Source organism: Streptomyces arenae, assembly GCF_022343545.1.
Lineage (GTDB): Bacteria > Actinomycetota > Actinomycetes > Streptomycetales > Streptomycetaceae > Streptomyces > Streptomyces humi.
The window spans coordinates 57,672-115,342 of the sequence record NZ_JAKQYH010000057.1 but is presented as its reverse complement, the minus strand read 5'-3'; the positions used below and the strand labels follow the sequence as shown (position 1 = coordinate 115,342).

50 protein-coding genes and 1 other RNA gene (2 of these 51 cut by a window edge) are annotated in these 57,671 nt (G+C 70.0%); 17 read left to right on the top strand and 34 right to left on the bottom strand.

Going from position 1 to position 57,671, the window contains the following annotated elements:
* The 6 genes from MB828_RS25735 to MB828_RS25710 form a co-directional block, all read right to left on the bottom strand.
* Positions 1 to 1,261 carry the 5' portion of a beta-N-acetylhexosaminidase gene (locus MB828_RS25735; protein ID WP_301650268.1) on the bottom strand. Its footprint begins 368 nt before the window's first position, so the window shows 1,261 of its 1,629 coding nt (coding positions 1–1,261); its start codon is at positions 1,259 to 1,261; its stop codon lies off the left edge, out of view.
* Position 1,262: 1 nt separating this feature from the next.
* A complete protein-coding gene (locus MB828_RS25730) occupies positions 1,263 to 2,108 on the bottom strand; it encodes a carbohydrate ABC transporter permease (RefSeq protein ID WP_301650283.1) in 846 nt (281 codons plus the stop codon).
* A gap of 5 nt (positions 2,109 to 2,113) precedes the next feature.
* Positions 2,114 to 3,100 carry a carbohydrate ABC transporter permease gene (locus MB828_RS25725; RefSeq protein ID WP_430381423.1) on the bottom strand — a complete coding sequence of 329 codons (987 nt, stop codon included), beginning with the start codon at positions 3,098 to 3,100 and terminating at the stop codon, positions 2,114 to 2,116.
* On the bottom strand, positions 3,097 to 4,386 hold the full coding sequence (locus MB828_RS25720; RefSeq protein ID WP_301650266.1) for an extracellular solute-binding protein: 1,290 nt from the start codon (positions 4,384 to 4,386) through the stop codon (positions 3,097 to 3,099). Before MB828_RS25720 ends, MB828_RS25725 begins: the two co-directional genes overlap by 4 nt.
* A gap of 234 nt (positions 4,387 to 4,620) precedes the next feature.
* Positions 4,621 to 4,899 carry a DUF3039 domain-containing protein gene (locus tag MB828_RS25715; RefSeq protein WP_133021617.1) on the bottom strand — a complete coding sequence of 93 codons (279 nt, stop codon included), beginning with the start codon at positions 4,897 to 4,899 and terminating at the stop codon, positions 4,621 to 4,623.
* A gap of 29 nt (positions 4,900 to 4,928) precedes the next feature.
* The gene (locus MB828_RS25710; protein WP_133021616.1) at positions 4,929 to 5,501 is read right to left on the bottom strand and encodes a YqgE/AlgH family protein; all 573 of its coding nucleotides are present in this window, start codon (positions 5,499 to 5,501) and stop codon (positions 4,929 to 4,931) included.
* A 251-nt stretch (positions 5,502 to 5,752) separates the two neighbouring features.
* Here MB828_RS25710 and murA point away from each other — a divergent pair, with 251 nt between their 5' ends.
* The gene (gene murA / locus MB828_RS25705) at positions 5,753 to 7,099 is read left to right on the top strand and encodes a UDP-N-acetylglucosamine 1-carboxyvinyltransferase (RefSeq protein ID WP_133021615.1); all 1,347 of its coding nucleotides are present in this window, start codon (positions 5,753 to 5,755) and stop codon (positions 7,097 to 7,099) included.
* 167 nt (positions 7,100 to 7,266) lie between these two features.
* Here murA and MB828_RS25700 read toward each other — a convergent pair whose 3' ends face one another.
* The 6 genes from MB828_RS25700 to MB828_RS25675 form a co-directional block, all read right to left on the bottom strand.
* On the bottom strand, positions 7,267 to 7,548 hold the full coding sequence (locus MB828_RS25700) for an HU family DNA-binding protein (protein WP_046733427.1): 282 nt from the start codon (positions 7,546 to 7,548) through the stop codon (positions 7,267 to 7,269).
* Positions 7,549 to 7,809: 261 nt separating this feature from the next.
* Positions 7,810 to 9,213, bottom strand: coding sequence for an NAD-dependent malic enzyme (locus MB828_RS25695; RefSeq protein WP_301650265.1), 1,404 nt, complete (start codon positions 9,211 to 9,213; stop codon positions 7,810 to 7,812).
* 361 nt (positions 9,214 to 9,574) lie between these two features.
* Positions 9,575 to 11,902, bottom strand: coding sequence for a HelD family protein (locus MB828_RS25690; RefSeq protein WP_301650264.1), 2,328 nt, complete (start codon positions 11,900 to 11,902; stop codon positions 9,575 to 9,577).
* A gap of 60 nt (positions 11,903 to 11,962) precedes the next feature.
* On the bottom strand, positions 11,963 to 12,787 hold the full coding sequence (locus tag MB828_RS25685) for an anti-sigma factor family protein (RefSeq protein WP_301650263.1): 825 nt from the start codon (positions 12,785 to 12,787) through the stop codon (positions 11,963 to 11,965).
* A complete protein-coding gene (locus MB828_RS25680; RefSeq protein ID WP_010039908.1) occupies positions 12,787 to 13,308 on the bottom strand; it encodes a sigma-70 family RNA polymerase sigma factor in 522 nt (173 codons plus the stop codon). The genes MB828_RS25685 and MB828_RS25680 overlap by 1 nt, the downstream gene beginning before the upstream one ends.
* 382 nt (positions 13,309 to 13,690) lie before the next feature.
* Positions 13,691 to 14,287 (bottom strand): CGNR zinc finger domain-containing protein, encoded by a 597-nt coding sequence (locus MB828_RS25675; RefSeq protein WP_301650262.1) that lies wholly within the window; start codon positions 14,285 to 14,287, stop codon positions 13,691 to 13,693.
* A 279-nt stretch (positions 14,288 to 14,566) separates the two neighbouring features.
* Between MB828_RS25675 and MB828_RS25670 the strand changes: the two genes are divergently transcribed.
* Positions 14,567 to 15,106 (top strand): peptidoglycan-binding domain-containing protein, encoded by a 540-nt coding sequence (locus tag MB828_RS25670; RefSeq protein WP_301650261.1) that lies wholly within the window; start codon positions 14,567 to 14,569, stop codon positions 15,104 to 15,106.
* Here the strand turns inward: MB828_RS25670 and MB828_RS25665 are convergent.
* The 6 genes from MB828_RS25665 to MB828_RS25640 form a co-directional block, all read right to left on the bottom strand.
* Entirely contained in the window at positions 15,057 to 15,563 is a 507-nt protein-coding gene (locus tag MB828_RS25665; RefSeq protein ID WP_301650260.1) for a helix-turn-helix domain-containing protein, read from the bottom strand. The genes MB828_RS25670 and MB828_RS25665 overlap by 50 nt on opposite strands.
* Before the next feature lie 220 nt (positions 15,564 to 15,783).
* Positions 15,784 to 16,083: a hypothetical protein gene (locus MB828_RS25660; protein ID WP_301650259.1), complete on the bottom strand. Its 300-nt coding sequence runs from the start codon at positions 16,081 to 16,083 to the stop codon at positions 15,784 to 15,786.
* Positions 16,084 to 16,093: 10 nt separating this feature from the next.
* The gene (locus tag MB828_RS25655) at positions 16,094 to 17,257 is read right to left on the bottom strand and encodes a uroporphyrinogen-III synthase (RefSeq protein ID WP_133021607.1); all 1,164 of its coding nucleotides are present in this window, start codon (positions 17,255 to 17,257) and stop codon (positions 16,094 to 16,096) included.
* 88 nt (positions 17,258 to 17,345) lie between these two features.
* A complete protein-coding gene (locus MB828_RS25650; RefSeq protein ID WP_301650258.1) occupies positions 17,346 to 18,713 on the bottom strand; it encodes a nitrate/nitrite transporter in 1,368 nt (455 codons plus the stop codon).
* A 166-nt stretch (positions 18,714 to 18,879) separates the two neighbouring features.
* Complete coding sequence (locus MB828_RS25645; RefSeq protein WP_301650257.1) at positions 18,880 to 19,794, bottom strand: hypothetical protein; 915 nt, start codon at positions 19,792 to 19,794, stop codon at positions 18,880 to 18,882.
* 118 nt (positions 19,795 to 19,912) lie between these two features.
* Entirely contained in the window at positions 19,913 to 20,362 is a 450-nt protein-coding gene (locus MB828_RS25640) for an ATP-binding protein (protein ID WP_301650256.1), read from the bottom strand.
* 225 nt (positions 20,363 to 20,587) lie between these two features.
* Between MB828_RS25640 and MB828_RS25635 the strand changes: the two genes are divergently transcribed.
* The 3 genes from MB828_RS25635 to MB828_RS25625 all read left to right on the top strand — a co-directional run bounded on the left by MB828_RS25635 (position 20,588) and on the right by MB828_RS25625 (position 22,056).
* Positions 20,588 to 21,442, top strand: coding sequence for a helix-turn-helix domain-containing protein (locus MB828_RS25635; RefSeq protein ID WP_301650255.1), 855 nt, complete (start codon positions 20,588 to 20,590; stop codon positions 21,440 to 21,442).
* On the top strand, positions 21,357 to 21,638 hold the full coding sequence (locus MB828_RS25630) for a DUF397 domain-containing protein (protein WP_343236194.1): 282 nt from the start codon (positions 21,357 to 21,359) through the stop codon (positions 21,636 to 21,638). Before MB828_RS25635 ends, MB828_RS25630 begins: the two co-directional genes overlap by 86 nt.
* A gap of 109 nt (positions 21,639 to 21,747) precedes the next feature.
* Positions 21,748 to 22,056, top strand: coding sequence for a hypothetical protein (locus MB828_RS25625; protein ID WP_301650253.1), 309 nt, complete (start codon positions 21,748 to 21,750; stop codon positions 22,054 to 22,056).
* On the opposite strand, the gene MB828_RS25620 is transcribed toward MB828_RS25625, so the two are convergent.
* The 4 genes from MB828_RS25620 to MB828_RS25605 all read right to left on the bottom strand — a co-directional run bounded on the left by MB828_RS25620 (position 22,041) and on the right by MB828_RS25605 (position 25,140).
* Entirely contained in the window at positions 22,041 to 22,700 is a 660-nt protein-coding gene (locus tag MB828_RS25620) for a hypothetical protein (RefSeq protein ID WP_301650252.1), read from the bottom strand. The genes MB828_RS25625 and MB828_RS25620 overlap by 16 nt on opposite strands.
* 63 nt (positions 22,701 to 22,763) lie before the next feature.
* Positions 22,764 to 23,219: a hypothetical protein gene (locus MB828_RS25615; protein WP_301650251.1), complete on the bottom strand. Its 456-nt coding sequence runs from the start codon at positions 23,217 to 23,219 to the stop codon at positions 22,764 to 22,766.
* 239 nt (positions 23,220 to 23,458) lie between these two features.
* Positions 23,459 to 24,493 (bottom strand): hypothetical protein, encoded by a 1,035-nt coding sequence (locus tag MB828_RS25610; RefSeq protein ID WP_301650250.1) that lies wholly within the window; start codon positions 24,491 to 24,493, stop codon positions 23,459 to 23,461.
* Positions 24,481 to 25,140: a hypothetical protein gene (locus tag MB828_RS25605; RefSeq protein ID WP_301650249.1), complete on the bottom strand. Its 660-nt coding sequence runs from the start codon at positions 25,138 to 25,140 to the stop codon at positions 24,481 to 24,483. The genes MB828_RS25610 and MB828_RS25605 overlap by 13 nt, the downstream gene beginning before the upstream one ends.
* 305 nt (positions 25,141 to 25,445) lie before the next feature.
* On the opposite strand from MB828_RS25605, the gene MB828_RS25600 reads away from it, so the two are divergent.
* The 5 genes from MB828_RS25600 to MB828_RS25580 all read left to right on the top strand — a co-directional run bounded on the left by MB828_RS25600 (position 25,446) and on the right by MB828_RS25580 (position 33,177).
* A complete protein-coding gene (locus MB828_RS25600) occupies positions 25,446 to 30,071 on the top strand; it encodes an RHS repeat-associated core domain-containing protein (RefSeq protein ID WP_301650248.1) in 4,626 nt (1,541 codons plus the stop codon).
* Complete coding sequence (locus MB828_RS25595) at positions 30,068 to 30,400, top strand: hypothetical protein (protein ID WP_301650247.1); 333 nt, start codon at positions 30,068 to 30,070, stop codon at positions 30,398 to 30,400. Before MB828_RS25600 ends, MB828_RS25595 begins: the two co-directional genes overlap by 4 nt.
* 652 nt (positions 30,401 to 31,052) lie before the next feature.
* On the top strand, positions 31,053 to 32,210 hold the full coding sequence (locus MB828_RS25590) for a hypothetical protein (protein ID WP_301650246.1): 1,158 nt from the start codon (positions 31,053 to 31,055) through the stop codon (positions 32,208 to 32,210).
* The gene (locus tag MB828_RS25585; RefSeq protein ID WP_301650245.1) at positions 32,203 to 32,736 is read left to right on the top strand and encodes a barstar family protein; all 534 of its coding nucleotides are present in this window, start codon (positions 32,203 to 32,205) and stop codon (positions 32,734 to 32,736) included. The genes MB828_RS25590 and MB828_RS25585 overlap by 8 nt, the downstream gene beginning before the upstream one ends.
* A gap of 24 nt (positions 32,737 to 32,760) precedes the next feature.
* Positions 32,761 to 33,177, top strand: coding sequence for a hypothetical protein (locus MB828_RS25580; protein ID WP_301650244.1), 417 nt, complete (start codon positions 32,761 to 32,763; stop codon positions 33,175 to 33,177).
* Positions 33,178 to 33,930: 753 nt separating this feature from the next.
* On the opposite strand, the gene MB828_RS25575 is transcribed toward MB828_RS25580, so the two are convergent.
* The gene (locus tag MB828_RS25575; protein ID WP_301650243.1) at positions 33,931 to 34,911 is read right to left on the bottom strand and encodes a LysR family transcriptional regulator; all 981 of its coding nucleotides are present in this window, start codon (positions 34,909 to 34,911) and stop codon (positions 33,931 to 33,933) included.
* Positions 34,912 to 34,995: 84 nt separating this feature from the next.
* Between MB828_RS25575 and MB828_RS25570 the strand changes: the two genes are divergently transcribed.
* The 6 genes from MB828_RS25570 (at position 34,996) to MB828_RS25545 (ending at position 42,745) form a co-directional block, all read left to right on the top strand.
* A complete protein-coding gene (locus tag MB828_RS25570) occupies positions 34,996 to 36,360 on the top strand; it encodes an MFS transporter (RefSeq protein ID WP_301650242.1) in 1,365 nt (454 codons plus the stop codon).
* Between the two features lie 110 nt (positions 36,361 to 36,470).
* A complete protein-coding gene (locus MB828_RS25565) occupies positions 36,471 to 37,757 on the top strand; it encodes an ABC transporter substrate-binding protein (protein ID WP_301650241.1) in 1,287 nt (428 codons plus the stop codon).
* A complete protein-coding gene (locus MB828_RS25560; RefSeq protein ID WP_430381422.1) occupies positions 37,754 to 38,641 on the top strand; it encodes a carbohydrate ABC transporter permease in 888 nt (295 codons plus the stop codon). Before MB828_RS25565 ends, MB828_RS25560 begins: the two co-directional genes overlap by 4 nt.
* A complete protein-coding gene (locus tag MB828_RS25555; RefSeq protein WP_133021589.1) occupies positions 38,638 to 39,468 on the top strand; it encodes a carbohydrate ABC transporter permease in 831 nt (276 codons plus the stop codon). The genes MB828_RS25560 and MB828_RS25555 overlap by 4 nt, the downstream gene beginning before the upstream one ends.
* Positions 39,469 to 39,479: 11 nt before the next feature.
* Positions 39,480 to 41,732 (top strand): alpha-xylosidase, encoded by a 2,253-nt coding sequence (gene yicI, locus MB828_RS25550; protein WP_301650239.1) that lies wholly within the window; start codon positions 39,480 to 39,482, stop codon positions 41,730 to 41,732.
* On the top strand, positions 41,732 to 42,745 hold the full coding sequence (locus MB828_RS25545) for a LacI family DNA-binding transcriptional regulator (protein WP_301650238.1): 1,014 nt from the start codon (positions 41,732 to 41,734) through the stop codon (positions 42,743 to 42,745). Before yicI ends, MB828_RS25545 begins: the two co-directional genes overlap by 1 nt.
* A gap of 47 nt (positions 42,746 to 42,792) precedes the next feature.
* Here the strand turns inward: MB828_RS25545 and MB828_RS25540 are convergent, their stop codons facing one another.
* The 7 genes from MB828_RS25540 to ftsE form a co-directional block, all read right to left on the bottom strand.
* Positions 42,793 to 43,956, bottom strand: coding sequence for a DUF6183 family protein (locus MB828_RS25540; protein WP_301650237.1), 1,164 nt, complete (start codon positions 43,954 to 43,956; stop codon positions 42,793 to 42,795).
* Between the two features lie 118 nt (positions 43,957 to 44,074).
* Positions 44,075 to 48,850, bottom strand: a complete 4,776-nt coding sequence (locus tag MB828_RS25535; RefSeq protein WP_430381424.1) for a ricin-type beta-trefoil lectin domain protein — start codon at positions 48,848 to 48,850, stop codon at positions 44,075 to 44,077.
* Positions 48,851 to 49,273: 423 nt separating this feature from the next.
* Positions 49,274 to 49,673, bottom strand: a transfer-messenger RNA (tmRNA) gene (ssrA, locus tag MB828_RS25530).
* A gap of 93 nt (positions 49,674 to 49,766) precedes the next feature.
* The gene (gene smpB / locus MB828_RS25525) at positions 49,767 to 50,309 is read right to left on the bottom strand and encodes an SsrA-binding protein SmpB (protein ID WP_133022313.1); all 543 of its coding nucleotides are present in this window, start codon (positions 50,307 to 50,309) and stop codon (positions 49,767 to 49,769) included.
* A 69-nt stretch (positions 50,310 to 50,378) separates the two neighbouring features.
* Positions 50,379 to 51,548 (bottom strand): S41 family peptidase, encoded by a 1,170-nt coding sequence (locus tag MB828_RS25520; protein WP_301650235.1) that lies wholly within the window; start codon positions 51,546 to 51,548, stop codon positions 50,379 to 50,381.
* Between the two features lie 67 nt (positions 51,549 to 51,615).
* A complete protein-coding gene (ftsX, locus tag MB828_RS25515) occupies positions 51,616 to 52,536 on the bottom strand; it encodes a permease-like cell division protein FtsX (protein ID WP_046729171.1) in 921 nt (306 codons plus the stop codon).
* Between the two features lie 46 nt (positions 52,537 to 52,582).
* Positions 52,583 to 53,272, bottom strand: coding sequence for a cell division ATP-binding protein FtsE (gene ftsE, locus MB828_RS25510; RefSeq protein ID WP_046729172.1), 690 nt, complete (start codon positions 53,270 to 53,272; stop codon positions 52,583 to 52,585).
* 257 nt (positions 53,273 to 53,529) lie between these two features.
* Between ftsE and MB828_RS25505 the strand changes: the two genes are divergently transcribed.
* A complete protein-coding gene (locus MB828_RS25505; RefSeq protein ID WP_301650234.1) occupies positions 53,530 to 53,721 on the top strand; it encodes a hypothetical protein in 192 nt (63 codons plus the stop codon).
* A 94-nt stretch (positions 53,722 to 53,815) separates the two neighbouring features.
* On the opposite strand, the gene MB828_RS25500 is transcribed toward MB828_RS25505, so the two are convergent.
* The 4 genes from MB828_RS25500 to MB828_RS25485 all read right to left on the bottom strand — a co-directional run.
* The gene (locus tag MB828_RS25500; RefSeq protein ID WP_133021584.1) at positions 53,816 to 54,439 is read right to left on the bottom strand and encodes a hypothetical protein; all 624 of its coding nucleotides are present in this window, start codon (positions 54,437 to 54,439) and stop codon (positions 53,816 to 53,818) included.
* Between the two features lie 328 nt (positions 54,440 to 54,767).
* Positions 54,768 to 55,874, bottom strand: coding sequence for a peptide chain release factor 2 (gene prfB, locus MB828_RS25495; RefSeq protein ID WP_046729175.1), 1,107 nt, complete (start codon positions 55,872 to 55,874; stop codon positions 54,768 to 54,770).
* A gap of 302 nt (positions 55,875 to 56,176) precedes the next feature.
* Positions 56,177 to 57,406, bottom strand: a complete 1,230-nt coding sequence (locus tag MB828_RS25490; protein ID WP_301650233.1) for a serine/threonine-protein kinase — start codon at positions 57,404 to 57,406, stop codon at positions 56,177 to 56,179.
* A gap of 111 nt (positions 57,407 to 57,517) precedes the next feature.
* On the bottom strand, positions 57,518 to 57,671 hold the end of the coding sequence (locus tag MB828_RS25485) for a serine/threonine-protein kinase (protein ID WP_301650232.1). 1,532 nt of this gene lie beyond the right edge of the window; 154 of the gene's 1,686 nt are visible here — the last part of the coding sequence; its start codon lies off the right edge, out of view; the stop codon is at positions 57,518 to 57,520.

The window sequence follows — 57,671 nt, the reverse complement described above, 5'->3', positions numbered from 1 at the left end:
GTACCGGCTCGTCCGCGCCGTCCGCCTGCCGGTGGTCCAGATACACGTGCTGCTCGGGACACATGACGACGTCGTGGCCGGCCCGCGCGGCCGCGATCCCGCCGCCGTAACCGCGCCACGACGCCACGGCCGCGCCCTCGGCGACACCGCCCTCCAGGATCTCGTCCCAGCCGATCAGTCTGCGCCCGCGCGCGGAGAGCCACTTCGCGAAGTGGCCGACGAACCACGCCTGCAACTCGTCCTCTCCGGCGAGCCCGAGTTCCTTGATGCGGGCCTGCGCCACCGGGGATGCCCGCCACTGGTCCTTGAGGCATTCGTCGCCGCCGACGTGAATGAACTCCGACGGGAACAGCTCCAGCACTTCCTCGAACACCCCCTCGTAGAAGCGCAGGGTGTTGTCAGTGGGGGCGAGTACGTTCGGAGAGATCCCCCAGGTGTCCCAGACCGTCAGGGAGGCGGTGTCGATGACATCGGTGTTGCCGAGTTCCGGATACGCGGCGATGGCGGCCTGCGAGTGCCCCGGTACGTCGATTTCGGGGACGACCGTGATATGCCGCTCGGCCGCGTAGGCGACGATCTCCCGGATGTCGTCCTGGGTGTAGTGGCCGCCGTGGGGCTTCTCCTCCCACAGTGGTGAGGCCCGGTGGCCGAATTTCGTGCGGGGCCGCCAGGAGCCGACCTCGGTGAGCCGGGGATACCGCTCGATCCGGATGCGCCACCCCTGGTCGTCCGTCAGATGGAAGTGGAAGACGTTGAGTTTGTGCGCCGCCATGAGATCGAGGTAGCGCAGGACGCCTTCCTTCGGCATGAAGTGCCGGGCGACGTCGAGCATGAGGCCGCGCCAGGGGAATCGTGGCGCGTCCTGAAGGCCGCACAACGGCAGCCGCCGGGAACCGCCGGGCAGCGGGGCACGCCGGAAGGCGTCGGGGCCGAGCAGCTGACGCAGCGTCTGGGCGCCCCAGAAGAGCCCGGCGGGCCCGCCGCCGGCCACCCGCACACCGGTGGGCGCGACCGTGAGGCGGTAGCCCTCCGCACCGAGCTCCGCGGTGACCGCCGGATCGACGGAGAGCCGTATGACGTTGTCGTCCGCGCTTCCGCCCGGCGGCAGCGGCAGTCCGGTGGCCGCCCCCAGCGTGCCGCGCAGCCAGCGCTCGGTACGCTCCGCGCCCTCCCCCGCCGCGAGTCCGGTGCCGGCGTCCAGTTCGAAGAAACCGTCCCCGTGGGACAGCACGTCCAGAGGTTCGGGAATCACATCCACCACGTCACTCCTTGACCGCTCCGGCCAGTCCTGAGACCAGCCTCCGCTGTACGAGAACGAAGAACACCAGCACCGGAATCGTCATCACCGTGGAGGCCGCCATGACCCCGCCCCAGTCCGGGTCGTCCGGCTTGAAGAACACCAGCAGCGCCATCGGCAGCGTGGACTGCGAAGTGTCGCTGATGATGAAGGACTTGGCGAAGAGGAAGTCGTTCCAGGCCGAGATGAAGGAAAACACGCTCGTGGCCACCAGCCCCGGCAGGACGAGCGGGAAAAGGATCTGCCAGAGAAAGCGCGCACGGCTCGCCCCGTCGATGTACGCGGCCTCCTCCAGCGCCTCGGGCACCCCTTTCACGAACCCCCGCAGCATCCAGATCGCGAAGGGCAGCGAGAAGGCGATGTGGGGCAGGATCAGCGAGCCCAGCGTGTTCAGCAGACCGAGGTTCCGCAGCTGGAAGAACAACGGGATGGCGAGGGCCTCCACGGGCACCATCTGGGCCACCAGAAACATGATCAGCAGGGTGGTCCGGAAGCGGAACCGGAATCGGGTCACGGCGGTCGCCGCGAGAAAGGCGACGAGCCCCGAGACGACCACCACACTGCCGGCGACGACGAGACTGTTGACGAAGTAGCGGCCGAATTCCTGCTGCCCGAACACCCGCCGGAAGGAGTCGAAGGACGGCGCGAGCGTCCACGGCCGGGGCCGGCCGGACTCGATCTCGCCGGCCGGTCTGAAGGCGCCCAGCACCATCCAGTACAGCGGGAAGGCGACGACGACGGCGATCACCAGGGCCGCCGCCTCGGCAGCCGTCCGCCCCGGCCGGCGCCCGAACCCGCGCACAAGATTCACCACGGTCACAGCTCCTCCCCCTGCCGGCGCAGCAGCCGCAGGTACACCAGGGTCACGGCGAGCAGGACCAGCAGCGTGACGACACCGATGGCGGCGCCCAGCCCGTACTGCGAGGAGGCGAAGGCCTGCTGGTAGGCGTAGACGTTCAGCACCAGGTTCTGCCCGGCGATACCGCCCCCGCCGGTCATCACGTAGATCTGGGTGAACACCTTGAAGTCCCAGATCACCGACTGGATGGTGACGACCGTCAGGACCGGCCGCAGCATCGGCGCCAGCACCGACCGCCAGACCCGCCACTGCGAGGCCCCGTCCAGCGCGGCGGCCTCCAGCACCTCGGACGGCACGGCCCGGATCCCGGCGTACACGGTGACCATGACGAACGGGAACGAGCACCACACCACTTCGAGCAGCACCAGGAGGAAGGCGCTGTACCGCCCGTACGTCCAGGAGTGGTCACCCAGTCCGAGGACCCGGTTGACGGGCCCGAAGTCCGGGTCGAAGAGAAACAGCCAGACCGTCGACCCGGTGACGGCCGGGGTCGCCCAGGCCCCCAGCGCGGCCAGCATCAGCACCAGCCGGGGCAGCGCCCGCACCCGCGTGAGCAGCACCGCGAGCGCGCAGCCGACGGCGAGCGTCGACAGGACACAGGCGGCGGCGAAGAGGACGGTGGCCAGCAGGACCGACCAGAACTGCTCGTCGCCGAAGACGGCCGCGTAGTTGTCGACTCCGACGAAGGCGGTGGGTTCCCCGCCGCTGACCTGGGCCTGGGTGTACCGGAAGACCGAGATCAGCCCCAACTGATAGATGGGGTAAAGAAGCAGCCCTCCGAGGATCACGAGAGCGGGGGCGAGATACAGCCAGGGGTGCCACCCGGCGCCCCCGAAGGGGCGCGGGGCTGTATCGCATTTGCGGCTGCCGCCGCGTGGGCGCGACAAGCCACGACGCGCCCACACCCGCGAAGGCCCCGCAGCCCTCACCCCGGTGGGCGTCATCCCGCCGCCCCGAACGCCGAGTCCATCTTCTTCGCCGCTTCCTCGGACGCCCCCGCCACGCTCTTCTTGCCGCTGACGACCTCCTGGAACATCGTCGGCAGCACCAGCGAGGAATCGATCCCCGACCAGCCGGCCGACGCGGGCACGAACTTCGCCCCCGCGGCCAGCGTCGCCACGAACGGCTTGACGAACGGCTCCTTGACGGCCGCCTGCTTCCGCACGTCCGTGAACGTCGGCAGGAACCCCATGGCGTCGAACATCGAGGCCTGTGTCCTCTTCGAGGTCAGCTCTTCCATCAGCTGGACCGCCAGCGTGCGGTGCGTCGTGCTCTTCAGCACGCCGATGTTGTTGCCGCCCGCGAAGGCCGGCGCGATCGAGCCTGCCGTGACCCCCGGCAGCGGCACCACCGCGTACTTCCCCTTCACCGCCCCCGCCTCCACCGCCGCATGGCTGAAGTCGCCCCCGATCGCCATGCCCGCCTTGCCCGCGGCGAACGCGGTGATCGTGTCGTTGCCGCCGAAGCCGGCGCACTTGGCGGCCGGACAGTTGTCGTCGCCGAACAGCGACGTGTACTCCTTGATGCCCTTCTGGGCGGCGGCGCTGTCGATCGCCGAGACGTACGAGCCCCCCTTGGCCGTGGCGAGTTCGCCGCCGTTGGCCCAGATGAAGGGCATCGCGCCATAGGTGTAGGCACCGCCGACGACGAGGCCGTACAGGCCTGGCTCGGCCTTGCGGACGGCACGGGCCGTGGACGCCAGTCCGGCCAGGGTCCTCGGCGGCTTCAGGCCGAGCTTCTCGAAGACGTCGGTCCGGTAGTAGAGGGCGCGGACCCCGACGTAGAAGGGGGCGCCGTAGACCTTGCCGGCGACGGTGACGGACTGCTTCGCCGTCGGGTCGGTGTCCTTGGCCGCGGGCCAGGCGCCGAACTCCTTCGTGACGTCGAGGAGTCCGCCGTCGTGGACGTAACCGGCGGTGTCGGTGTTGCCGTACTCCATGACGTCCGGTGCGGATCCGGGGTCGTTGAACGCGGCCTTGACGCGCTGTGCGCGCGTGTCGACCGGGATGTACTCGACGTCGACACGGGTGCCCTGGTGCGCCTTCTCGAAGCCGGCGACGACCGAGTCGACGACCTTCTGCTTCGGCTCGTTGCCGACCTCCTGGAAGAGCCACACCCGCAGGGTGCCGCTCTTGTCGTCCTTGTCGGACGCGGAGTCGGTGGAGGTCCCGGGGGCGCAGGCGGCCAGGAACAGGGCGGCGACGAGGAACGCGGGGACGGGGAACTTCATGGAGTGACCCTCCGGAGCGCACTGAGACATCGGACGGCGTTGCAACATATGCAATGCCGGTTTCGCTCTGCACAACACCACGGAGGTTAAGGACAACATGAACATGCCGACAAGAGGTCTCGACCACTCTGTGACCAGGGCACGCACCCCGTGCAACGCACGGACACGACAAAGGCCCCGAAGCACGCCAAAGCGCGCTCGGGGCCTCAGAGAGCCGAGCTGGAGAGCGGTGGGCTACTTGTCCTTGCCCTCGTCGTCGCCGCCGCCGCTCATGGACTCGTAGATCTCCTTGCACATGGGACACACGGGGTACTTCTTCGGGTCCCGGCCCGGCACCCACACCTTGCCGCACAGCGCCACGACGGGGGTGCCGTCGAGCGCGCTCGCCATGATCTTGTCCTTCTGGACGTAGTGGGCGAAGCGCTCGTGGTCGCCGTCGCCATGGGACACCTGCGGCGTCGGCTCTACGAGGGTCCCCGTACCAGTCCCGCGCTCGGGCTCAAGAGTGCTCATGCGGCCAAGGGTACCGAGGCCCGCACGAATCAGTTGAGCGAAGGGTCGTCGGGGTACGTGGCCACCATCGCGAGCTCGTTGCGCTGGCGGCGCAGTACCTCGCGCCAGAGCCGTTCGGGGGACGGGGAGGAGACGTCGCCGGGTTCGGACTCGACGACGTACCAGGCGCCCTCCACCAGTTCGTCCTCCAGCTGACCGGGGCCCCATCCCGCGTAACCGGCGAAGATCCTCAGGGAGCCGAGGGCCGAGGCGAGCAGTTCCGGCGGCGCCTCCAGGTCGACCAGACCGATCGCGCCGTGCACCCGGCGCCAGCCGAGCGGGGCGCGGTCGCCGCTCGCACCGCCCGGGATGACCGCGACGCCGAGCGCGGAGTCCAGCGACACCGGGCCGCCCTGGAAGACGACCCCGGGCTCACCGGCGAGGGCGGCCCAGCCTTCCAGGATGTCCCCGACGCCCACCGGGGTGGGCCGGTTGAGGACGACACCGAGGGAGCCCTCCTCGTCGTGGTCGAGAAGGAGCACCACCGCGCGGTCGAAGTTCGGGTCCGCCAGGGCGGGCGTGGCCACGAGCAGCCGCCCTGTGAGCGAGGACACCTCGGTCATGCCAGACATGATCCCGCATCTTCCCGTCCGGTGGGGAGCCAATCGGGGTGTGCGAGTGAACGCAGCTCAGGGTGGACGGAAGCGTCCACGGCGCACGGTGACGGCCGGTGACCCCTCGTGCCCGAGAAGAAACGGTTCGTGTTGTGACACAGCTATGACGTAGCTGGGCGGTACTTGGGCTTACGGCAGGGGGCCGATGGGCGATTACTCTGTCTCTCCAGCCCTGCCCAACTCCACGGAACGCGAGATCCATGACCGTCAACGGCTCTGACGACGTACTGCTTGTCCATGGCGGCACCCCGCTGGAGGGCGAGATCCGGGTCCGCGGTGCGAAGAACCTCGTACCGAAGGCCATGGTCGCCGCACTGCTGGGCAGTGCGCCGAGTCGGCTGCGCAACGTTCCCGACATCCGTGACGTGCGGGTCGTACGCGGTCTGCTGCAACTGCACGGGGTGACGGTACGGCCGGGCGAGGAACCCGGTGAGCTGGTGCTCGACCCGACGTACGTGGAAAGCGCGAACGTCGCTGACATCGATGCCCACGCCGGGTCCAGCCGGATCCCGATCCTGTTCTGCGGTCCGCTGCTGCACCGGCTCGGGCACGCGTTCATCCCCGGGCTCGGCGGCTGTGACATCGGCGGCCGGCCGATCGACTTCCACTTCGACGTGCTGCGGCAGTTCGGCGCGACCATCGAGAAGCGCGCGGACGGCCAGTACCTGGAGGCCCCCAAGGGGCTGCGCGGCACGAAGATCGCGCTGCCCTACCCGTCCGTCGGCGCGACCGAGCAGGTGCTGCTGACGGCCGTACTCGCCGAGGGCGTCACGGAGTTGTCGAACGCGGCCGTCGAGCCGGAGATCGAGGACCTCATCTGCGTGCTGCAGAAGATGGGCGCGATCATCGCGATCGACACCGACCGCACGATCCGCATCACCGGTGTGGACAAGCTCGGCGGCTACACCCACCGCGCCCTGTCGGACCGGCTGGAGGCGGCGTCCTGGGCGTCGGCGGCGCTGGCGACCGAGGGCAACATCTACGTCCGGGGCGCCCAGCAGCGCTCGATGATGACGTTCCTGAACACCTACCGGAAGGTGGGCGGTGCCTTCGAGATCGACGACGAGGGCATCCGCTTCTGGCACCCCGGCGGCCAGCTGAAGTCCATCGCGCTGGAGACGGACGTGCACCCGGGCTTCCAGACCGACTGGCAGCAGCCGCTCGTGGTCGCCCTGACCCAGGCGACGGGCCTGTCCATCGTCCACGAGACGGTGTACGAGTCCCGCCTCGGCTTCACCTCGGCGCTCAACCAGATGGGCGCGCACATCCAGCTCTACCGCGAGTGCCTGGGCGGCTCCGCCTGCCGCTTCGGCCAGCGCAACTTCCTGCACTCGGCGGTCGTCTCGGGACCGACCCGCCTCCAGGGCGCCGACCTGGTCATCCCCGACCTCCGGGGCGGCTTCTCGTACCTCATCGCCGCCCTCGCCGCCCAGGGCACGTCCCGGGTCCACGGCATCGACCTCATCAACCGCGGCTACGAGAACTTCATGGAGAAGCTCGTCGAACTGGGCGCGAAGGTCGAACTCCCGGGCAAGGCACTCGGCTGACCCCAGCCTCCCCGCCCCGCGCCGGAGCAACACCCCCCGGCCGGGGGTCCGGGGGTAGGCGCTCGTAGTGGTTCTGGTACGACGACGGGGCGGCCCCCTGGTGGAGGGGCCGCCCCGTCGTCGTTCCTACGTGCCGTATGCCGTCCCGTGGCTTACGGACGGCAAGGTCACTTGCCCTTCGCGGCTTCCTTGAGCTTCGAGCCCGCGGAGACCTTCACGCTGTAGCCGGCGGGGATGTTGATCGGCTCGCCGGTCTGCGGGTTGCGCGCGGTACGAGCGGCACGGTGGGTGCGCTCGAAGGTCAGGAAGCCGGGGATGGTGACCTTCTCGTCGCCCTTGGAGACGATGTCGCCGACGACGTCGGCGAACGCGGCCAGCACGGCGTCGGCGTCCTTGCGAGTCACCTCGGCACGGTCGGCCAGCGCGGCCACCAGCTCACTGCGGTTCATGTTGTTACTCCCGTGTTCTTCTTGCCATTGAGGCGTGCCACGCGGCGGAGCCGCATGTTGGGCCGGGACGCATCCTGCCCCCACCTGCGGCGGGAACGCCAATCCGGGTGCCGCCAATACCCTACGGCTGGGCCGAAGGGGGGGTTTCACGACGCGCCGGATGTATGGCGTGGCAAGTTTCACAGTTGTTTGCCCGGGCGGGGCTCCGGGTGCCTCCCGGAGGAGGCCGGTCGCGCCGTTCCCCACACCCCTGACGGGCGCCTACGCGCCCTTCGCCGCCTCCCGGACCGCGCCCGCCACCGCCCCGGCGACCTTCTCGTTGAAGACGCTGGGGATGATGTAGTTCGGGTTCAGTTCGTCCTCCGTCACCACGTCGGCGAGGGCCTTCGCGGCCGCGAGCATCATGTCAGTGTTCACCGTACGGGACTGGGCGTCCAGGAGGCCGCGGAAGACACCCGGGAAGACCAGCACGTTGTTGATCTGGTTGGGGAAGTCGGAGCGGCCGGTGGCCACCACGGCGGCCGTCTGGCGGGCGATCGCCGGGTCGACCTCAGGGTCGGGGTTCGCGAGTGCGAACACGATCGCACCGTCGGCCATGGCGGCGACGTCGTCCCCGTCGAGGATGTTCGGGGCGGAGACGCCGATGAAGACGTCGGCGCCGCGCACGGCCTCCTTGAGGCTGCCGGTGAGGCCCTCGGGGTTGGTGTTGTCGGCGATCCAGCGCAGCGGCGAGTCGGCCGGGGCGTCGACCAGGTCCTCGCGGGCGGAGTGCACGACACCGCGGATGTCGGCCACGACGGCGTTCTTCACGCCGGCCGCGATCAGCAGCTTGAGGATGGCCGTGCCGGCCGCGCCGGCGCCGGACATGACGACCCGGATGTTCTCGATCGCCTTGCCGGTGCAGCGAAGTGCGTTCGTCAGGGCGGCGAGGACGACGATCGCGGTGCCGTGCTGGTCGTCGTGGAAGACGGGGATGTCGAGGGCCTCGCGCAGACGCGCCTCGATCTCGAAGCAGCGGGGCGCGGAGATGTCCTCCAGGTTGATGCCCGCGAAGCCCGGGGCGATCGCCTTGACGATCTCGACGATCGCGTCGGTGTCCTGGGTGTCGAGGCACAGCGGCCAGGCGTCGATGCCCGCGAACCGCTTGAAGAGGGCCGCCTTGCCCTCCATGACCGGGAGGGCGGCCTTGGGGCCGATGTTGCCGAGGCCGAGGACCGCGGAGCCGTCCGTCACGACCGCAACGGAGTTGCGCTTGATGGTGAGGCGGCGCGCGTCCTCGGGGTTCTCCGCGATCGCCATGCACACGCGGGCCACGCCCGGGGTGTAGATCATGGAGAGGTCGTCACGGTTGCGGATGGGGTGCTTCGACGCCATCTCGATCTTGCCGCCGAGGTGCATCAGGAAGGTACGGTCGGAGACCTTGCCGAGGGTGACGCCCTCGATCTGGCGGAGCTGCTCGACGATCTGGTCGGCGTGCGCGGTCGAGGAGGCCGCGATGGTGACGTCGATACGGAGCTTCTCGTGGCCGGACGCGGTGACGTCGAGGCCGGTGACCGAGCCTCCGGAGGACTCCACGGCGGTGGTGAGCTGCGAGACGGCCGTTCCGCTCGCGGGCACCTCCAGCCGGATGGTCATCGAGTAGGAGACGCTGGGCGCCGTTGCCATGGCCGACTTCCTTCGTTGTTTCACCGTGTCGCTGGTTTTGCCGTCCGATCGTCGCACCTACCGCCGGGTAGGCGGTAGCCGGGCCTGATTACGTGCGTATTGTTCGCGCGAAAAGGGGCCCACGTCACACAGTGACGTGGGCCCCTTCTACGTTCATGACACCGACCCGCCATGCTCGCCTCGCGGCAAGTGGTCGCTCGCAGCGACGAAGGTTGGGCCCGGGGGCTTGGATCGAGCCGGTGTCACGACAAGGCTAACAAACAGATCCCGTTCGGCCATTCCCGTCCGCCGACTTCACAGGAAACCTCCAGCCGAACGGGTCCCCGGGCGCCCCCGGACTCAGTCCCGGGCGCCCCCGGGCTCAGTCCCTGAGCAGGTCGGGCACCCCGGACGCGTCCGGTTCGTCACGTTCCGCGGAGACCACCGTCAGCTGCTGGGTCGCCCGGGTGAGGGCCACGTACAGCACGCGCAGCCCGGCCGGGGACTCGTCGGCGATCTCCGCGGGCGAGACGACGACCGTCGCGTCGTACTCCAGGCCCTTGGCCTCCAGGCTGCCGAGGGCCACCACCCGGTCGCCGAGCCCGGCGAGCCAGCGGGCGGCCTCCGCGCGCCGGTCCATGGCGACGACCACGCCGACCGTGCCGTCGACCAGGCCGAGCAGCCGCTCCGCTTCCGCGCGCACGGTCTTCTCCAGGGAGTCGCGCACCACCGTGAAGCGGGGTTCGACCCCGGTGGAGCGGACCGCCGAGGGGGACTTGGAGCCGGGCATGGCGAGGGCCAGCACCTTGGCCGCGAGCTCGGCGATCTCCGCCGGGTTGCGGTAGTTGACGGTGAGCTCGAAGCGGCGGCGCGGACGGGAGCCGAGCGCCTCGTCGCGGGCCTCGGCCGCCTCGTCGGGGTCGGACCAGGAGGACTGGGCGGGGTCGCCGACGACCGTCCAGGTGGCGTGCCGGCCCCGGCGGCCGACCATCCGCCACTGCATCGGGGTCAGATCCTGGGCCTCGTCGACGATGACGTGGGCGTACTCGACGCGCTCCTGGGCGAGCCGTTCGGCGCGCTCGCGCTGGGACTCCTCACGGACCGGCATCAGCTCCTCCAGGCCGGTGAGCTGGTCCAGCGGGTCCGCCTCGCGCTTGCGCTTCGGGCGGGCGGGGGCGCCGAGGATGGCCTGGAGCTCGTCGAGCATGGCGATGTCGTGGACCGTGTGGCCGTCCCGCCGCAGGGAGCGGGCCACCCGGCGGATCTCGCCGGGGTTGAGGACGCGGCGCGCCCAGCGGCCGAGGCGTCTCTCGTCGGCCATGGCGGCGAGGACGGACCGCGGGGTGAGCTCGGGCCACCAGGCGTCCAGGAACTCGATGAAGGGGTCCTCGGTGAGGATGTCCTCGTCGAAGGAGGAGCGCAGTTCGGCGGCGAGTTCCGGGTCGGTGTGCCGGCCGCCCGCGCCGGAGCGGGCCCACAGGGCGTCGAGGAGCAGCTTGCGGGCGCGCGGGCGGAGCAGGTTGACCGGCGCGGTGCCGCCCAGCGCGTTCTGCCTGATGCGGTCGAGTTCCGGGGCCTCCAGCTCCAGGCGGCGGCCGAAGGCGACCACCCTGAGCCGGGTCGGCGAGTCGTTCAGCTCCAGGGCACCGCGGGCGGCCTTGCGCAGCACCCGGAGCATCCGGGAGGAGCCCTTGGCGCGGGCGGTGGCCGGGGTGTCGTAGAGGGTGGCCTCGACGCCGTCGACCAGGGAGCCGATGGCACGGATGGCGACCTGGCCCTCCTCGCCGAGGGACGGCAGGACGCCCTCGGTGTAGGCGACGAGGAGCGGGGTCGGGGAGACGATCAGGATGCCGCCCGCGTAGCGGCGCCGGTCCTGGTAGAGCAGGTAGGCGGCGCGGTGCAGGGCGACGGCGGTCTTGCCGGTGCCGGGGCCGCCCTCGACGTAGGTGACGGAGGCGGCGGGGGCGCGGATGACCAGGTCCTGCTCGGCCTGGATGGAGGCGACGATGTCCCGCATGGTGTGGCCGCGGGCCTGGCCGAGGGCGGCCATCAGGGCGCCGTCGCCGATGACGGGCAGCGTGTCGCCGTCCAGGAAGGCGGTGAGCTCGGGGCGCATCAGGTCGTCCTCGACACCGAGGACGCGGCGGCCCTTGGAGCGGATGACCCGGCGTCGTACGACACGCCCGGGATCCACCGGAGTGGACCTGTAGAAGGGGGCCGCGGCGGGGGCCCGCCAGTCGATGACCAGGGGCGCGTAGTCCTGGTCGAGGACGCCGATGCGGCCGATGTGCAGGGTCTCGGCGATGTCGGCGGTGTTGTCGGCGCGGACCGCGCCGTCGGCGGGTTCGACGGCGGTGTAGGCGCCGTCGGGGCCCTTCTTGCCGTCCTTGCCGAGGAGCAGGTCGATCCGGCCGAAGAGGAAGTCCTCGAACTCGTTGTTCAGCCGGTTCAGGTGGACGCCGGCCCGGAAGACCTGGGCGTCCCGCTCCGCGAGCGCTCCGGGCGTGCCTACCTGACCGCGCTGCGCCGCGTCGTTCATCAGGAACTCGGCCTCGTGGATCTTCTCCTCGAGGCGCCGGTAGACCCGGTCGAGATGTTCCTGTTCGACGCAGATCTCACGGTCCCGAACGGAGTCCTGGACCGTGTCCTGGACGGTGTCCTGTTCGGAGCGGTGAGAGCCGACCGCGGATTGTTGAGCCTGAGCGGCCACCGGGCCCCCTTCTGACGTGCTGGGCAGCCGTCAACCGTACGCGAAGGGGGCCCGCCGGTGCTACGCGCTGACCGAGACGAGCTTCTTCCCGTCGAAGGTCATGACCTCGAAGTGGTCGATCTGGTTGGGGGTGAAGGCGGCGCCGCCGTGTACGTAGAGGGGCTCCTTGGCCTTCTCCGACTTGGCGTCCGTGATGCCGTATCCCCAGGTCGGGACGGACCAGGAGGTCACCGTCTCGCGCTCGCCGTTCTTGCCGACGGCGATGAGCGAGCACTTCTTCGGACCGCTGACGTTCTTGAGCTGGAGGACCGCGTGGGTGCCCCAGTCCTTCTTCTCCAGGGCGACGGTCGCGGTGACATGGGTCGTCGGGTCCGTGGCCGTCTTCTTGTCGGACATGGTCTGGAAGGCCGCCTGGGCGGGCCCCGCGGCCATGTCGGTGCCGCCGCTGCCGTCCGAGCCGCCGCCCAGCGCCACGCCGGCCGCCGAGCCGCCGGCGATCAGGACGACCGAGGCCGCCAGTGCGAAGATGTTGCGCCGGCTGCGGACCTTCCGCTTCTCGGCCACCTCGACGACCAGCTTCTCGGCCAGCCGCGGACTGGGCTTCGCGGACAGCGACTCGCCGATGGACGGCGTGCTTCCGGAGCCCGGCAGATCGGCCAGGGCCGCCAGCATGGGCTCCATTCCGGCCAGCTCGTCGAGCTGCTGGGCGCACCATTCGCACCCGGCCAGATGGGCCTCGAAAGCGGTTGCCTCGGCGTCGTCGAGAATCCCCAGCGCGTATGCGCCGACGGTCTCGTGCTCATTGGGCACCGGAGATTCCTGCATGGCACCAGACATACCCGCACCACCTGTGCCGAACCCGCCGTGCCCCCCGTACACACTCATCACGCCGTCACCCCCCGCTCCTCCAGAGCCAGCTTCATCGACCTGAGGGCGTAGAACACCCGAGAGCGGACGGTGCCGCTGGGTATGCCCAGCGTTTCGGCCGCCTCGTTGACGGTACGCCCCTTGAAGTACGTCTCGACGAGCACCTCCCGGTGGGCCGGGGTCAGGTCGTCGAGCGCGTCTGACAGCGTCATCAGCCACAGCGCCTTGTCGATCTCGTCCTCCGCGGGGATGACCTCCAGCGGCGACGGATCGACCTCCTGCGGCCGGGCCTGCCGGCTGCGGTGACCGTCGATGACGATGCGGCGAGCGACCGTCACCAGCCAGGGGCGTACCGATCCGGTCGCTCGATTGAGCTGGCCGGCGTTCTTCCAGGCACGGATGAGTGTCTCTTGCACGACGTCCTCGGCGCGTTGCCGATCACCGGCGACCAGCCGAAGGACATACGCAAGGAGTGGTCCGGCGTGCTCCCTGTACAGGGCACGCATCAGCTCCTCATCTGGTTCCGAGGGCTGGGACATGCGATGTCGGGCCCTCGATCCACGTTCATTGGCCACGGCCGCATCCTTGCGCACGCCCACCTCCGGTGTCCGGGGGTTCCCCCAGTCGGTCGCTCCCCCACCGGTACGGAAGTGACTCGCGGGGTGTTCAACAAGACCCCACATTTTTCTGCGCGCCGCCATGACGAGCGGGACATGACAGCACATTCCCCCCTCGTGATCTTTACATTTCCGACACATCGTCGAGAGCGGCCGGGTTGCCCGTACGCGGCGGTCACCAAACGGAGTGTTGTCGAAATCACGTCGGGGAAGCTTCGATGAAGGTCCGACAGACGCCGTGAATGGGACAGGAGTTGGGTCGGGCAACGGGACGGAGATGGGGCGGCGGCCCCGCTTCGGCGGATCAGGCGCGTGCGAGTGCGGCCCTGCGGCGGTGCCGGGCCACCCGCTCGCGGTTGCCGCAGACCTCGCTGGAGCACCAGCGGCGCCTGCGGCCGCGGGAGGTGTCCAGGTACACGAGGGGGCAGTTGTCCCCCTCGCACTCCCGGACCGACGCCCGGGCGACGGGGTCGGTGAGCAGTTCCACGGTGTCCCGGGCGACGGCGGCGAGCAGCGCCGCGCACCCCGGCGGGTCCGCCAACTCCCGCACCAGCGTGCCGTCCTCGCCGGGCACGGCACGCGGGGCCGGCGGCGCGGCGGCACCGGCCAGCTCGTTGACGCGGGCGAGCGCGAGGTCGTACGGCCGGGTCCGCGCCGCGTTCCGGCCGCGCACCAACTGCTCGACGTGCCCGCGCAGTTCACGAAATCCCAGCAGCCACCCGGTGTCGGCGTGCGGCAGCGGCGTGCCCGGCGGGACGAGCCCGGACCCGGTGATCCAGGCCCGCAGCGGCCCGAGCGCGTCGAGCCGTTCGCCGGGGTGCGTGGTCGCCAGCAGGTCCAGGCAGATCCGCCCGGCGTCGAAGCGCAGCTCGTAGGGGGCCGCGGCCGTACCCAGTGCCATGTGCCTGTCACCGCCTAGGACAGCGAACCGTGTCCCTTCACAGTGCCCGGCACGACGGGCGGCCGGAACCCCTCGTACCGGTGTTCCACGAGGTTCCCATACGACCCGCACCCGGTGGGGACGCCCGTGGGTACGGCGTGGGCCGTCCCCGTCCGGTCCCGATGTGCCGGCGGCCCTCGCCGCCACCGCCCAGGACCCGGACTCTGTGTCCTGCGAACGCACGGCGAGCCGCCCCAGGGGGGACCCGCGAGGGACGGCGGTTCAGAGAGGACACGTTTCATGAGCATGCGCACCCGGGTCGTCGCGACGGCGACCGCCGTACTGCTGGGGGCCGCGGGCCTGGCCCTGGCACCGGCCGCGAACGCCGCCGCCCCGCCCTACCACGGCATCGACGGCGGCGGCGGTGTCACCGACGACTGGCAGGACGAGGAGAACCTCGGCGTCGACGACTACCCGACCAGCAACGCGACGGCCCTGTGGGAGACGGTCCTGTGGGCGGACGGCGCCCAGTACCAGGACGACGACGGCGACTCCCACCGCTTCGAGAAGAGCAGGATCGACGGCTCGTTCGGTCCCGAGACCGAGTCGGCCACGCAGTGGTGGCAGGAGCACTTCGGTCTGTCGGACAACGACGGGGTCGTCACCGAGCAGAGCTGGACCTTCGCCCAGCAGCGGCTCACCGGCCCGACCTCGGCCGGCACCGTCACGTACCACGGCACCGCGCACAACGCGACGCTCAAGCGCGTCAGCAACAAGTACCGGGTACGGATCAAGGGCACGGGTCCCTGGAAGGTCGCGTACTACGACCGGGTGGGCTGAGCTCACCACCGGGGCGGGCGGCGACGGCACCGCCCGCTCTGCGGGGCAGGGCCCACAGCAGCCCGGCGGCCAGCACCGCGGCGAGGGCGGACGCGGCGACGGCGGCCGTACGCCACCGCCGCTGTCCCACGGGGGACTCGACCGGACCGGCGGACTCGGGCACCGCTTCGGCCGTCGGCTCCGGCGGGCCCTGGGGCCAGGTCTGTTCGGCCAGTTCCCACAGGGCGAGCATGCGGGTCTGGTCCCCGCCGGCCAGTCGGCTGAGCATCTGCGCGGCGCCCCTCGGCGGCAGTCTGTCCCCGCTCAGATAGCGCTGCCAGGACGACTTGCTGTACGCCGTGCGCCGGGCCAGGTCGGCGAGGCTGAGTCCGGTACGGCCCTTCAGGACCCGCAGGTGCTCGACCAGTTGCCGCGCCTCGCGCGGCAGTGTGGCCGGCAGCGGCTGCCAGCGTGTCATTCCGTCCCCCCGTGGTGCGTGGTCCGGCGCCAGCCTGCCGCCCGGCCGCCGGGATCCGGCAGAGCGCACGCCCGCGGACCCGGGGCACGTGCGGTCGCGCACGCGCGTCCGCACGGGACGGCCCAGCGCACCAGGGAAGGAACGGACCCGAGTGGCGGGCCGCGAGCCCGCCCCCTACGGCCCGCTGCCGCGGGCGGCTCCCCACAACGTCGTACGCCGGTCAGCCGGTCCGCTCATCCCCCGTGGCGAAGAACCGCCGTACGTACTCCCCCGCGGGCAGCCCGCTCTCCCGCATGAGGGAGAACACCTCGGCCCCCTCGCCGGGCGCCCCGGCCATCCTGAACGCCTCGGCGAACCGCACGTACTCGACGTCGTCCAGCGCGGCGCAGTACACCCGTGCCTCGTCCTCCGCGCGCCCGATCGCCTCGTCCGCCGAGGACCCGGTCCACAGCGTCACCCGCTCCTCGTACACCCCGAGGGAGACATGCCGGAAGACGCAGCGCACCCCGTACCAGTCCACGGGCGCGGTCTCACACGTCGGCGTACTTGGTGTCCGCCGCCGGGTCCAGTGCGAGGCGGTAGCCGCGCTTGACCACCGTCTGGATCAGCTTCGGCGCGCCCAGGGCCGTACGGAGGCGGGCCATCGCCGTCTCCACCGCGTGTTCGTCACGGCCCGCGCCGGGCAGCGCGCGGAGCAGTTCGGCACGGGCCACCACCCACCCCGGCCGCCGCGAGAGCGCCCGCAGCAGGGACATGCCAGCCGGCGGGACCGGCTTCAGCGCGCCGTCCACGAGGACCGCGTGCCCGCGGATCTCGACCCGGTGCCCGGCGACCGGCAACGCCCGTGCCCGCGACGGAAGTTCCTGGCACAGGAGCTGTACGAGGGGCCCGAGCCGGAACCGTTCCGGCTGGACCGTGTCGACACCGAGGGCCTGCAACGGCAGCGCGGTGACCGGGCCCACGCAGGCGGGTACGACGTCGTGGTTCAGGGCGGCGAGCAGGTCGCCGCGCAGCCCCCGCTCCTCGGCGCGGGACAGCAGCGAGGCCGCGGCGGGCGCGCTGGTGAAGGTGACGGCGTCCACCGAGCGCGAGACCACGGCGTCCATGAGCCGGTCCACCGGCCCGATGTCCTCCGGCGGCATCCACCGGTACACCGGCACCAGCACCACCTCCGCACCCGCGGCCCGCAGCGACTCCACGAACCCCGGCAGCGGCTCACCGTGCAGCTGTACGGCGATCCGGCGGCCGTCGACGCCCTCCTCCAGGAGCCGGTCGAGCACCTCGGCCATGGACTCGGAGGACGGTGACCACTCCTCGGTGAGCCCGGCAGCCCGGACGGCCCCCTTCACCTTGGGGCCCCGGGCGAGCAACTCGACGTTGTGCAGCCTTCGCAGCAACTGCTCGCCGAAACCCCAGCCGTCCGCGGCCTCGATCCAGCCCCGGAACCCGATGGCGGTCGTCGCCACGACGACGTCCGGCGCCTGGTCGATGATCTCCTTCGTGGCGGCGAGGAGCTCACCGTCGTCGGCGAGCGGCACGATGCGCAGGGCAGGCGCGTGCAGCACGGCGGCGCCGCGCCGCTGGAGCAGTGCCCCGAGCTCATCGGCGCGGCGCGCGGCCGTGACCCCCACGGTGAACCCCGCGAGGGGACCGTGCTGACCGCCGTCGTCCGGGCGCTGCTGTTCCTCGTACATGGCTGCTCTCCTAGCTGACCCGCATGCGAACCGAGCCTGTCAACGGCGCGTGACAGGCTCGGTTCCGCTTCATGTCACCAGTGTTACGTCACACCTCGGCATAGCTGAGCTGCGCCTTTGCTTCGGAGGCGGCTGTGGGGCGCCCCTCGGCGGCCGGCCGGCGAAGGTATACGGCCCAGGTGACGGCGAAGCAGAGGCCGTAGAAGGCCAGGAAGGCGACGAAGGCACCGGTGCCGCTGCCGTAGGAGAGGTACGACTGCCGGAAGGCGAGGTTGATGCCGACGCCGCCGAGCGCGCCGACCGCCCCGATGAGCCCCATGGAGGCCCCGGACAGCCGCCGCCCGTAGGCCACGGCCGCCTCGCCGGTGAGCCCCTTGGCGAGGGCCTTGGCCTGGAAGATGCCGGGGATCATCTTGTACGTCGACCCGTTGCCGAGCCCGCTCAGCACGAACAGCACGACGAAGACGGTGACGAAGAGCGGCAGCGACCCGTCGATGCTGGCGACGATGAGGAGGCCGGTGGCGGCGGCCATGCCGACGTAGTTCCACAGGGTGATCCGCGCGCCGCCGTACCGGTCGGCGAGCCAGCCGCCGACCGGCCGGATGAGGGAGCCGAGCAGCGGGCCGATGAAGGTCAGGTAGGCCGCCTGGAGCGGGGTACGGCCGAACTGGACCTGGAGCACCTGTCCGAAGGCGAAGGCGTAGCCGATGAACGACCCGAACGTCCCGACGTAGAGGAAGGACATGATCCAGGTGTGGGCGTCCCTGGCGGCGTCGAGCGCGGCGCCGGTGTCGTTCTTCACGGTGGCGAGGTTGTCCATGAAGAGCGCGGCGAGGGCGGCGGCGACGAGGATCAGCGGGATGTAGATCCCGAGCAGCACCCGGGGCCCGCCGCTCGCCCCGATGATGGCGAGGGCGACCAGCTGGATGACCGGTACGCCGATGTTGCCGCCGCCGGCGTTCAGTCCCAGCGCCCACCCCTTCTTCTTCAGCGGGAAGAAGGCGTTGATGTTGGTCATGCTGGACGCGAAGTTGCCGCCGCCGATGCCGGCCAGCAGCCCGACGAGCAGGAAGGTGTCGAAGGACGTCCCCGGCTTCATCACCGCGAACGCGGCGACGGTCGGGATCAGCAGCAGGCCGGCGCTGATGATCGTCCAGTTCCGGCCGCCGAAGAGGGCGACGGCGAAGGTGTACGGCACCCGGACGACCGCGCCGACCAGGGTGACCATCGACGTCAGCAGGAACTTGTCCGCCGGGGTGAGCCCGTACTCCGGCCCCATGAACAGCACCAGCACGGACCACATGGTCCAGATCGAGAACCCGATGTGCTCGGAGAGGACGGAGAAGGCCAGGTTCCGCCGGGCGATCTTCTCGCCGGTCGCGTTCCAGAACGTCTCGTCCTCCGGATCCCACTCCTGGATCCAGCGACTACGGGAAGTAGGGGCTGGGGCTGTCATGACGCCTCCACGGTGCTCCGCGTGCTCGGTCTGCCGACTTTGGATGAGTGACTGAGCCCGAAGGTAGGGAGGCGGCGTTTCCGCACTGTGGCTGTGGGTGACCGGAAGGGAACGTTGCTCTCACCCCGGGAGGAGGCCGGGTGAGAGGTCCACGCCGGGCGCCGGCTCAGCGGGCGGGGTACGGGGGGTACGGGGGCTGTGGGGGCTGCTGGTGGGACTGCTGGCTGGGCTGCTGGTGGTAGGGGCCGGGGGCGTACGGGCCGGCGGCGTACGGGCCGGGGGGCTGCTGCGGCGGGGCGTAGGGGCCCGCGGGCTGCTGTCCGTAACCGGTGGGGGCGGGGGCGGCGGGGGGCTGGCCGCCGTAGGGGCCGTAGCCGGGCTGGCCGCCCTGGCCGCTGTACGGACCGTAGGGGCCGGGCTGCTGCGGGGCCTGGTGCTTGGGGTGCTGCATGGGCCCCTGTTGCATGACCCCCTGTTGCATGGGCATGGGTGTGCCCGGCGGCAGATACCGCACCCGTCCGCCCTCGCCCGTCACCGGCATGAACCCGGCGGCCTGTAGCCGTTGCGCGAACTTGCCGTTACGCCCGCGCGTGACGAAGAACCCGAGCCCTATGAACGCCATGGCGATGCCCCACACCACCCCGGAGATGACGACGGGGCCCGTACCCCCGCCGTTGCGCACAGCGGCAAAGATCAGCCCGAGGGTGATGGCACCGGCCGAGATCAGCATCCGCTTCTCGGCGTTCTTCCCGGTGAGGTCGAACTGGATGCGGGCCTTGAGGAGTTCGACGGCGTCGGGGACGAGGGGCGGCAGCGAGACACCGTCGGCGGCGTTCGGGAACTGCGCCCAGTTCTGCGCGGCGCGCGCCCGGCCCTGCGGGCTGTGGTCCGGCACGATGAGGAGTTTCAGCACGCTGTTGCGGGAGCCCGCGTGACGGGCGTCGGCGTACTCGTACCCGAACTGCTGGGCGACGAAGGCGAGCCGGGCCAGCTTCTTCACGGAGGACCAGGCGTTGGTGAGCTCGACGGGCTCGCCACTGGCCATCAACTGGAACATCTTCCGCACCTGCCGCGCGCTCATCGCATCCGCTCCCCGTCGGCCGAGCCACTCTTTTCACTTCTGCAACCCAGGAAGTGTTCCATGCGCCATGCACCGAGAGAACGGTCACCGGGTGGATTGACCGGAGCTTGACCAGTCGTCAGCACCCGCGGACCTCGAACCACAGCAGCTTCCCGGCACCGCGGTCGAGCGGACCGTCGTCTCCGACGGACAGGCCGCCCCACGAGTCCGCGTACTCCTGCACGAGCCGCAGGCCGCGCCCCTGCTCGGCTTCCGCCGGGACGTACCGCACGCGGTCCCGGGGAGGCTCCCCGAAGGGGGCGGGGATACGCGGGTGACTGTCCCAGACCCCGACCCGCAGCCGCCCGTCCGCGAGAGCGGTGAGCCGGAGGGAGGCGGGGCCGCGTGTGTGCCGGTAGGCGTTGGTGACCAGTTCCGAGGCCAACAACTCGACGGCGTCGAGAGCCTCGTTCCTGCCGTGACCGCTGAGCACCGCCCGTACGGTCATACGTGCGACGCGTGCCGCACGGGGATCACGAGGCAGGCGAAGGGCGTACGTCCAGGTGTCGGGCAGGAATACGGTGTCCACGAGGACCTCCGACGAGAGACGGGACTTCGGATTCGCTCAACGACCGCGCCGGGCGGTGGCCTGCCGTGGTGGTGCGCTTCCGGCTTATGGGCGCGGGGAGTTGTGCGGTACAGGCATTACAGTAGGCCGCAACCGGGAGATACATCTCCAAAATCAGGGAGATATGCCCGCGATTACCTCCTGTGGGTTACAAGAGAGCCGCACACCGGCTGGGAAGGACATGCCGTGCCGCCCACCAACAACCCCACTCTGCGTCAACGGCGTCTCGGTACCGAGCTGCGCAAACTCCGTGAGCGATCCGGCCTCACCGTCACCCAGGCTGCCGCGCTCCTGGGCGTCAACCAGGGGCGTGTCAGCATGATCGAGACAGGCCGCAGCTCCCTCAGCCCTGACCGGGTCCGGTCGCTGGCATCGGCGTACGACTGCTCGGACGGGGCCGTGGTCGACGCCTTGGCCGCGATGACCGGACGCCGGGCGGGCGGCTGGTGGGAGGAGTACCGCGAACACCTCCCGGCCGCGTTGGTCGATCTGGCCGAACTCGAACACCACGCGACCGGGTTGCGGGTGGCCCTCGCGATGCACGTACCCGCGTTGCTACAGACCGCCGACCATGCCCGTGCCCTCTTCCGGGCCGTGGTGCCCTCCATGCGACAGTACGAGATCGAGCATCGCCTCACGCACCGTATGAAACGGCAGGGCATTCTCCACCGTGAGAGACCGCTGCCGTATACGGCGATCATTCATGAGTCGGCTCTTCGCCTCCGCTTCGGCGGCCCCGACGTCAGACGAGGCCAGCTCAAGCACCTCCTCGACATGGGCGAGCTGCCTAACGTGACCGTCCGGGTGATCCCCTTCGACGCGGAGTACTACCCGAGCACGGGTCAGTCCTTCGACTACGTCGAGGGCCCGGTCCCGCAACTCGACACAGTGCAGCTCGACACCCACCACGGCGGGTGCGGATTTCTCGACGCAGACGCGCAGTTGAGCAAGTACCGTGCCGTGCTGGACCACATGGAGACTTGCGCGCTCGGCCCCGCCGAGTCGCACGACTTCGTCCAGAGCCTCATCCAGGACATCTGAGAGAGAGACCGTGCACATACTCCACTGGCGGAAGTCGAGCTACAGCGGCGACAGCTCGAACTGCGTCGAGGTGGCCACCACCCCCGCAGCCGTCCACATCCGCGACTCGAAAAACCCAGTGGGCCCCCGCCTCACTATCAGCGGTTCCGCCTGGACTCACTTCACCTCCAGCCAGGTAGAGCCCCGGCCCCAGTGACCGCATGGGAACAGACATCCACGGCTGGGATCGAGTGCCGCACCCGGCGGGAGGGCCTGAACCACGACGAGACGGGCTGGTCCCCGGCCATCAGCCTGTCGGTGCTGGGATGCCGAGGGATTACGACGGCTTCGCCTGCATCTTCGGCGTACGTGACTTCGACGCCACGTGGCGCCAGGTGGCGGTGAACCGAGGCCTACCGCCGGACACGTCCCCCGAGGTCCGGGAGGTACACGCCGCCTGGGGACCCTCTGCCTTCGCCGAAACCTGGCCGACCTGGCCGGAGGCGAGGGCGATCGACTGGACGGAACCGGCGATCCCCCGCACCACCCACATCACCCGCTACCACCGCACCCCGGACGGCACCCTCCGCCTGATCCACCACCACACCGACTGCCCTCGCTACGGCTGGCACTGAGCAGCCCCTCGGGCGGAAATGATCTGCGACGTCTGCCAGACATCGTCGGAATTCTTGTCGAGCCTGGTGTTGTACGTGACGTAACTGTCTTTGGTGACGGGCGTCTTGTTGATTTTGTCGGTCTTCTTGTCCTTGCTGAAGCCCTTGCTCTCATCACCGCAGTACGTGAGGACGGCCGCTGTCTTGCTCTCGAGCGTCACCTTGCGGTCGTAATACCGGACAGCACCGGTGATCGTGACATCGGCCTTCTTGAACTGGGCAACCCAGGACAGCGATGCCTCAAGGGCCTTGCCCGTGGTGTAGTAGCTGATTCCCTCCCCCTTGGGATCCGTCCCGGCAATGGCGGCGTCAACCGCCCGCGTCATCTCCGCGCTGTCGGCGAGCACCGCGTCCTTGTCCGCATTTCCAGTACGGCCGCCTTCGAAGGTCAACGTCACGTCCGACGGCAACGTGATCTTCGGGCGACCGTCGGACGATGTCGAGGCAGACGCACTCGGCGAGGCCGAAGCGGACGCCCCGGTCGCCGTGGGCAGGGACGATGCCTTGTCCGCGGCCTTCGCTCCGCCGTCGCCGCATCCGGTGAGGAGGACTACGCCGGTCAGACCGGATACGGCTGTCGTGGACAGGCGGGAACGGGGGTTCACGAATACTCCTGGTAGAGCGGATGGGGTTGGTACACGAGGTACCGAGAACACGCGGCTCGTCGGCTAGCCGGCGCAGGCCTTGTCGCCGCGGTGCGAGGTCAGAGCGGAGGTCTGCCACACGCCTGAGTCGTTCTTTTCGACGCGCGTGTTGTACAACACGTACGGGCTCTGGTCCGAGGGCGTCCGGTCGACCTTGCCGGTCTTGCGGTTCTTGTTGAACCCCTTGCTCTCGTCGGAACAGTAGAGGACCGTCGCCGTGGTCTTTCCGGAGGCCAGGGTGACCTTCGGAGCGAAGTAGCGGGTGGTTCCCGTGAAGGAGAGGTCGGCGTGCAAATACGCCTGGATCCAGGCGACGGCGCCGCTCAACGCCTTGTCCCGGTAGTAGAACGACAGACCGGGCGCGCTTGTGTCGCCGCGCAGGATGGCGTCGTTCGTGGAGTCGATGCGTGCGGCGACATCTGCGAGTACAGCGTCCTTCGCAGCATCGCCCGTCTTCCAGCCCACGTACTCGTCCGTCACGTCCGACGGCAATGTGACGTGGGGGCGGTCCGCGGCGGCCGACGCGCTCGGCGATGCGGGTGCGCTGCTGCCCGCTCCCCCACCGGCCACGTCGTCGTCAACCGTTGTGGAGCCGCCGCTCCCGCCACAACCACCGACCAGCAGCGTGATCGCGGCTCCCGTGAGTGCGCATGCGAACAGACGGGGCCGACGGCTCACTCTGAAACTCCTGCTGGGGTGGTGTGGTCGGGTTGTTTCTCTCACCTGTTGACGGACTGGATCTCCTGCACGATGACATCCTGCGCCCGGCCGAAAGCGCCGTCGGGGAGGTCGGCGCCGTTGCCGTCGCTTCCCGTCCAGTGGATCTTCCAGGTGACCGTCGCCCTGAGCTGGTACGAGCCGTTGCCTGACGAGCGGAGGTATTTCACCCCACAGGGTGGGGTCTTGCCTGCGTCGCCCGCGGTGTATTCCTCGCCGACACTGCCGTTGTTGAACTCACAGACGCCGGAGGCGGGGTAGGTCACCGCGTCGGAGGTACCCGGGTCGATCTTGAGAGAGACGGGTTCGGCCGTGGTCGTCGCCGAGAGGCCGAGCACCGGGACGCTGGCGGTGACCGACACCGGCTTGAACGTCGCCTTGTCCAGCCAGGCCCAGGTGGCGAGGTTGACCTTGGTCGTACCCGCGGGCTTCAGACTCACCTCTGTGGTGGGAACCCGGATCTCGTTGTAGGCGAGCTCACCGAGGATCTTCGTGGAAATGGTGTTCGGGATGTTGGCCGGAGGCACGTCACCCGTGTCCACCCAGAAATAGGGTTCGTCGCACTTGTCCCAGCCGGGCGGGAAGGACTTGTTGACGTACGAGTCCCACCAGTAGCCCTTGCCGGCCTTGTCCTTGTTGAAGTCCTTGTAGGGATGACCGTTGACGTAGCGGTCACGCTGCTGGGCGTCCCACTCGTACCCCGTCGAGTCCGCGGCCCAGATCGGTTCCACATACGCCTGGAAGGCGGCGGGGCTGTACTTGGGGGCGTACCAGCAGGCCGGCGGCGACCAGGAGGTGGTCGCGGCGACCGGCCCCACAGAGGCACCGGATCCGTTCTTGGAACGGTCATAAACAATGGCACCGGCCGTCGAGGACAAGGTGCCGTCACCGGAGGAGTCTCCGTGCTCCTGCGTCCCGGTGGTCACGGTTCCGTCATCGCCGCGTCCACCCGCGTAGGCGGTCTGTGAGACGAAGACCGAAACCCACGCGAGCGAAAAGACCGCCGCACCTCTTGCCACATTCCTTACGGCTGGCACGCCTTGTCCCCCCGATTTGACACAATGTCAGTGGTTTGCCAAACACCCATGGCGTTCTTCGTGAGCTTTGAGTGATACAGCACGTAACTGTCCGCAGTCGTCGGCGTGTTCTTGACCTTGCCGGTCTTCCTGTTCTTCAAGAACGACTTGCTCTCGTCGGAACAGTAGGTGACGTATGCATCCTTGGCCCCGGACAGCGTCACCTTGCGGTCGAAGTACCGGGTCTTACCGGTCCACGTGTCGCCCTTGTCGATGTATCCCTGCACATAAGTGATCGCTGCGCCAAGGGCCTTGTCCGCATTGTAGAAGCCGAGGGCCTTCGTGCCCGTGCTCCCCTGGAAGATCGCGTCATCCATGGAATTCACGCTCAGGGCGCTGTCCGCGAGGACCGCGTCCTTCGTGGCATCGCCGGACTTCTGGTCTTCGAAAACGTTCGAGGCATAGGACGGGAACGTGATCTTCGGGCGCCCAGCCGCCTCAGTGGCCGAAGCGGTCGGTGAAGCCGACGTCGACGAACCCGTGTCCGCCCCCTTGATCTTGCCGTTCGAGTCGGACTTGCCTCCGTCGCCTCCGCCGCAGCCGGCGAGCAGAAGTGCTGCCGTCGCACCGGCGGCGGCAGTCGTGAGCAGGCGGGTGCGGCGGGTCACGGTGGGCTCCTGATGAGGCGGCTGATGTCGAAGAAAGCAGCCGATACGGTAGCCGGGTCGGGCGCGAAGACACCAGAGCGAATACCTGAATACCGTGCGCGCAAAGTGTGCACGAGTGGGACAAAGCAACGCCAACTTGACTCCACCGTGGGCGCATTGGTTGCCTTCCTGTGACATTGCGGCAGCTGTCCGTGGCCGCACGGTTGGCCCTTGCAAAGGGTCACTTCACCTCGTACGAGTGAGCCCTGTAGGTTCATGCACGCAGGGACTTCATATGAGGTGTACGCGACGGGGGTTGCGGGGACATGGCGGGGTACCGACCGGCGGACTGGCATCCACTCGATCTCGACAGGGACCCCACCCCGGGCGACCCGCAACGCGTCCGCACCCTCGCCGCACAGCTGCACTCCTTCGCCGACGACGTCTCCGACGCGCTGCGGCTGGTCAAGGGCATGGCCGGTGAGGACACCCTTCTGCAGTGGGCGGGCAAGTCGGCGGACGTCTTCAAGGAGCAGTTCAAGGACGTTCCGAAGAACCTGAAGAAGCTGAAGAAGTCCTACGAGATGTGCGGGGACGCGCTCGCGGACTACTGGCCGAAGCTGGAGCGCGCCCAGGCCCTGGCGGACAAGGCCCTGGCCAAGGCGAAGGAGGCCCAGTCGGACCTGTCCTCCGCCAAGTCCCGTCTGTCCTCGGCCGATTCCTGGGTCTCCCGGGCGACGAAGGAAGCCGACAAGTACAAGGACGATCCCACCGGCAGCAAGTCGGACGCCGACGAGCCCGACGAGGGCAAGGTGCGGGCCGCCACCCGGGACGTACAGAGCGCCAAATCCGCTCACAGCAAGGCCCAGTCGGACGTCACCTCCGCGCAGAGCGCCCTCGATGCCGCGAAGAAGATGGCCGTGGACGCGCGGAAGATGCGTGACGACGCGGCCGGGGAGGCGAAGCGGAAGATCGACGAGGCGTCCGACGCCGGGATCCCGAACCGGCACTGGTGGCAGGACGTCGGTCACTGGTTCGAGGACAACTGGGACACCATCGTCACCGTCTGCAAGGTGGTCGTCGCGGTCGTCGGGATCATCGCGATGATCATCGGCGGGCCCATCCTCGGCGCGATCGTCCTCATCGCGGCGCTCGTGGTGCTCGCGGACACGCTCTACAAATACTCAAAAGGCCAGGCGTCGCTGTGGGATGTGGCGTTCGCCGCGCTGGACTGCATACCCGGCGGCAAGGGCATCACCAGCCTCGGCAAGCTCGCCAAGGGCCTCAAGGAGATGAAGTTCCTCAAGGGCGGCCTGAAAGGCATGGCCCTGGCCGTGAAGGGGATGGGGCCAAGACTCAAGGGTCTGGGCCGGGAGATGAAGACTCTCTTCACCTGCGGCGACCCCATCGACATGGCCACCGGACAGATGGTCATGTCGATAGCGGATCTGTCCCTGCCCGGTGTCCTACCGGTCGTCGTGGAGCGCAGCCATCGCACGGGAGTACAGGCCGGCGGCTGGTTCGGAACGAGTTGGACCTCGACGCTTGATCAACGGCTGATCATCGACGACGACGGCATCCGTTTCGTCGCCTCCGACGGCACTGTCCTGTACTACGCGGTCCCGGAGCCGGGCGAGACGACGGGTCCGGTACTCGGCCCTCACTGGCCGCTCACGCAGATCGGTTCGCCCGACGCGGACTTCGCACTGTGGCAGCCGGAGACGGACACGACACTGCGGTTCCGCCGCATACCGGGCGGCCCGACGAACGAACTCCTCCTGGTCCGTGTGCACGACCGCCACGGCAATACGCTCACCCTGCACCACACCGAGGACGGCTCCCCCTCGGAACTGATCCATCACGGGGGATACCGCGTCGGCATCAGCACGGTGGGCGGCCGGGTGACCGCGCTGGCTCTCCTCAGCGCGCCCGGCGAGCCCACACTTGTGAGATACGGATACGACGCGGACGGGCGTCTCACGGACGTCATCGACTCCTCTTCCGTACCCCAGCGCTACAGCTACGACGAGCGGCTGCGCGTCACGGGCTGGCAGAGCAGAAAAGGCGACTGGTACCGCTACGCGTACGACGACGAAGACCGCTGTGTCCGCACGGGCGGTGACGAGGGCGTCCTCGCCTACCGCTACAGCTACGACACCGCCACGCGCACCACGGTCGCCACGGATTCCCTGGGCCACTCGATCACCTACGTGTTCGACGAGAACCACCGTCCTCTGTGCGAGACTGACGCGTTGGGGCACAGCACCCTGCGCGACTGGGACGATCTCGGCCGGCTCGTCGCACTGACCAATCCGCTCGGTCACACCACACGCCACGATTACGACGCTGCTGGAAACCTGACCCGGACCGTACGCCCGGACGGCGCCGTGGTGTCGTTGGAGTATGACGACTTCGGTCACGTCACCAAGGTGACGCAGCCCGACGGCAGCGTATGGAAGTCGGTCTACGACGAGCGGGGCAACCGGGTGGCGGTCATCGACCCCCTGGGTGCCACGACGGCCTTCACCTTCGATGAACGGGGCGGTCTCACCGGCATCGTCGACGCACTCGGCGAGCGCCAGCAGACGCTCGTCAACGATGCCACGGGCCTGGTCGTCGGCGGCACTGACGTCCTGGGAGCGACGGAGAGATTCGTTCGGGACGCCTTCGGCCGTATCACCGAACTCACCGACGGCTTCGGCGCGGTCACCCGAGTCGGCTGGACCCTGGAAGGGCGACTCGCGTGGCGCCACCTCCCGAACGGGATCGCCGAGCAGTGGACTTACGACGTCGAGGGCAATCCCTTGGAGTACCGCTCCTCGAACGGCAGGCACACCAGGTACGAGAACACTCACTTCGACCTCTGCACCTTGTGGGAGGACGAGGACGGGAGCGTCGAACGCCTTGCCTACGACAGCGAGCTGAGACTCCGCAGCGTGACCAACGGCGCTGGTATGACCTGGAACTACGAGTACGACGGGGTCGGCCGGCTGATCGCCGAGACGGACTTCAACGGCCGTACCCTCACCTACGGCTACGACGCGGCGGGGCGGCTCGTCCAACGGACCAACGGGGCGGGTGAGATCACGCGTCTGCGCCACGACGTCCTCGGAAACGTCGTCGCCATGGACGCCGACGGCGCCACCACCACGTACGAGTACGACTTGCGCGGCAGACTCGTAGGAGCCAGAAACGCCGAGGTCGACCTGTGCCGGGAGCTCGACGCGACGGGCCGTCTGCTCGCCGAGTCGTGGAACGGCCGAGAGGTCCGCTCCGAGTACGACGCCGCGGGCCGCCGGGTACTGCGCAGGACGCCGAGCGGCGCGGTCACCCGCTGGGCCTACCGGCTCGGGAGGCGAGAGGTCGTCCAGCGGATCGGGGAACACGATCTCACCTTCCGGTACGACGTAGCGGGGCGTGAGATCGAGCGGGTGATGGGAGAGGCCGCCCGCTTGACACAGGACTGGGACGGCGAGGGACTGCGTACCACCCAGCGAGTACTCACCGCAGCCGGTGACACCCGGCAGCGAGTCTTCCAGCACCGTGCCGACGGCGCACTCACCGAGATCCACGACTCCCGCCATGGCTCGCGGACCTTCGCCTTCGACCGCTCCGGAAGGGTGACAGCGGTGCAGAACGGCGTCGGCCGGGAGGAGACGTACCGATACGACGCGGTCGGCAACCTCACCGCTTTCGCCACGTCGGCAGCCGTCCGGGACGAGGAGACGGGGCCTGGCGATCGCAGCTACTCGGGCACCCTCATCGAGCGAGCCGGCCGAACCCGCTACCACCATGACGATCAGGGCCGAGTCGTCCGCAGAGTAACCGGCCTCCTCTCCGGCGGCAGGCGCGAGTGGCACTACGCGTGGAACGCCGAGGACCAGCTCACTGACGTACTGACACCGGACGGCCGTCGCTGGCACTACGTCTACGACCCCGTCGGCAGGCGAGTGGCGAAACAGATGCTCGCCGCCGACGGGACCGTCCTCGACGAGACGCGGTTCTACTGGGACGAGGACGATCTCGCTGAGCAGTGCGCCGGGGCCGTCAGTACGGTCTGGGACTGGGCCGGTGGCCCCGCGCCGGTGGGGCAGCGTGTGCGTGAGACCCGTCCGCTCGGCCCTGGGACGTCCCAGGAGGAGATCGACGAGCACTTCTATGCCATCGTCACGGATCTTCTGGGCACCCCGACGGAAATGGTGGACACCGAGGGCGGTGTCGTATGGACGCAGTCGTCCACGCTCTGGGGAGTTCCCGTCGCCTCGCCGACGGCCCCGCACGTCGACTGCCCTCTGCGCTTTCCCGGGCAGTACGTCGACGCGGAGACGGGGCTCCACTACAACCACCACCGCTACTACGAGCCCGGCACAGCCCGTTACCTCAGCCCTGACCCGCTGGGGCGGACGCCGGCCCCGAACCCTCACGCCTATGTGAAGAACCCGCTCCAGTGGAAGGACCCGCTGGGGCTCAAGGCCCCGTGCCTCGTCGATCTCTACCATGGGACGCTCGGCCAGCACGCGGACAGCATCATGGCGAACGGGATCGACATGACGGCCTCGGCCCGCAAGATGGACTTCGGGAAGGGTGGCTTCTACGTCACGAACGATGCCCGGCAGGCCTTGGACTGGGCGAAGAAACTGGCGAACGATAGGGGCGGGGTGCCGGCCGTCATCCACTTCAAGGTACCCAAGGCCCAGCTGGAGGGGTTGCGGAGCAAGATCTTCAGCGGGTCGGGGGACGACGTGGCCGAGTTCATCCGGCATAACCGCAACGGTGGCGCCATGCACAACTACGAGCTGGTCGAGGGGCCGATGCTGCGTAACCTCAAGGGATTCCTGAGGGAGGGCAAGCCCCCAGTCCTGAACGGGCACCAGATCGCGATCTTCGGTGACAGGGCCGCCGAGCTCTTCACCGGCTCCATTTTCCGACGAGTAGGACCTCCGACATCATGACAACAGAATTCTTGATGGATCTCGACGAGGGAATGGTCGAGTACTTCCGCGACATTGCGAACGAGATGATCGCGCGGTTCGGTATTTCTCGGGCGGAAGCGGTGGCCAGGATCAACGAGCGGTATCACGACGCGGAGATCTCCGCGTACCCCGATCTCATGTGCCACGAGTTCCCGGAGTACTGGTCGTACGGCCTCTACTACTACCCGAACGAGTCCGGACGCCTGCCGACCGGTGACGAGGACGACGACGAGGGCTTCGACGTATCCGCCCTCCGCGTCCGCCCCGCGCCTCCGACGGACTCGCCGTACTGGACGCTCGGGGCCTGACCGCCGTGCTCAAGACGTACACGAGAGGCAACTGATCGAGTGGTCTGCCGCCCGACGGTCCGGACGACCCGTAACCGACCCCTGACGTCCCGGACGGACCCGCAGGAGTGACGATGATGACCAACCTGGAGCGGGTGGACTCCCTCGTCACCGGCAGATACATCGGCGCCCAGCGGGCCGAGGAGACCGCGGCCGCTGTGGCTGCGGCACGGCAGCACGTTCCCGACTGGCTGCGGATCACGTCCGCCGAGGGGGCTGGCGGCGCTTCGAACGGCTTGCGGCGCTGGCGCTGCACCTCCACCCCGAAGGCTCGGACCGATCCTGGCGGCGGTGCTGGTCTCGCGGCCCGCGGGCGTGAACACGGAGGATCTGGTCGACCTGCTCGGAGAGTTGCGGACCCCGGAGGGGGTCGTAGCGGTCGCCGCCCTGGTGCGGGAACGGAAGTCGACCGACGGTCCTTACTTCACCTTCTACGTCAAGGCCCTCCAGATCCTGGGCGAGATCGGCACCCCCGAAGCCGTCGGATTCTTGCGCGGCATAGCCACCGGTGATCCCGCAGCCTGGCCCGCCCCCCCCTGTGCCGGCACGCCACGGAGGAACTGGGCATCGAGGACGGACTCAGCTTCAACGAGGACCGGATACTGGGCGGATCATGAGCGAACAGCGTCCGCCGGGTGGCGAGGGCGACACACCGGAAACCGACCTCGCCGAGATCGAGGAGATGTGCGCCGTGGCCACGCCCGGGCCCTGGTTCGTCAGAAACCTGGACGACAGCCACGCCATGAACCTGCGGGCCGTCAGCACGGTGGCGGACACCGGACGGGGAGAGCGGTGGCCCGACTTCGACCACAGGGAGCTGATCGCTGCGACCCTGTTGCAGGAGCCACGCCACGTGGACTGCGCCGAGGGAGAGGGACACGCGACGGAGACCAGCACCTTCGCGTACCACCTCCGCAGCCCGCTCGGCGGGCTCGTCGGCCGATCTGACGGCGGGGCACATGACCCGGGCGCAGAGGACGGCTTCTTCCTGCAGGTCGACCGGCAGGTGCGCCTGATCCCGCCCGCGGGAGCGCATTGGCGGGACGTCCACTGGCTGGCCCACGGCCTGGCCGTGCACGCGGCCGCCCTGCTGTCACTGCACCCGGAGGGCCTGACCGTCAGAGTCACGTCGTTCACGTTCCCGCTCGCCCACTACCGGCCGCAAGTCGCGGCCCTGGCCATGGACGGCTGGATCAGGCAGCAGTTCATCCTCCCGGACCGCGGACTGCGGGTGGCCTTCGATGCCGGGCGGGGCGAGTACATGTCCCAGTGGGGAGAGGACACCGCCCTTTCCCGGACGACGCTCCGGTTCGAGTTCTCCGTTGCCGAGAACGTGGCACCCCCGCCGTCGGGATTCGACCTGGGGCACATGGACGTCCGAGGCGACCGGGGAGCAGTGAGCTCGCGGGACCGCACCCCGGGCCAGGCGATGATGATCTATCTCTCGCTGTCTCTCCTCTTGGACCGACTGCGCAGTTTCCTGTCGGGCCGGGGCCGGACCTTCACCACGGCCGCAATCGACTCGTCCTTCTCGCTGACGTTCCGGCGCCGAAAGGACGGCTCGATCGAGACCCTCCACGACGGTATGGTCATCCACCGCTCGTCTGCCGCGGACCTCGCGAGCGCCGTGCACACGGCAGCCGAGCGCTTCGCGGGACCCCCGCTTCCCCTCCTGCCCGAGGACGACGCCGGGCGAGAGGACTTGGAGAAGTCCCTGGCTGAGTTCGGCGACTTCGTGACGCGGCTGCCTCGGGGGAACGCCGGTGAGTGACAGCGCCTCCGAGCCCTGGGTTCTCCTTGTCCCGGAAAAGTCCACCAAAATCCGACGACAACTGTCGGAGCTGACAGCGAAAGGCGGCCTGGTCCACCACCTCGACGCCCGCGATCTGATGACCGAACAGGGTGTCTTTCGCACCTTCGCGGAAACCCTCCGTTTCCCCGGCTACTTCGGCCGGAACTGGGACGCCCTGGTCGACTGCGTGGGCGATCTCTGCGGTGAGGTCACGGGAGGAGGAGCGGGGATCGTGTGCGTGGTGCACGACGCTGATCGCCTGCTGTGGACGGGGCACTTCCCGTTGCTCGTATCGGTTCTCTGTCAAGGCGCCGACCGCGCGAACTCGGCCGTGGACCTCGACGGCGATCCCCTCGACCGACCTGCCGTCGCCGAACACTTCGTCCTGGAATTCCGGGATTTCGACGGCGCGGAGATCGCAGCGCGCGTCGAGCAACCCGGCCTGACCGTCACCACCAGGGACGGTTTCGTGGGGGTCGCGCTCGATCCCGAAGAATGGCATTAGTGCCTGGGGGCGCCGTGAGCGACCGTGCCTCAGGTGGGGGCGGCCGACTCGCTGGGCGAGGCCGGCGGGGGCGACGCGGCGGGAGAAGAGGACGCGTCGGAGGTGGGCGGTGCCGTGGACGGCTCGGCGGCGACGGACGACGATTCCGGTTTCGGCGAGGTGACCGCCACCCCGGAGGACGAGGTCGGCCGCGCGGACGCCGACGTGCTCGGCCGTGCGGTCCCCTTTCCTGTACCGGACGCGTGGGAGGAGGCGTCGGCCGACGGGGTCGTACCGCCGCTCACGGCCGGGCCGGTCACCGAGGCGCCGTCGCCCGAGGACCGGGGCGAGCGCGCGGGCCGCGGCGAGTCGTCCACCCTGTCGGCGTTCTGCCCGGGCACCGGCAGCCAGGGCGCGTCGGAACCCCCGGACAGCAGGGCGGCGACGATGACGACCGCGTAGACCGTACAGGCGAGGCCGACGGCGGTCCCGACCCTGCGGAGCCGGCGGAGCCAGCGCCTGCGACGCTCCGACACGCGGACGAAGGCGGGGGCGGGGACGGGGGCGTCGGGAGTGGCTGAGCCTTCGGAGGCACCGAAGGCCCCGGGGCCCCTCGTCTCGGCGGGCCGTATCGGCCTGGTCGGCCCGGCCAGCCGTATGCGTGCGGGACCGGCGTCGTCGTGGACGCTCACCTCGTCGGGGTCGTGGCCAGGGGCCGGGACCCGGTGGCGCGGAAACACCGGGATCGACGGCTCGACCACGCTCCACGGGTTCCGTGACGACCCGGCGCGCAACGCCTTTGTCGCCCCGGCGGCTCCCGTGACTCCGGCCTCCCCACCACCGCCGACACCCGCAACGCGCCCCGACGCCCCACCACCGCCGGCGTCCGCAACGCCCCCCGACGCCCCACCACCGCCGGCACCCGCAACGCCCGCCGTCACCCCGTCTCCGCCCTCGGCGGCCGTCGTCACCCCGTCCTCGCCCGTCACCGGCACATCCCGGGCGTCCAGGGCCACCTGGGGCAGTTCGGGCTGGGTTTCTTCTCGCCAGTTCTTCACGCGCGTACATCCCCCCACGGGAGTATTCCGGGCGCACTGACGAACCCGAGCACACGTCAACGGAACGAGCCCCCACCCGTGCCGAGCGCGCCCTTGCAGCTCTATGCGCTCGGGCTCATGAAGCTAGCGCACGAGGGAGATCGGTGTTCCCGATGTGTCATTTGTGGGCGTCCATCACCTCTTGATCAGTGGCCGGAATCCATCCGTCCGACGGCCGCTGAAGCCAGCCCTCCGCCCGTCCGATCTCCGCCGCCGCCCGCCGCAGCGCGTCGACTCCCGGATGGACCAGCCCCTTTCGCCACACGAGTGACACGGGCGACAACGGCACCGGATCGACCAAGGGGCGCGCGACGCTCCCAGGTATGGCCGGAAAACCCACTACCGCGAGGATCGGATTCCGGGTCTTGGCCATGATCCGCTGGAACTCCTCCTCCCCCACGGCCAGCGGCAGGGGCGGCGCGACCGTGACTCCCCGCCCCTCGAAGAGGTGAAAGGCCAGGTCGGTCCATTCCAGGGTGCGTTCGTTGCCGGCGCCGGCGTACACGGTCTCGCCCGCGAGCGCGGCCAGCGGTACCGCCTCCAGGGCCGCCAGGCGGTGATCGGAGGGGAGAATTACGGCCATCGGTTCGAATCGAACGGGCATGTGTTCGAGCCCGGAGCGCAGCGCCGGGTCCAGTCCCGCGAACCGTCCGAAGGACACGTCGAGGCGTCCGGCGAGGAGTTCGGCCGCCGCTCCGGTGAGCCCGCTCTCGTAGCGGGCCATCAGCTCGCCGTCGGGGGCGAGTTCGCGGGCGCGGTACAGCACCCGGCGGCCGGTCTCCAGGCCGGGCGAGTTGAGGTCCACCAGCAGCGGCCGGGCCTGCCCGAACGCGGCGAGCAGCGCGTCCTGGGCGGCCAGCACCCGGCGGGCGTACGGGAGCAGCCGGGCGCCGTCGACGGTCAGGGCGACCTGCCGGGTGGTGCGGAGGAACAGCTCGGCGCCCAACTCCCGCTCCAGCCGCCGTACATCACGGCTGAGCGCCTGCTGGGCGACGTAGAGCCGGGCGGCGGCGCGGGTGAAGTGCAGCTCCTCGGCCACGGCGACGAAGACACGCAGCAGGCGGGGGTCGATGTGGGCGGGCGAGGCGGGCGCTGGCATCACGCGAACTTACAACACGGGTGCGTGAATCGGCACTGATCAGGTGTTGGACCCCACGAGCCGCCCGGCGCGACGGTGGTGTCCATGCCGAACCCGCCCCGGCCCAGCTCCGGAAAGCCCCTGCACACCGTCACCGCAGACTCCCTCGTCACCGTCGACTTCAGCTCCCGGTTCGACGGCCGCTCCCGCCCCCGTTCCCGCTTCCCCGGCCCCGACGGGCCCCGACGCACCCCCCGCGCCCCCCTTCGGTCCCGTCCGCCCGGCCCCTACCACCGCCTCTTCGCCCTCCCCGGCACCCGCGCCTTCACCGCCGGGAACCTGCTGGCCCGGCTCCCGATGGGCATGTTCAGCGTCAGCGCGGTCGTGATGATCGCCGGCTCGCGCGGCTCGTACGCCCTCGCCGGTGCCGTGACCGCGACCGGTCTCGTCGCCACCGGTCTCGCCGGGCCCTGGATCGCACGGCTCGTCGACCGGTACGGGCAGGCCCGGGTCGCCGTACCCGCGACCGTCACCGCCGTCCTCGGCAGCCTCGCCCTGCTGCTCTGCGTCCACTTCGGCGCCCCCGACTGGACCCTGTTCGCCGCCTACGCGGCCACCGCCACCACACCCAACCTGGGCGGTATGTCCCGCGCCCGCTGGGCCCATCTGCTGCGCGACGACCCGGGCGCCCTGCACACCGCGAACTCCTTCGAACAGGCCGCCGACGAACTGTGCTTCATGCTCGGTCCGGTCCTCGCCTCCTTCCTGACCGGCACGTTCTTCCCGGAGGCCGGCACCCTGGCCGGCGCGGTGCTGCTGCTCACCGGCGCGCTGCTGTTCGCCGCCCAGCGGGCCACCGAGCCGCCACCCAGGGCCGGGTCGGCCACCGCACGGGCACCGCTGCGTATCGGCACCCTCCTGGTCTGCTTCGTCGCGACCGGCGCGGTGTTCGGCTCGATGGAGGTCGTCACCATCGCCTACGCCGACGCCCAGGGCCACCGCTCGGCGGCCGGTGCCGTGCTCGCCCTCCAGGCCGCCGGCTCCTGCGCGGCGGGCCTGCTGTACGGGGCGCTCCGGCCGGCCGGGCCGGCCGAACGCAGGCTGCCCGTCTGCCTGTTGTCGATGGCGGCCCTGATGTGCCTGCCGCTGCTCGCCGCGTGCACGTTCGACAGCCTCTGGGCCCTCGCCCCCGCCCTGCTCGCTGCCGGGATGGCGACCGCCCCGACCATGGTGACCGCGATGACCCTGGTCCAGGACCGGGCCCCCGCGGACCGCCTCAACGAGGGGATGAGCCTGGTCGTCACCGCCCTGCTGACCGGCATCGCCTGCGGGTCCGCGCTCGGCGGCTGGGCGGCGGACCACGTCCCGCCGACGGCCGCCTTCGTCACCCCGGCCGCGGCGGCCGTTGCCGCCCTGGCCGTCAACGCGGTCAGTCGAATCGCTTCACGCAATTCTCACCCCACCCATTGACGCCCCCACGACCCGCACCTACCGTCCTTCGTCGAAGCGCTTCGACGCCCCTCGTCGAACCATTCGACGCGGGACGAGCACCATCCATCCGACTCCCCCGGAGGCATTGGATGTTGACGGCACGAAGGCGGACCACGACCGCGGTGGCGATCCTCGCCGGATCGCTGCTGCTCACCTCCTGCGGCGGCTCGGGCGGCAGCACGTCCGACGCCAAGACCCTGCGACTGTGGCACTACGAGGCTCCGAACAGCGCGATGGGCATCGCCTGGAACGAGGCCATCAAGGAGTTCGAGGCGAGCCATCCCGGCGTGAAGGTGAAGTACGAGGAGAAGAGCTTCGAGCAGATCCAGAAGACCGCGCCGATGGTCCTCAACTCCTCCGACGCCCCCGACCTCATGGAGTACAACAAGGGCAACGCGACGGCGGGGCTGCTCTCCAAGCAGGGGCTGCTCACCGATCTGACCGCCGAGGCGGCCAAGCGCGGCTGGGACAAGGAGCTCAGTGCGGGCGTGCGCACCACCAGCCAGTACGACGCGGACGGCGTCATGGGCTCCGGCAAGTGGTACGGGGTGCCCAACTACGCCGAGTACACGATAGTGTACTACAACAAGGACCTGTTCGCGAAGTACGGGATCGCCGAGCCGAAGACGTTCGACGAACTGACGGCGGCGATGGCGGAGTTCGTCCGGCACAAGGTCACCCCGCTGGCCAACGCGGGCTCCGAGTACCCGGCCCAGCAGTACCTGTACCAGCTCGCGCTCTCCAAGGCCGACCGCTCGTGGGTCGACAGCTACGAGCTGTACAAGGGCAAGGTCGACTTCCACGACACCGCCTGGACGTACGCGGCCGACACCTTCGCCGACTGGGTGAAGAAGGGCTACATCGCGAAGACGTCCAGCGGTACCACGGCCGAGCAGGCGGGCGTCTCGTTCATCCAGGGCAAGTCGCCGATCCTGTTCTCCGGCAGCTGGTGGTACGGCCGCTTCCAGTCGGAGGCGAAGTTCGACTGGGGCAGCTTCCTGTGGCCCGGCTCGAACCTCACCCTCGGCTCGGGCGGCAACCTCTGGGTCGTACCGAAGAACTCCGGGAACAAGGAGCTCGCCTACGACTTCATCGACATCACCATGTCGAAGAAGATCCAGAACCTGCTCGGCGACAAGGGCGGGGTGCCGGTCGCCGCCGACCCCGGCGCCATCACCGACCCCAAGTCCAAGCGGCTCATCGCCGACTTCAACACCCTGAGCGAGCGCGACGGCCTCGCCTTCTACCCGGACTGGCCGATCGCCGGCTTCTACGACACCCTCGTCTCCGAGACCCAGAAGCTGATCACCGGCAGCGAGAAACCGGACGCCTACCTGAGCAATCTCCAGACGGCGTACGACAAGGGCACCAGGTGAGGGTGCGCCGGGACTCCCACGCCCTGTTCCTCCTCCCCGGTGTCCTCGCCTTCCTGGCCGTCGTGGTCGTCCCGTTCCTGATGAACACGGCCGTGGGCTTCACCGACTGGCAGGGCGTGGGCAGCCCGCACTGGTCCGGGCTCGCCAACTACCGCGAGCTGCTGCGCGACACGGAGTTCTGGGCGTCGTTCCGGCACAGCCTCTTCATGGTGGTCGCGATGGCACTGCTCCCGACCGTGCTCGGACTGGTCCTGGCCGCCGCCCTGTTCGACTACGTGGCCAAGCACTTCGGCACCCGGATCGCGGCGGTCCTGCGCGCCTGCTTCTACCTCCCCCAGGTGCTGCCGGTCGCGGTGGCCGGCATCGTCTGGAGCTGGATCCTGGCCCCGGACAACGGTTCCCTCAACGCCCTGCTGAAGGCCGTCGGTCTCGGCTCGTGGCAGCAGGACTGGCTCGGCGACCCGGACCTCGCGCTCTACACCGTCATGGGCGTACTGGTCTGGGTGCAGCTCGGCTTCCCGCTGGTCGTCTTCATGGCCGGGCTGGGCCGGGTCGACCCGCAGCTGTACGAGGCGGCCGAGCTGGACGGCGCCGGCTGGTGGCGCCGCTTCCGGCACATCACGCTGCCGCAGCTCCGCCCCGAGGTGTACGTCGTCCTGACCTGGTGCACGATCGCCGCGCTGAAGGTCTTCGGCGCGGTGTACGTCCTGACGAAGGGCGGCCCCGGCGGCGCCACCGACGTCCCCTCCTACTTCTCCTTCACCACGTTCTTCGAGAAGACCCAGGTCGGCTACGGCTCGGCGATCTCCACGGTCCTCACGGTCATCGTCCTCGCCCTGGCCGTGCTCGGCCTGAAGCTCCAGAACCGCGCGGAGGCCACATGACCCGTCCGACCGCCGTGCGCCGCTACCCGGTGCTCCTCGCCCTCTGTCTCGCCGCCCTCTTCATGGTCGTCCCGTTCCTGATCGTGGCGGTCAACGCGGTCAAGTCCCCGGCGGAGTACTCGCGCAACGGCCCGCTGAGCCTCCCCCACGGCCTCTACCTCGACGGGCTGAAGGACTTCTGGCAACGCGTCGACTACAGCCGAAAGCTCGTCAACTCCACGCTCATCAGCGGCGCGGTGGCCCTGCTCGCCACCGCCCTGTCCGTCCTCAACGCCTACGCGATCGGCATCGGCCGGATCCGGTTCCGCACCTGGGTGCTGGCGTTCTTCGTGCTCGCCAACATGCTGCCGCAGGAGGCGCTGGTCTACCCGCTGTACTACCTGAGCAAGCAGGCCGGCCTGTACGACACCCGGCTCAGCGTGATCATCGTGTTCACGGTGATCCAGTCGGCGTTCGGGACGTACCTGCTCTCCGCCGTCCTCGGGCAGTTCCCGCGCGAGATCGTCGAGGCGGCCCGGATCGACGGCGCGAACAAGTGGCAGATCCTGGTCCGGATCGTCGTCCCGGTCAGCCGCCCGACCCTGGGCGTGCTGCTGGTCTTCTTCTTCATCTGGACCTGGAACGAGTTCCTGCTCCCGCTGGTCATGCTGATCTCCAACGACAACCAGACGGTCTCCGTCGCCCTCGGCGTCCTCCAGGGCCAGCGCCTGATGGACGCCACGATGACCAACGCGGCCGCCCTGCTCGGCGTGCTCCCGGCCATCGTCTTCTTCCTCGTCTTCCAGCGCACGCTCACCCGGGGCATCGCCGTGGGCGCCGTCAAGTAGGAGGTACGTGAGTGAAGTTCACCGACGGCTACTGGCTGCTCCGCGAGGGCGTCACCGCGGCCCACCCGGTCGAGGTCCTCGACGTCACCGCCACGGCCGCGGCGCTGGAGATCCACGCGCCGACCCAGCCCATCCGCCACCGCGGCGACCTGCTGAAGGGACCGGTCCTGACGATCAGCGCGCACACCCCGATGCCCGACGTCATCGGCGTCACCTTCACCCACTTCGAGGGCGAGCAGCCGCGCGGCCCGCACTTCGGGCTCGGCAAGGCCGACCTCGCGGCCCAGGTGTCGTACGACGACGAGTACGCGACGCTGGTCTCCGGCTCGCTGACGCTGCGGCTGAGCCGGACCGCGCCCTGGCGGCTGGACTTCCTCTCCGGCGGCCGCGTGCTGACCTCCAGCGGTCCCAAGGGCATGGGCATCATGCGGGACACGGCCACGGGCGCCCACTACCTGCGGGAGCAACTGCGCCTGGGGGTCGGTACATCGGTCTACGGGCTCGGCGAACGCTTCGGCCCGCTGGTCAGGAACGGCCAGGTCGTCGACATCTGGAACGCGGACGGCGGCACGGCCACCGAACAGGCCTACAAGAACGTCCCGTTCTACCTCACCGACGCGGGGTACGGCGTCTTCGTCGACCACCCGGGGAAGGTGTCGTTCGAGGTCGGTTCGGAGGCGGTGTCCCGGGTCCAGTTCAGCGTGGAGTCACAGCAGTTGACGTACTACGTGATCCACGGCCCGACCCCGAAGGACATCCTGCGCAGGTACACGGCCCTGACCGGCCGCCCGGCTCTCCCGCCCGCCTGGTCCCTCGGCCTGTGGCTCTCCACGTCCTTCACCACCTCCTACGACGAGAAGACGGTGACGTCCTTCATCGACGGCATGCGGGAGCGTGAACTGCCGCTGTCCGTCTTCCACTTCGACTGCTTCTGGATGCGGGAGTTCAACTGGTGCGACTTCCGATGGGATCCGCGGGTGTTCCCGGACCCGGCGGGGATGCTGGGGCGGCTGCACGAGCGGGGACTGCGGGTGTGCGTGTGGATCAACCCGTACATCGCGCAGCGGTCGCCGCTGTTCGCCGAGGGGAAGGAGCTGGGACACCTGCTGCGGCGGCCGGACGGGAGCGTGTGGCAGTGGGATCTGTGGCAGCCGGGGATGGCGCTGGTGGACTTCACCTCCCCGGCGGCCCGGGACTGGTACGCGGGGAAGCTGGAGGCCCTGCTCGCCGAGGGTGTCGACTGCTTCAAGACCGACTTCGGGGAGCGCGTCCCGGTGGACGTGGCCTGGTCCGACGGGTCGGACCCGGAGCGGATGCACAACTACTACACGTACCTGTACAACCGGACCGTCTTCGAGGTGCTGCGCAAGCACCGGGGCGAGGGCGAGGCGGTGGTCTTCGCGCGGTCCGCGACGGCCGGCAGCCAGCAGTTCCCGGTGCACTGGGGCGGTGACTGCGAGGCCACGTACGAGTCGATGGCCGAGTCACTGCGCGGCGGGCTGTCCCTGGGGCTGTCCGGGTTCGGTTACTGGAGCCATGACATCGGCGGCTTCGAGGGCACGCCGACCCCGGCGCTGTTCAAGCGGTGGCTGGCCTTCGGGCTGCTGTCCTCGCACAGCAGGCTGCACGGCTCGTCGTCGTACCGGGTGCCGTGGCTGTTCGACGAGGAGTCGGTGGACGTGCTGCGGCGCTTCACCCGGCTGAAGCTGAGCCTGATGCCCTACCTGTACGAGGCCGCGCGCACCGCGTCCGCGGAGGGCCTGCCGATGATGCGGGCGATGGTGCTGGAGTTCCCGGACGATCCCGGGTGCGCGCATCTGGAACGGCAGTACATGCTGGGCGGCGATCTGCTGGTGGCGCCGGTGTTCGACGACGAGGGGCAGGTGACGTACTACTGCCCCGAGGGCACCTGGACGCACTTCCTGACCGGGCGGACGGTCACCGGCCCCCGCTGGATCCGCGAGCGCCACGACTTCCTGAGTCTGCCGCTGCTGGTGCGGCCCGGCGCGGTGATCCCGGTCGGCGCGGTGGCCGACCGGCCCGACTACGACCACGCCGACGGGGTGACCCTGCGGGCGTACGGCCTGGAGCGCGGCGCGCAGGTCACGGTCCCGGTCGGGGACGTCACCTTCACCGTCGTACGCGAAGGGGGCACCCTGCGGGCCTCGTGCAGTGATCCGGTGGCGGCCTGGAGCCTGGCGGCCGGTGAGCGGAGCGCGCGGGCGGCCGCCGGGACCGGGTTCCTCTCGCTGGAGCTGGACTGATGGTGAAGATCACGGACGTGGCCCGGCACGCGGGGGTCTCCCCCAGCACGGTGTCCTACGCGCTCAGCGGCAAGCGGCCGATCTCGGACGAGACCCGGCGCCGTGTCCAGGCGTCCATCCGCGAGCTCGGCTACCGCCCGCACGCCGGCGCCCGCGCGCTGGCCAGCAGCCGCTCCAACGTGCTCGCCCTGGTGATCCCCTTACGCACCGGGATCCACGTGCCCGTGGTGATGCAGTTCGCGGTGTCGGTGGTGACCACGGCCCGCCGGTACGACCACGACGTGCTGCTCCTCACCCAGGAGGAGGGTGAGGAGGGCCTGCACCGGGTCGCCGACACGGCACTGGTGGACGCGCTGATCGTGATGGACGTCCAGTTGCACGACCCCCGGCTGCCCCTGCTGCGGGCCCTGGAGCGGCCGTCGGTGCTGATCGGCTTCCCTTCGGACGCAACCGGCCTGACCTGCGTCGACCTGGACTTCAGGGCGGCCGGCGAGCTGTGCGTGGAGCGGCTAGCGGCGCTCGGGCACCGGGTGGTCGCGCTGGTCGGCTCGCCGCCGGAGGTGTACGTCCGGGAGACCGCGTTCGCCCAGCGGGTGGTCCAGGGGTTCACGGCCGCCGCCGACCGCAACCGGATGGCGTGCTCCGTCCACCCGTGCGAGGCGACCCCGGCGGGAGCGCGCCGGGTCGCCGAACATCTGCTGCGCGAGCAGCCGGCGTTGACGGGGGTGGTCGTCCACAACGAGGCGGCCCTCGAACCCCTGGTCGACGCCTTCGAGCACCTCGGCCTCCGCGTCCCCGCCGACCTGTCGGTCACCGCGATCTGCCCGGACGAACTCGCGGCGGCCCTCCGCGTCCCGGTCACCTCGGTGGCCCTGCCGGCCGCGGAACTGGGCGAACGGGCGGCTGAGTTGCTGATGCGCAAGCTGGGCGGGGACACGGCGGTGCCGGAGGCGACCCTGCTGGCACCCCGCCTGACGGACCGCGCGAGCACGGCCCCGCGCGAGGCGCTCTGACGGCCCCACGAGACGGCGACCGCGCCTGCCGGTCCCCCGGCCGGGAGTCAGTCGGTGTCCGTGGCGGTGAGGACCGCGATCTCCTGGCCGCCCGGTCGCAGGGCGGCCACGGCGAGGTCCCAGGCCACCTGGTGGAACCAGTCCGACGAGGGGTCGGCGATGAACCACTGTGCCTGTTCGACCAGCGTGGCCGTGTGACTGGTCGGCGCGTCCGGGGCGGCGCCGACCAGGGCGCCGAGGGAGCGCCAGGCGGCGAGCCGCCCGTACGCACCGAACATGCCGCTGCCGTAGGCGGGGCTGCGCACCGCCGCGGTGAGCAGCACCCGCAGCACCCTGTCGGAGGTGGCCGGGTGCAGCCGGGGCCTGGTCTCCCCCGTCGGCCACGCGGTGAGGGGCAGCCGCTCGAAGACGGCTGCGAAGTCGTCCGGCGGGACGGGTGACGCGGACCAGAACTCCTGTGCGGCGACCGTGCCGTTGGACTCCTCGAGCCAGTGCCGCACCGCGGCGCTCATGGCCCCGGCCGCCTCCGCCGTGGTGGTCTCCACCGGATCGACCTCGGCACTGCGCCGGCGCATCTCCGGCGAGACACGGAGTTCGGGCCGGTCGCTGTGGTGCGCGACCGTTGCCGGGGGCAGCGCCCACGTCCAGTCGTGCGGGGCGTGCGGCGGTCTGAGCAGCGCACGCTCCGCGGGCAGCAGGTGGAGCGGCAGGGGTGCGAGCGGATGCTCCCGCGCCACGAGCGCTTCGCCGAAGGACCGCAGCAGGGGGTGGTCCGCGACTGCCGCGCCCGCCAGTACCAGCTCGTGCAGCAGGCAGGCTCTGAACTCGTCCGACGCCGCGGTGCCGAGCCGCTCGCCGTACACGACCGGGACGATGTCCGCGGGCCGGTGCCCGAGTGCCACCAGCTGGGCCAGGCGTCGCTCGGCCGTGGTCCGGGCCCGCTCTCCGGTCCGGAGACTGCTGGGCAGGCACATCAGAACGCGCAGGCTCGGCTGCCCCGCCGTGGTGGCGAGGGCGGTCTGCAACCGGTCGAGCAGGAAGGCGCCTGCGGGTGCGTCCTCGCCTTCCTGGCCGGCCCGCCGGGCGAGCTCCGCGCCGAGCAGCGTCGCCCACTCGAGGTCTCCGGACGAAACCCGGTGCTGGATCTCCTCGCCGAGTGCGGACGCGGCCGAGTGGCCACGGTCCAGCAGTTCTCTGATCCGTCGGGTCATGTCGCTGTGCATGGTGGAATCTCTCTGCCTCACGCTCGTCGAACCGGGGTCCGGACGACGCCGTACGACGTCGGCCGGACCCCGTTCCTCTGCTTCTCCTACGACGCGGCGCGGACCGCTAAGGCGAAGCCACCGGATAGGCGCTCAGAATCTCCTTGGTCTGCGGATTGACCGCGATCTGGAGGTACTTCTCTCCTCTGGTTCCGATCGTTCTGCCCATCGGGAAGACGAACTTGAAAGCGTCCGCGGGATCCTTGATCGCCTTGCTCTGCATGGCCCACGCCTCGTCCACCAGGGCGAGGACCTTGCCGGGGTCCTTCTCGACGAACACGGTGTGCGTCGCCCTGGAGGCGTCGGGCACCGTGTGGGCGAGCACGTGGTCGATCTTGTTGCCGAACTTCCTGTCGAAACCATAGATCAGCCCGCCGGGCGACTGGAGCCTGCCGCCGCCCAGGTCGGCGAAACCGACCGGGCAGAACGTGTTGTGCACGAGAACCGGCGTGCTCCCCGCCAGCACGTAGTACGTGTGGATGCCGGCGACGCTGAGGTTGTAGGCGGAGTGGAGCCGCTGGTAGCGGTGGACACCCACGACGGTGACGGTCTCGCCGCCGCTGGTGAGCAGCGTCTGGCCGGGGCTGAGATCGCCCGCGTCGATCCAGCGGTGGGCACTGGGCGACCAGAACGGGTGGTGCTGTGTGGCGGTGATCCGTGACCGGCCGGCGTCGATCGTGATGTCGGCGAAGTCGGTGTCGTCCGGCGTGTAGACGGTGTCGGTGACCGTGCGGACCGCGGTCCGGCCGCTCCAGGGATCGGTGGCGACGACCGCGTCACCGGTCCTGACGTCCTTGATCTCCTTGGTCGTGCCGTCGGCCATCAGCACGAGCGTGGCGCCGGGGAAGCTGTTGGGCCGGCATGCCAGGCGGAACTCGTCGTAGGCGTGCACCGACCGCTCGATCTCGGCGAGCGTGCGGGCGTCGACGTCCAGTGCGCGCAGCGCCTTCAGGGCGTCGTCGACGCCGATGCCGGTGCGCAGGGCCGCGTCGACGGCGCGGATCGCCTCGGTGATCTTCCCGATCGGGCCGCCGAGCGGGAGCCAGGTGGCGGCCCAGGCGCAGTCGCCGTAGCTGCCGTCACCGGTGCCGGTGGCCTTGTGGTAGCAGCCGGTGAAGTCGTCGACGATCGAGTGGTAGAGGCCCTTCCACAGGTCCTTGGTCGCCTCCCAGGAGGAGATCTTGACGTTCTTCTTGAGGCCCTTGAACGTCTTGGTGGTGAGGAAGTACGTGTCCTCGGCGGGGCAGCCGGCCTGGGTCGCCGGGACGTCCGGGTTCTCGCAGAAGTAGTAGCTGACGACCGCGTCGAAGTGCACTTCAAACACCAGGTCGCAGGGCAGGTGGGAGCAGTCGTCCGGCAGCCGCTGCGGGTCCCCCTGCTGCTTGACGTCGTCGATGACGGAGAACACGCCGCCGACCCCGGTTCCGGTCCCGGCGCCGGTCTGGACCTGCTTGTTCGCGTCGGCGGCCGCCGCCTGGTCGGCCGCCTGCTGGGCCGAGTCGGCGTACTTCTGGGCGTCCTTCGCCGCCGCCTCGGCCGCGGTGGCCTCGGCGTCGGCGCGGTCGGCCGCGGCGCGGGCGTCCTTGGCGGACTGCTCGGCCTCGGCGGCCGCCGTACGGGCGGCGTCCGCGTCCAGGGCCGCCTGGTCGGCGGAGTCCCGGGCGTCCTTGGCGTAGCCCTCCGCGTTGCCGGCCGCCTTGTCGGCGGCCGCCGCGTCGGCGGTGGCCTGCTGGTCGTACTCGATGGTGCGCGCCAGTGACTTCTGCGCGTCCGCCGCGTACTGCGCCGCCTCGGACGCGTAACCCAGCGCCTCCTTCGAGGACTTGCGGGCGTCCGCGGCGTGACCGGCCGCCTCGGCGGCGATCGTGTACGCGGCCTTCGCGTCGCCGGTGGCCGCGTCGGCGAGGCTCTTCGCCTGTGCGGCGTTCTTCTGCGCGTTGGCGGCGTGCGCCTCGGCGACGGCCTGCTGCTGCTGGGCGATCGTCTTCGACGACTGGCCCGTCAGGACGACGAGACCGGCCGCGGAGTCGGTGTCCACATAGGGCGAGCCGAGCTGGATCGCGTCGTTGGCGGGTGCGGCGACCTGCTGCGCGGAGGCTCCGGCGTCCTCGGCCGCCTGCGCGGTCGTGTACGCGTGACCGACCGCGTCGGCCGCGCCGGCGACCGCCTTGGCGGCCTCGGCCTGGGCGGCGTCGGCCTGCTTCTTCGAGTCGGCCGCGTGCTGCTCCGCCTCGTCGGCCAGCTTGACCGCGGTACGGGCCGCGTCGGCCGAGGCCTGGGAGGCCTTGATGGCGTCCGCCGCGGCGCTGGTCGCGGTGCGCACCGCCGCGTCCGCCTTCAGCTTGGCGGCCTGGGCCGCGTCCGCGTCGGAACGGGCCCGCTTGGCCGCCGCCTCGGCACGGGTCGCCGCGGCGTCGGCGTCGGCCGCGGCCTGGCTCGCCGCGTCGGCCTCGGTACGGGCCGAGGTCGCCGCCGTCTCCGCGTCGTCGGCCGCCTGGTCCGCCTGGTCCGCCGCCGCCCGGGAGTCCTTCGCGTCGGCGTCCGAGGCGTGCGCGTCGGCGTAGGCGTCCTTGGCGTCGGCCTTCGCGCGGGCCGCGTTCGCCTGGGTCTTCGCGTCCCACGCGTCGTCCGACTTGCCCTTGGCCCGGTCCCGTGCGGCCTCCGCGTCCTGGCGCTTGGCGCGCGCGGTGGACTCGGCGGTTTCCGCCCGGCCCTTGGCCTCGGCGGCGGTCTTCGCGTATCCCTCCGCGTTCACCTTGTGCTGCGCGGCCTCGGCCTGCTTCTGCGCGGCGGTCGCCTTCTCCGCCTTCGCCGTCTGCTCCTCGGCCTCCGCGTCGAGCCGCTTGGCGTGCGCGGTGGCCGCGGCCGCCTTGGCGTCGGCTTCCGCCTGCTGGGTCTCGCCCAGCTTCGTCTTCGCGGTGTCGCGTGCGGCCTTGGCGGTCCCCGCCTGTACGGCGGCGGCGTCGGCGGCGGCCTTGGCCTGCGCGTTCGCCTCCTGTGCGGCGGCCGTCCGGAACGCGGCCTTCGACTGGGCCGCCTGGGTCACCGCACGGGCGGCGATGGTCGCGCTGTCCCCGGCGGACGCCCTGGTCGCCGCGTAGGCGGTGTCACCGGCCTTGGCCAGCGCGTCGAGCGCGGCGGCCGACGCCTTGGTGACCTGGGCCTTCTGCTGCCCGGCGAGCAGGCCCCGGCCACGGGGTGCGCCCGCCCGGTCCGCGACGGTGTAGGCGGCCTTGGTGGCGGTGTCCGTGTCGGTGGCGGACTTCTTCGCCGCGGTCGCCTGCGCCTTGAGCAGGTCGAGCTGGGTCTTGGCCGCGGTCTGGGCGTCGGTGACGCCCTTCTTCGCCTTGTCGAACTGGGCCTTGGTCGGATAGTCCAGCTTGTCGGTGCCGTTGTGACCTGACGGGGCGAAGTCGAACTTCTGCGGGTCGGTGCCCTTGCAGTCCCACATCCGGCCGTCACGGCTGTTGTCGTAGGTCGCGAGGTCCAGGCAGTTGCCGGTGCCCGGGTTGTACAGGCGGCTGGTCGCGTGGGTGTCGTACTCCCACTTCTGGGCCGCGCTCTTGGCGTTGCAGGTGGAGATCTGGACGGCGGTCCCGTTCGCGGTGCCGCCGCCCTTCACCTCCAGGCACTTGCCGGAGTTGACGTTGACCAGCGAGTCGCCGTCGATCGTCCACTTCTGCCCGGCCGAGCCGTTGCAGGTGTAGATCTGCGCCGGGGTGCCGTTGTCCTTCTTGCCGCCGCCCACTTCGAGGCACTTGTCGGTGGCGCCGTGCGCGTGCACGATCATCGGGCTGTCGCCGATCCAGCCGGGGCCGCCGGCGGACCAGTAGTCCTGCCAGCGGGCGAGGCGGTCGGCGATCCAGGACTGGCCGAGCAGTTCGCCCAGCGCCTTGGAGCCGGTGGCGAGGGCCTTGGTGGCGTCGCGGTTCGCGTTGAGGATCTGGTCGCGCTGGCCGGCCTGGGCGGCGATCTCCTGCTGCCACTCGGCGGACGCGTCGGCGACCTCCTTGCCGAGGACCCTGTCCGGGTCGACGGGGCTGCGCCAGGCGCAGGAGGCGAACCGGGTCTTCAGGTCCTCGACGGCGATGCGGTACTCGACACTGCCCGGGTCGGGCGCGGTGCGCGGGAAACCGCCGGAGGACAGGAACAGCCGGGCGTTGTCCGCGGCCGTGGGCTCCAGGTCCCAGTTCACCAGGTGGTCCCAGGCCTGGTGTTCGGCGTACGACTGCTGCCACTGCGGGGTGGGGAGCGAGGGGTCCGGGTCGCCGCCGTAGAGCGGGGTGCCGAGGTCCTTGACGGCCTTCAGCGTGGCGTCGTCGGCCTTCGGGGTCGGATCTTCGTAGAAGCCGTCCTCCGTCTTCCAGAACTGGGCCGAGGTCCACTGGCTCAGGCCGGTCTGCGCGAAGAAGCTCGGGCCGGTGCCGGTGGTCCCCGGCGGCCAGTGGAAACCGGTGACGGTGAACCCGGCCGGGGTGCTCAGGCCGTCGAGGGGCTTCTTCCAGACGTCGATGTAGGCGTCGAGGGCGTCGCCCGCCTTGTCGGCGGCGTCCTTGTCCTGGTCGTACGCCGTCGACAGCGGGGTGGTGTTCCAGTACTCGCGGTTCGCCGCGGTGTGCAGCTTGTCCGGGGTCTGGTCGAGCGCGGTCTGCGCGGTGCTGGACATGGCGGGACCGCCCATGCGCAGCACACCGGCCATCAGGCACTGGTCCTGGCGGAGCTGTTCGGCGGCCTTGGTGTCGAAGCCGTCGTAACTGTCGGCCACCGGGCTGAGGTCGGCGGCCCGGTCGTGGTGCGGGTCCGGCCGGCCGGCGACCGTGGCGAGCACGGCGAGGGCGAGCACGGCGGGCACAAGTCGGGTGAGACTGCCCGCTTTTCGGGCAGGGGGCGTCACAGTCCCCGGTCTGGAACGCAAAAGAACATCCGTTCTTCGTGAAAAGGGCAGGCGGGGGCCCGGCACGAAGAGTTTCGAAGAGGCGCGCGCCATGGCGGCGGTCAGGCCTGTGTGTCCCTCCCCGTAGCGACGTTGTTCCCCCGGTCGCCGATGGTCGTGCGCGGCGGCCGAGTGGTCGGCTCGGCCCGGCGCGCGCACCGCACTTTAGTAAACTTGTGCGATCCCTGTGAAGGGTTTTTGACTGAGCGGCATCAATCTTCACATCACCGGTGGGCGTCGGCCCCGATGGACGCCGGCACCGATGGACACCTGCTCCGCGAACACGACGAAGGCCCGGTGGTCGGTGACCACCGGGCCTTCGTGACATGGAGACTGTGGAGATGGCGGGAATCGAACCCGCGTCCAACGGTGCGGAACCAGGGCTTCTCCGTGTGCAGTTCGCTGTGATTTTCTCAGCCCCGGCGATCACGCGAACAAGTCGCCGACGGGCTCAGTCACTGTTAGATTTCCCTCTTCACCCCGTGACCGGGATCAAGGTTTAGTCCCCTAGCTGATGCCAGGATCCGGGTCGGGAACAGCCCCGGGCTGACACTCCCGTATAGGAGGCTCGCTGTCGCTACCTGAGATCAGGCAGCGAGGGCGAAGGCCTGCTGGGAGGAATCGCGCTTGGAAGTGGCGATTATTTTTTTCGGCCTGTGGTTTACGAGATCATGGCCGCTTTCTCGACACGCTTCCCCTGCCTCGACATCCGCTGTCGAAACCGATCATCCCCATGTTGATTTTTCAATCTTCACACCGGCTTCCCCCGGTGTTGGTGCCATCGTACGTGACCAACGCACGCCGATGCCACTACATTCCCGCGGGCCTAGGCCTCGCGCTGCCGCCGCTTGGCCGCCGCGATGACCCGCCCCGCCTCCCGGCGGTCCTGCTGCTCGCGCAGGGTCTGCCGCTTGTCGTACTCCTTCTTGCCGCGCGCGAGGGCGATCTCCGCCTTGGCCCGGCCGTCCTTGAAGTACAGGGCGAGGGGCACGATCGTGTGACCGGTCTCCTGGGCCTTGGCCTCCAGCTTGTCGATCTCCTCCCGGTGCAGCAGCAGCTTGCGCTTGCGGCGCACCGAGTGGTTGGTCCAGGTGCCCTGGCTGTACTCGGGGATGTGGGCGTTGTGCAGCCACGCCTCGTTCCCGTCGATCTGCACGAAGCCGTCGACCAGCGAGGCCCGGCCCTGACGCAGCGACTTCACCTCGGTACCGGACAGCACCAGACCGGCCTCGAAGGTGTCGATGATCGCGTAGTCGTGCCGCGCCTTCTTGTTCTGCGCGACGATCTTGCGCTTGCCGCCCTTCTCGCCGTCCCTGGCTTTGGCGGCCGTCCCCTGCTGCTTCTGCTGGGACTCTTTCGGTACGTACATTCCCTTGGCCATAGTGCCCTCCATTTTCGCACTACGGAGGGGGTGCGAGGGAAGCGGATTAGCCGCGGGTCACGACGGGTCGCCGAGACCGCTCAGCACCGTCTCCGCCCGCTCGAGCGCGCCGGAGCCGACCTCCAGGTCGGGGGTGATGCCCCTGCCGTCGACGACATGGCCGGAGGGGGTGCGGTAGTGGCCGACGGTGAGTTCGGCGACCGAGCCGTCGGGCAGGCGGGTGGGCATCTGGATGGAGCCCTTGCCGAAGGTGCGGGAGCCGAGGACGACCGCGCGGCCGCGGTCCTGGAGGGCGCCGGTGAGCATCTCGGCCGCGCTCATGGTGCCGCCGTCGACGAGCGCGACCAGCGGTCTGACGGTGTCGCCGCCGGGCTCCGCGTGCAGGGAGCGCTGGACGCCGTGCACGTCGTAGGTGGCGACCAGGCCGCCGTCGAGGAAGGCGGAGGCGGCGGTGACGGCCTCGGTGACCAGGCCGCCGGAGTTGCCGCGCAGGTCGAGGACGATCCCGCCGTCGCCGGGCGCCTGCCGGACCGCGTCGCGCACCAGGTCCCCGGCGCCCTTGGTGAAGGCCGAGACCTTGATGACGGTGATACCGGCGGCCGCCTTGCGCACGGTCACCGAGTCGGTGGACAGCAGCGCCCTGCGCACGGTCTCCCGCCACGCGCGCGTGCCCCGCTGGAGGCCGAGGGTGACGGTCGTGCCGGCGCGGGCGTCGGTGGCGTCACCGCGCAGTAACGAGACCACGTCGGTGACCGGCCGGCCGTCGACGTCCGCTCCGTCCACGCTGCGCAGCCGGTCGCCCTTGCGGACACCCGCCTCGGCCGCCGGCGACCCGGCCTGCACCCTGGTCACCTCGATCCGGCCGTCCCGCTCCCGCCGGGCCCACAGCCCGACGCCGGTGTACTGGCCGTCGAGCGCTTCCTCGAACTCCTGGTACTCGCCCTCGGAGTAGACCGCGGCCCACCGGTCCCCGCTGCGGCTCACGGCGCGTTCGGCGGCCTCCACGGGGGACTTGCCGTCGGCCATCGCCTCGGCGGCCGCCTTGGCGACGTCCTCGTGCCGGGCGGCCGGACGGGCGCTCCCGGCGGGCGACTTACGGTCGACCCGGCCGGGGTCGGGAAACGCCCCGGTGGCCGCCCCGGTCACCAACAGCCCTGCGAACACCAACGTCAGGGCCGCCCCGCGGCGAACCCGGCGGGGCTGACAGAACAGCTCAGGGCCTGACATGCCGGTGAGTCTAGGACAACGAAAAGGGCCGCACGGGCGGTTGCCCGTACGGCCCTCTTGGCATGCGTCACACCTTCAGGTACTTGCGCAGCGCGAAGAAGGCGGCCAACGCAGGCATCAGCAGGCTCGTCGCCAGGATGAGCGGGAGCTTCGTCAACACCGCGTCCCAGCCGATGAAGTTGATCAGGTTCAGCTTCTGGGAGAGGGCCAGGCCGTGGTCGATGATGAAGTAGCGGGCGACCACCAGGAATCCGCAGGCGACCGTGCCGCCGATCAGACCGGCGACGGCGGCCTCGGCGATGAACGGGGCCTGGATGTAGAAGCCGGAGGCGCCGACCAGGCGCATGATGCCGGTCTCCCGCCGACGGCTGAACGCGGAGACGCGCACCGTGTTGACGATCAGCATCAGGGCGACCACCAGCATCAGGGCCATGACCATCCGGGCCGCCCAGTTCATGCCGTTGAGGAGGCCGAAGAGGTTGTCCAGGATGCCCTTCTGGTCCTGGACGGACTGCACGCCGTCCCGCCCGTCGAAGGCCGTCGCGACCACCTGGTACTTCTGCGGGTCCTTGAGCTTGATCCGGTACGACTCCTGCATCTGGTCCGGCGTGAGGGAGTCGGCCAGCGGCGAGTCGCCGAACTGCTCCTTGTAGTGCTTGTACGCCTGGTCCTGCGACTCGTAGGTGACCTTCTGGACGATCGAGGTCATCTTGTCGAGATCGGCCTTGATCTGCTTCTTCTGGTCCTCGGTGACCGCGCCCTTGGCGCAGTTGGGATCCGACTCGGCGTCGCTCTTGTTGCAGAGGAAGATCGAGACGTTGACCTTGTCGTACCAGTAGCCCTTCATGGTGTTGACCTGGTCGCTCATGAGGAGCGAGCCGCCGAAGAGCGCCAGGGACAGGGCGACCGAGACGACGACCGCGAAGGTCATCGTCAGATTCCGGCGGAGACCGACACCGATCTCCGACATTACGAACGAGGCGCGCATGGCGTCGGGTTATGCCTTTCCGTGGACGTCTGCGAAGTCGTGGCGGTCAGTGCTGGTAGCCGTAGACGCCGCGGGCCTGGTCGCGGACGAGGCGGCCCTTCTCCAGCTCGATGACGCGCTTGCGCATCTGGTCCACGATGTTCTGGTCGTGGGTGGCCATGATCACGGTGGTGCCGGTGCGGTTGATGCGGTCCAGGAGCTTCATGATGCCGACCGAGGTCTGCGGGTCGAGGTTGCCCGTGGGCTCGTCCGCGATCAGCAGCTTGGGCCGGTTCACGAAGGCACGCGCGATGGCCACCCGCTGCTGCTCACCACCGGACAGCTCGCCGGGCATCCGGTCCTCCTTGCCGCCGAGCCCGACGAGGTCGAGCACCTGGGGCACGGACTTGCGGATCTCGCCCTTGGACTTGCCGATGACCTCCTGCGCGAAGGCCACGTTCTCGGCGACCGTCTTGTTGGGCAGCAGCCGGAAGTCCTGGAAGACCGTCCCGAGCTGGCGGCGCATCTGCGGCACCTTCCAGTTGGAGAGACGGGCCAGGTCCTTGCCCAGAACGTGCACCTGGCCGTGGCTGCACCGCTCCTCACGGAGGACCAGCCGCAGGAAGGTGGACTTTCCCGAGCCGGAGGACCCCACGAGGAACACGAACTCGCCCTTCTCCACTTCCAGGGACACATCCCTGAGTGCGGGGCGGGTCTGCTTGGGGTAGACCTTGGAGACATTGTCGAATCGGATCACGGATGCACCACGGGTCGCCGGGGGTAGATGAGCGTGACCATACGCGAACCGGGTGAGGAAGCGCAGGCGCCGGTCACGGTTGAGTGAGGCTTGTGCGGTTTTGTTCCGGGGCAGTTTCTCGGGAGTGCCGTGGAGCGCCGGGACGGGCTCCGCGGACGACCGCGCTCTTTCGGGGGGAACCTGGCACAGTGGGAGGGGAACGTTCTCGTTCCGCGGAGCGTTGTCTGGGTAATGGCCGGTGCAAGGAGGGCGAGCGCATGACGTACGACCGGTTGGTGTGCGCGAACTGCGCGGCGCCCGTGAACGAGGGCCGGTGCCCCGTGTGCCGGGCCAACCGCGAGCGTCTTCAGCAGGAGAGCTTCCTCGGCAGCCTGAACCCGATGGCGCTGATCGGGCTGCTGGCGGTGCTGATCGCCGCGGTGGCGCTGCTGGCGCACCAGACCGCGTAGCGAAGCTCACACAGGACGGGAAAGGGCCCGGAGCCGAGGCTCCGGGCCCTTCGTCGTGCGTGGTGCGTGACGCTCCGTGAGCGGGAGGCTACCGTCAGGCGGCGGCGCCGCCGCGGCCGCCCATGAGGCGCGGCAGGATGCGGAAGCCGATACCACCGGCGATCATGGTGGCGGCGCCGACGACCAGGAAGGTCGTCTCGGCGGCACCGGTCTCGGCGAGCTGGTCGCCGCCACCCTGGGCCTGGGTGTCGGAGGTGCCCGAGCTGGTGTCCGTGAGGGCGGAGGAGCCCTCCTCCTGGGCGGAGGTGCCGGAGTTGCCGTCGGTACCGGTGTGGTCGTTGCCGCCACCGTTGCTGCCGGTGCCGCTGCCGCTGGTGCTGCCGTCGGTCGGGGTGTCGCTGGACGGCTCGTCCGTGGGCTCGGTGGGCTCCTCGGTCGGCTGGGTCGGCTCGTCCGTGGGCTCGCTCGACTCGGAGGGCTCCTGAGTCGGCACGTCGGTGGCCGTCTCGGTCGGCTGGGCCGTGTTCGTCGGGATCTCCGTCGGGTCGTCCGTCGGGTCGTCACCGTCGAGGTTCACGTTGGCCGAGACGCCGCTCTCGTCGGCGCTGACGCCGATGGAGAGGGCGGAGGCCGCGCCGGCCGCGGTCAGCGAGGCACCGGCGGCGATCACGGCACCGGCGGCTATCCGCGCGACCCGGATCCGCGTCTTCTTCGTCATCTGGTTGCTACCCCCAGTAGCTGATAGTCAGTGAGCGGGCGCATGGGGCCGGCCGTGATCGACGGGGGACGGTAAACGTGCGAACGCGACACCAGGTCCCCCGGTTCACATGCGCCCCAAAGATACGCATGCCACGCTTCACCCTTCCCATTTTTCAAAGCAACGTCAAGGCCGTTGCGCGCGCGATGTCCAGTTGCGCGCGGAATGCCGGGAGTTGAAGCGTGTGAGTGTGATGTAAAACCCAGGCATTCCCTGGGCAAAACGAGAACTGCCGCCCTATGGGCGGCAGTTCACGGTCGTTCGGCCCGTCATGGGCAAGTCGACAAAGTTACTTCTCCTGCTGCTTGCGCCAGCGAATTCCGGCCTCCAGGAAGCCGTCGATCTCACCGTTGAAAACAGCCTCGGGGTTGCCCACCTCGTACTCGGTCCGCAGGTCCTTGACCATCTGGTACGGGTGCAGCACGTACGACCGCATCTGGTTGCCCCAGGAGTTGCCGCCGTCGCCCTTGAGGGCGTCCATCTTGGCCTGCTCCTCCTGCCGGCGCCGCTCCAGGAGCTTGGCCTGGAGGACGTTCATCGCGGTCGCCTTGTTCTGGATCTGCGACCGCTCGTTCTGACAGGAGACGACGATGCCGGTGGGGATGTGGGTCAGGCGCACCGCGGAGTCGGTGGTGTTGACGCCCTGGCCGCCGGGGCCCGAGGAGCGGTACACGTCCACCCGCAGCTCGGACTCGTCGATCTCGATGTGGTCGGTCTGCTCGACCACGGGGAGGATCTCGACGCCCGCGAAGGAGGTCTGGCGGCGGCCCTGGTTGTCGTACGGCGAGATGCGCACGAGGCGGTGCGTGCCCTGCTCCACGGAGAGCGTCCCGTAGGCGTACGGCACCTGGACGGCGAAGGTGGTCGACTTGATGCCGGCCTCTTCCGCGTACGACGTCTCGTAGACCTCGGTCTTGTACCCGTGCTGCTCGGCCCAGCGCAGGTACATGCGCTGGAGCTTCTCGGCGAAGTCGGCGGCGTCGACGCCACCGGCCTCCGCGCGGATGTTGACGAGTGCTTCCCGGGAGTCGTACTCACCGCTGAGCAGCGTCCGGACCTCCATCTCGTCCAGCGCCTTGCGGACGGCGGCCAGCTCGGACTCGGCCTCGGCACGGGTGTCCGGGTCGTCCTCCTCCTCGGCCATCTCGAAGAGCACGGCGAGATCGTCGATCCGCCCGCGCAGCGCCTCCGCCTTCCTGACCTCGGCCTGGAGGTGGGAGAGCCTGCTGGTGATCTTCTGCGCCTCGTCCGGGTTGTCCCACAGGGACGGCGCGGCCGCCTGCTCCTCGAGCACGGCGATGTCTGCCCTCAGCTTGTCGAGGTCCAGAACGGCCTCGATCGACTCCATGGTCGAGGAGAGGGACTTGAGCTCTTCGGATACGTCGACGACTGCCACGCCTCCCAGCGTAACGGCTCCGCCCACCGGGCATGGCCGACGGGCCTCGCCCAGCCGCCCTCCCGGGCCCTCGGGGGAGAGGCAGGCACGGAACCGGGACGGCGGCCCGGGGCGGGGGCCGCTTCCCTCGCGGTCCGGGGCGGAGCGCCGCGGCGGTGACCGTGTCGGTGACCGTTTTGCCGCCCACCGGGTCGGGGGGGGCGGCCGGGCGGGGGAGCCAGGCCGAGCGGCCGTGGTCGGGACCGTGCCGCCCGCCCCGTCGGGTGGGCGGGCCGGGGAAGCCCGGCCGGGCCGCCGGCCGGTCACGGGGTCGATGTGCTGTGCGTCTCCTGCGGGGGTGAGTCGTCGCCCGACGACGCCAGCCACGCGCCGACGCCCACCGCCGCGGCCACCACCACCCCGGCCACCGCCAGCGTCACCCTGCGCCGCCGGGCCGCCACGCGATGGCGGGCCGAGCCGGGCCGCGGGGCCCCGGAGGCCCGCGGCGCCCGTGCCGTACCGCGGGCACCGCCCGCCAGCTCGTCGGGCCCCGGCACCCGCATCGACGTGTGCGTGTCCCGGTTGGAGTCCGGCTTCGCGCCCGGCACCAGGGAGACGGCGCCGCGCCGTCGTACCCGCTGCTCCTCCTCGGCCGGAGCCGCGGCCGACTCCTCGGCCGCCTCCTCCGGTGACTCCACGTCCGGTTCGTCGACGTCCAGCGGCGGCATCCCGGCGAGCGTCGGCAGCTGCTCCCGCAGCCGCGCGGCCAGCTCGGAGGCGCGCAGCCGGGAGGCGGGCGCCTTGGCCAGGCACTGGACGAGCAGCTGCCAGAGCTCCTCGGGGATGCCGGGCAGGGGGACGACCGTCTCCGTGACGTGGCGGCGCAGCACGGCGCCGGGGTGACCGCCACCGAAGGGGGTGAAGCCGGCCAGGAGCTCGTACAGGACCGTCGCCAGCGCGTAGATGTCCACCGACGCGCGGGGCGGCAGGCCCTCCACGATCTCCGGGGCCAGGTAGTCGGGGGTGCCGATGATCTTCGTGGCCCGGGTCCGCTTCGGGGAGTCGATCAGCTTCGCGACGCCGAAGTCGGTCAGCAGGGCGGGGTGGGAGCCGCCGGGGCCGAGCGGGCCCTGCATGTCGAGCAGCACGTTCTCCGGCTTGACGTCGCGGTGCACGACGCCCGCCGCGTGCGCGGCCGCCAGCCCGTCCGCGACGTCCGCGACGATGGCGACGGCCGCCTCGGGCGCGAGGCGCCGCTCCCGCTCCAGGCGGGTGCGCAGATCGGTGCCCCGGACCAGGTCCATGACGAGGGCGAGGTCGTTGCCGTCGACGACGAGATCGCGGACGGAGACGACGTTGGGGTGCTCCAGGCCCAGCAGGGCCGTGCGCTCCTGCACGAAGCGGCCCACCAGTTCCTCGTCGGACGCGAGGTCCTCGCGCAGCAGCTTGATGGCGACGGGCCCCTCCGGCCCCTCGCCCAGCCACACCGTGCCGGCGCTGCCCCGCCCCAGGATCTGGTTGGCGGTGTACCGGCTGCCGATCTTCCGTGCCAAGACTGCTCCTACCGACGCGTGTTGCCGATAAAAGTACGCGTCGGAAGAGCCAACCTTCACCCCGGAGGCGGAAATCACCCGCCAGATGTCGACAAGTCCCCAAACTCGCGCTCAGTTGCCGGAGCCGCTGCCCAGGTCCTTGACCCAGCTGCTGACCGTGCCGGCCCAGTCGCTCAGCTGGTGCCAGTAGCCCTGGCCCTGTCCCACCCAGGTGTGCACCGGGGTCAGGTCCCAGATCAGCCAGCCCGCGACGAACAGGATGACG

Bases quoted from the DNA above. Each gene is read 5' to 3' on its own strand.
- MB828_RS25500 (WP_133021584.1), bottom strand. From the start codon at position 54,439: ATGACGAAGAAGACGCGGATCCGGGTCGCGCGGATAGCCGCCGGTGCC.
- MB828_RS25590 (WP_301650246.1), top strand. From the start codon at position 31,053: ATGAGCGAACAGCGTCCGCCGGGTGGCGAGGGCGACACACCGGAAACC.
- MB828_RS25650 (WP_301650258.1), bottom strand. From the start codon at position 18,713: ATGACAGCCCCAGCCCCTACTTCCCGTAGTCGCTGGATCCAGGAGTGG.
- MB828_RS25565 (WP_301650241.1), top strand. From the start codon at position 36,471: ATGTTGACGGCACGAAGGCGGACCACGACCGCGGTGGCGATCCTCGCC.
- MB828_RS25710 (WP_133021616.1), bottom strand. From the start codon at position 5,501: ATGACCGAGGTGTCCTCGCTCACAGGGCGGCTGCTCGTGGCCACGCCC.
- MB828_RS25645 (WP_301650257.1), bottom strand. From the start codon at position 19,794: ATGAGCGCGCGGCAGGTGCGGAAGATGTTCCAGTTGATGGCCAGTGGC.
- MB828_RS25720 (WP_301650266.1), bottom strand. From the start codon at position 4,386: ATGAAGTTCCCCGTCCCCGCGTTCCTCGTCGCCGCCCTGTTCCTGGCC.
- MB828_RS25520 (WP_301650235.1), bottom strand. From the start codon at position 51,548: ATGTCAGGCCCTGAGCTGTTCTGTCAGCCCCGCCGGGTTCGCCGCGGG.
- MB828_RS25680 (WP_010039908.1), bottom strand. From the start codon at position 13,308: ATGTCCCAGCCCTCGGAACCAGATGAGGAGCTGATGCGTGCCCTGTAC.
- MB828_RS25570 (WP_301650242.1), top strand. From the start codon at position 34,996: ATGCCGAACCCGCCCCGGCCCAGCTCCGGAAAGCCCCTGCACACCGTC.
- MB828_RS25545 (WP_301650238.1), top strand. From the start codon at position 41,732: ATGGTGAAGATCACGGACGTGGCCCGGCACGCGGGGGTCTCCCCCAGC.
- MB828_RS25505 (WP_301650234.1), top strand. From the start codon at position 53,530: ATGACGTACGACCGGTTGGTGTGCGCGAACTGCGCGGCGCCCGTGAAC.
- MB828_RS25685 (WP_301650263.1), bottom strand. From the start codon at position 12,787: ATGAGTGTGTACGGGGGGCACGGCGGGTTCGGCACAGGTGGTGCGGGT.
- MB828_RS25555 (WP_133021589.1), top strand. From the start codon at position 38,638: ATGACCCGTCCGACCGCCGTGCGCCGCTACCCGGTGCTCCTCGCCCTC.
- MB828_RS25675 (WP_301650262.1), bottom strand. From the start codon at position 14,287: ATGGCACTGGGTACGGCCGCGGCCCCCTACGAGCTGCGCTTCGACGCC.
- MB828_RS25695 (WP_301650265.1), bottom strand. From the start codon at position 9,213: ATGGCAACGGCGCCCAGCGTCTCCTACTCGATGACCATCCGGCTGGAG.
- MB828_RS25715 (WP_133021617.1), bottom strand. From the start codon at position 4,899: ATGAGCACTCTTGAGCCCGAGCGCGGGACTGGTACGGGGACCCTCGTA.
- murA (WP_133021615.1), top strand. From the start codon at position 5,753: ATGACCGTCAACGGCTCTGACGACGTACTGCTTGTCCATGGCGGCACC.
- MB828_RS25725 (WP_430381423.1), bottom strand. From the start codon at position 3,100: ATGACGCCCACCGGGGTGAGGGCTGCGGGGCCTTCGCGGGTGTGGGCG.
- MB828_RS25575 (WP_301650243.1), bottom strand. From the start codon at position 34,911: ATGCCAGCGCCCGCCTCGCCCGCCCACATCGACCCCCGCCTGCTGCGT.
- MB828_RS25665 (WP_301650260.1), bottom strand. From the start codon at position 15,563: ATGACACGCTGGCAGCCGCTGCCGGCCACACTGCCGCGCGAGGCGCGG.
- MB828_RS25625 (WP_301650253.1), top strand. From the start codon at position 21,748: ATGCCGAGGGATTACGACGGCTTCGCCTGCATCTTCGGCGTACGTGAC.
- MB828_RS25670 (WP_301650261.1), top strand. From the start codon at position 14,567: ATGAGCATGCGCACCCGGGTCGTCGCGACGGCGACCGCCGTACTGCTG.
- ftsX (WP_046729171.1), bottom strand. From the start codon at position 52,536: ATGCGCGCCTCGTTCGTAATGTCGGAGATCGGTGTCGGTCTCCGCCGG.
- MB828_RS25700 (WP_046733427.1), bottom strand. From the start codon at position 7,548: ATGAACCGCAGTGAGCTGGTGGCCGCGCTGGCCGACCGTGCCGAGGTG.
- MB828_RS25600 (WP_301650248.1), top strand. From the start codon at position 25,446: ATGGCGGGGTACCGACCGGCGGACTGGCATCCACTCGATCTCGACAGG.
- MB828_RS25540 (WP_301650237.1), bottom strand. From the start codon at position 43,956: ATGACCCGACGGATCAGAGAACTGCTGGACCGTGGCCACTCGGCCGCG.
- MB828_RS25595 (WP_301650247.1), top strand. From the start codon at position 30,068: ATGACAACAGAATTCTTGATGGATCTCGACGAGGGAATGGTCGAGTAC.
- smpB (WP_133022313.1), bottom strand. From the start codon at position 50,309: ATGTACGTACCGAAAGAGTCCCAGCAGAAGCAGCAGGGGACGGCCGCC.
- MB828_RS25655 (WP_133021607.1), bottom strand. From the start codon at position 17,257: ATGTACGAGGAACAGCAGCGCCCGGACGACGGCGGTCAGCACGGTCCC.